The 47,092-nt window shown below is 33.1% G+C and carries 71 protein-coding genes and 1 pseudogene (1 of these 72 only partly in view); 14 read left to right on the forward strand and 58 right to left on the reverse strand.

The features are described from left to right. The 4 genes and pseudogenes from hypF to BUA82_RS14555 all read left to right on the forward strand — a co-directional run. Positions 1 to 882, forward strand: partial view of a carbamoyltransferase HypF gene (gene hypF, locus BUA82_RS14540; RefSeq protein WP_073009758.1) — the end only. 1,428 nt of this gene lie to the left of the window's left edge; only the last 882 of its 2,310 coding nucleotides appear in the window; its start codon lies off the left edge, out of view; the stop codon is at positions 880 to 882. 27 nt (positions 883 to 909) lie between these two features. Then, positions 910 to 1,026, forward strand: a pseudogene (locus BUA82_RS14545) (flavin reductase family protein); the annotation flags it as partial. Positions 1,027 to 1,381: 355 nt separating this feature from the next. Then, a complete protein-coding gene (locus tag BUA82_RS21255) occupies positions 1,382 to 1,636 on the forward strand; it encodes a helix-turn-helix domain-containing protein (protein ID WP_073009761.1) in 255 nt (84 codons plus the stop codon). Positions 1,637 to 1,690: 54 nt separating this feature from the next. Next, entirely contained in the window at positions 1,691 to 1,969 is a 279-nt protein-coding gene (locus BUA82_RS14555; RefSeq protein ID WP_073009764.1) for a helix-turn-helix domain-containing protein, read from the forward strand. A 49-nt stretch (positions 1,970 to 2,018) separates the two neighbouring features. Here BUA82_RS14555 and BUA82_RS14560 read toward each other — a convergent pair whose 3' ends face one another. From BUA82_RS14560 to BUA82_RS14795, 52 genes are all read right to left on the reverse strand, one after another. After that, complete coding sequence (locus BUA82_RS14560) at positions 2,019 to 3,002, reverse strand: 3'-5' exonuclease (protein WP_073009766.1); 984 nt, start codon at positions 3,000 to 3,002, stop codon at positions 2,019 to 2,021. Between the two features lie 251 nt (positions 3,003 to 3,253). Continuing rightward, positions 3,254 to 3,433, reverse strand: coding sequence for a hypothetical protein (locus tag BUA82_RS14565; protein ID WP_073009769.1), 180 nt, complete (start codon positions 3,431 to 3,433; stop codon positions 3,254 to 3,256). 440 nt (positions 3,434 to 3,873) lie between these two features. After that, positions 3,874 to 4,788: an N-acetylmuramoyl-L-alanine amidase gene (locus BUA82_RS21010; RefSeq protein WP_073009772.1), complete on the reverse strand. Its 915-nt coding sequence runs from the start codon at positions 4,786 to 4,788 to the stop codon at positions 3,874 to 3,876. A gap of 2 nt (positions 4,789 to 4,790) precedes the next feature. After that, positions 4,791 to 5,267: a phage holin family protein gene (locus BUA82_RS14575; RefSeq protein ID WP_073009775.1), complete on the reverse strand. Its 477-nt coding sequence runs from the start codon at positions 5,265 to 5,267 to the stop codon at positions 4,791 to 4,793. Positions 5,268 to 5,340: 73 nt separating this feature from the next. Then, positions 5,341 to 5,478, reverse strand: coding sequence for a hypothetical protein (locus BUA82_RS20710; protein WP_178140735.1), 138 nt, complete (start codon positions 5,476 to 5,478; stop codon positions 5,341 to 5,343). A gap of 15 nt (positions 5,479 to 5,493) precedes the next feature. Next, on the reverse strand, positions 5,494 to 5,859 hold the full coding sequence (locus BUA82_RS14580) for a hypothetical protein (RefSeq protein WP_073009778.1): 366 nt from the start codon (positions 5,857 to 5,859) through the stop codon (positions 5,494 to 5,496). A gap of 24 nt (positions 5,860 to 5,883) precedes the next feature. Next, on the reverse strand, positions 5,884 to 7,929 hold the full coding sequence (locus BUA82_RS14585; protein ID WP_073009781.1) for a phage tail spike protein: 2,046 nt from the start codon (positions 7,927 to 7,929) through the stop codon (positions 5,884 to 5,886). A 10-nt stretch (positions 7,930 to 7,939) separates the two neighbouring features. Beyond that, positions 7,940 to 9,940 (reverse strand): hypothetical protein, encoded by a 2,001-nt coding sequence (locus BUA82_RS14590; RefSeq protein ID WP_073009784.1) that lies wholly within the window; start codon positions 9,938 to 9,940, stop codon positions 7,940 to 7,942. A gap of 12 nt (positions 9,941 to 9,952) precedes the next feature. Further along, complete coding sequence (locus BUA82_RS14595; RefSeq protein ID WP_073009787.1) at positions 9,953 to 11,098, reverse strand: BppU family phage baseplate upper protein; 1,146 nt, start codon at positions 11,096 to 11,098, stop codon at positions 9,953 to 9,955. After that, positions 11,095 to 11,787, reverse strand: a complete 693-nt coding sequence (locus BUA82_RS14600; protein WP_073009790.1) for a distal tail protein Dit — start codon at positions 11,785 to 11,787, stop codon at positions 11,095 to 11,097. The genes BUA82_RS14595 and BUA82_RS14600 overlap by 4 nt, the downstream gene beginning before the upstream one ends. Positions 11,788 to 11,789: 2 nt before the next feature. After that, on the reverse strand, positions 11,790 to 14,801 hold the full coding sequence (locus tag BUA82_RS14605) for a phage tail tape measure protein (protein ID WP_073009794.1): 3,012 nt from the start codon (positions 14,799 to 14,801) through the stop codon (positions 11,790 to 11,792). A 184-nt stretch (positions 14,802 to 14,985) separates the two neighbouring features. Next, positions 14,986 to 15,444: a hypothetical protein gene (locus tag BUA82_RS14610; RefSeq protein WP_073009796.1), complete on the reverse strand. Its 459-nt coding sequence runs from the start codon at positions 15,442 to 15,444 to the stop codon at positions 14,986 to 14,988. A gap of 20 nt (positions 15,445 to 15,464) precedes the next feature. Then, a complete protein-coding gene (locus tag BUA82_RS14615) occupies positions 15,465 to 16,037 on the reverse strand; it encodes a phage tail protein (RefSeq protein WP_073009801.1) in 573 nt (190 codons plus the stop codon). After that, on the reverse strand, positions 16,037 to 16,453 hold the full coding sequence (locus BUA82_RS14620; RefSeq protein WP_073009804.1) for a hypothetical protein: 417 nt from the start codon (positions 16,451 to 16,453) through the stop codon (positions 16,037 to 16,039). The genes BUA82_RS14615 and BUA82_RS14620 overlap by 1 nt, the downstream gene beginning before the upstream one ends. Next, entirely contained in the window at positions 16,437 to 16,805 is a 369-nt protein-coding gene (locus BUA82_RS14625; protein WP_073009808.1) for a hypothetical protein, read from the reverse strand. The genes BUA82_RS14620 and BUA82_RS14625 overlap by 17 nt, the downstream gene beginning before the upstream one ends. A 1-nt stretch (position 16,806) precedes the next feature. After that, positions 16,807 to 17,145: a phage head closure protein gene (locus BUA82_RS14630; protein WP_083599959.1), complete on the reverse strand. Its 339-nt coding sequence runs from the start codon at positions 17,143 to 17,145 to the stop codon at positions 16,807 to 16,809. Beyond that, positions 17,142 to 17,468 carry a hypothetical protein gene (locus BUA82_RS14635; protein ID WP_073009811.1) on the reverse strand — a complete coding sequence of 109 codons (327 nt, stop codon included), beginning with the start codon at positions 17,466 to 17,468 and terminating at the stop codon, positions 17,142 to 17,144. Before BUA82_RS14635 ends, BUA82_RS14630 begins: the two co-directional genes overlap by 4 nt. A 14-nt stretch (positions 17,469 to 17,482) precedes the next feature. After that, a complete protein-coding gene (locus tag BUA82_RS14640) occupies positions 17,483 to 18,679 on the reverse strand; it encodes a phage major capsid protein (protein ID WP_073009814.1) in 1,197 nt (398 codons plus the stop codon). Between the two features lie 6 nt (positions 18,680 to 18,685). Beyond that, on the reverse strand, positions 18,686 to 19,489 hold the full coding sequence (locus BUA82_RS14645; RefSeq protein WP_242948981.1) for a head maturation protease, ClpP-related: 804 nt from the start codon (positions 19,487 to 19,489) through the stop codon (positions 18,686 to 18,688). Further along, the gene (locus tag BUA82_RS14650; protein ID WP_073009816.1) at positions 19,486 to 20,640 is read right to left on the reverse strand and encodes a phage portal protein; all 1,155 of its coding nucleotides are present in this window, start codon (positions 20,638 to 20,640) and stop codon (positions 19,486 to 19,488) included. Before BUA82_RS14650 ends, BUA82_RS14645 begins: the two co-directional genes overlap by 4 nt. Positions 20,641 to 20,683: 43 nt before the next feature. After that, positions 20,684 to 20,839 (reverse strand): hypothetical protein, encoded by a 156-nt coding sequence (locus tag BUA82_RS20715; RefSeq protein WP_178140736.1) that lies wholly within the window; start codon positions 20,837 to 20,839, stop codon positions 20,684 to 20,686. Positions 20,840 to 20,852: 13 nt separating this feature from the next. Further along, entirely contained in the window at positions 20,853 to 22,514 is a 1,662-nt protein-coding gene (locus BUA82_RS14655; protein ID WP_073009819.1) for a terminase TerL endonuclease subunit, read from the reverse strand. Further along, positions 22,498 to 22,806, reverse strand: coding sequence for a P27 family phage terminase small subunit (locus BUA82_RS14660; RefSeq protein WP_073009821.1), 309 nt, complete (start codon positions 22,804 to 22,806; stop codon positions 22,498 to 22,500). Before BUA82_RS14660 ends, BUA82_RS14655 begins: the two co-directional genes overlap by 17 nt. Positions 22,807 to 22,915: 109 nt before the next feature. Next, complete coding sequence (locus BUA82_RS14665) at positions 22,916 to 23,122, reverse strand: hypothetical protein (RefSeq protein WP_073009825.1); 207 nt, start codon at positions 23,120 to 23,122, stop codon at positions 22,916 to 22,918. A 4-nt stretch (positions 23,123 to 23,126) separates the two neighbouring features. After that, positions 23,127 to 23,405 carry an HNH endonuclease gene (locus tag BUA82_RS14670; RefSeq protein WP_242948982.1) on the reverse strand — a complete coding sequence of 93 codons (279 nt, stop codon included), beginning with the start codon at positions 23,403 to 23,405 and terminating at the stop codon, positions 23,127 to 23,129. Between the two features lie 31 nt (positions 23,406 to 23,436). Then, positions 23,437 to 23,619: a hypothetical protein gene (locus tag BUA82_RS14675; RefSeq protein WP_073009828.1), complete on the reverse strand. Its 183-nt coding sequence runs from the start codon at positions 23,617 to 23,619 to the stop codon at positions 23,437 to 23,439. 68 nt (positions 23,620 to 23,687) lie between these two features. Beyond that, positions 23,688 to 24,095: a hypothetical protein gene (locus tag BUA82_RS14680; protein ID WP_073009831.1), complete on the reverse strand. Its 408-nt coding sequence runs from the start codon at positions 24,093 to 24,095 to the stop codon at positions 23,688 to 23,690. Positions 24,096 to 24,212: 117 nt separating this feature from the next. Further along, positions 24,213 to 25,217: a DNA (cytosine-5-)-methyltransferase gene (gene dcm, locus BUA82_RS14685; RefSeq protein ID WP_083599960.1), complete on the reverse strand. Its 1,005-nt coding sequence runs from the start codon at positions 25,215 to 25,217 to the stop codon at positions 24,213 to 24,215. A gap of 194 nt (positions 25,218 to 25,411) precedes the next feature. Beyond that, entirely contained in the window at positions 25,412 to 25,840 is a 429-nt protein-coding gene (locus tag BUA82_RS14690) for an RNA polymerase sigma factor sigma-70 region 4 domain-containing protein (RefSeq protein WP_073009834.1), read from the reverse strand. Positions 25,841 to 25,845: 5 nt separating this feature from the next. After that, a complete protein-coding gene (locus BUA82_RS14695) occupies positions 25,846 to 26,310 on the reverse strand; it encodes a hypothetical protein (RefSeq protein ID WP_073009839.1) in 465 nt (154 codons plus the stop codon). Between the two features lie 176 nt (positions 26,311 to 26,486). After that, positions 26,487 to 26,750 carry a hypothetical protein gene (locus tag BUA82_RS14700; RefSeq protein ID WP_073009843.1) on the reverse strand — a complete coding sequence of 88 codons (264 nt, stop codon included), beginning with the start codon at positions 26,748 to 26,750 and terminating at the stop codon, positions 26,487 to 26,489. 42 nt (positions 26,751 to 26,792) lie between these two features. Next, positions 26,793 to 27,191, reverse strand: coding sequence for a hypothetical protein (locus tag BUA82_RS20720; RefSeq protein ID WP_178140737.1), 399 nt, complete (start codon positions 27,189 to 27,191; stop codon positions 26,793 to 26,795). Positions 27,192 to 27,228: 37 nt separating this feature from the next. Beyond that, the gene (locus BUA82_RS14710) at positions 27,229 to 27,414 is read right to left on the reverse strand and encodes a hypothetical protein (protein WP_073009846.1); all 186 of its coding nucleotides are present in this window, start codon (positions 27,412 to 27,414) and stop codon (positions 27,229 to 27,231) included. A 30-nt stretch (positions 27,415 to 27,444) separates the two neighbouring features. After that, positions 27,445 to 27,630: a hypothetical protein gene (locus tag BUA82_RS14715; protein WP_073009848.1), complete on the reverse strand. Its 186-nt coding sequence runs from the start codon at positions 27,628 to 27,630 to the stop codon at positions 27,445 to 27,447. A 38-nt stretch (positions 27,631 to 27,668) separates the two neighbouring features. Beyond that, positions 27,669 to 28,673, reverse strand: coding sequence for a DNA cytosine methyltransferase (locus BUA82_RS14720; protein ID WP_073009850.1), 1,005 nt, complete (start codon positions 28,671 to 28,673; stop codon positions 27,669 to 27,671). A gap of 34 nt (positions 28,674 to 28,707) precedes the next feature. Continuing rightward, the gene (locus BUA82_RS14725) at positions 28,708 to 28,959 is read right to left on the reverse strand and encodes a hypothetical protein (RefSeq protein WP_073009852.1); all 252 of its coding nucleotides are present in this window, start codon (positions 28,957 to 28,959) and stop codon (positions 28,708 to 28,710) included. A gap of 65 nt (positions 28,960 to 29,024) precedes the next feature. Beyond that, positions 29,025 to 29,195 carry a hypothetical protein gene (locus tag BUA82_RS20725; RefSeq protein WP_178140738.1) on the reverse strand — a complete coding sequence of 57 codons (171 nt, stop codon included), beginning with the start codon at positions 29,193 to 29,195 and terminating at the stop codon, positions 29,025 to 29,027. 38 nt (positions 29,196 to 29,233) lie between these two features. Next, positions 29,234 to 29,557 carry a hypothetical protein gene (locus BUA82_RS14730; protein ID WP_073009854.1) on the reverse strand — a complete coding sequence of 108 codons (324 nt, stop codon included), beginning with the start codon at positions 29,555 to 29,557 and terminating at the stop codon, positions 29,234 to 29,236. 15 nt (positions 29,558 to 29,572) lie between these two features. Then, a complete protein-coding gene (locus BUA82_RS14735) occupies positions 29,573 to 29,800 on the reverse strand; it encodes a hypothetical protein (RefSeq protein WP_073009858.1) in 228 nt (75 codons plus the stop codon). A 6-nt stretch (positions 29,801 to 29,806) separates the two neighbouring features. Then, complete coding sequence (locus BUA82_RS20730) at positions 29,807 to 29,962, reverse strand: hypothetical protein (protein WP_178140739.1); 156 nt, start codon at positions 29,960 to 29,962, stop codon at positions 29,807 to 29,809. Between the two features lie 15 nt (positions 29,963 to 29,977). Further along, positions 29,978 to 30,406, reverse strand: a complete 429-nt coding sequence (locus BUA82_RS14740) for a single-stranded DNA-binding protein (protein ID WP_073009860.1) — start codon at positions 30,404 to 30,406, stop codon at positions 29,978 to 29,980. Between the two features lie 5 nt (positions 30,407 to 30,411). Continuing rightward, a complete protein-coding gene (locus BUA82_RS14745) occupies positions 30,412 to 30,639 on the reverse strand; it encodes a hypothetical protein (protein ID WP_073009862.1) in 228 nt (75 codons plus the stop codon). Between the two features lie 164 nt (positions 30,640 to 30,803). Then, on the reverse strand, positions 30,804 to 31,697 hold the full coding sequence (locus BUA82_RS14750; protein ID WP_073009865.1) for a DNA-methyltransferase: 894 nt from the start codon (positions 31,695 to 31,697) through the stop codon (positions 30,804 to 30,806). A gap of 1 nt (position 31,698) precedes the next feature. Further along, positions 31,699 to 33,084: a helicase-related protein gene (locus BUA82_RS14755; protein ID WP_073009866.1), complete on the reverse strand. Its 1,386-nt coding sequence runs from the start codon at positions 33,082 to 33,084 to the stop codon at positions 31,699 to 31,701. Further along, a complete protein-coding gene (locus tag BUA82_RS14760; protein WP_073009869.1) occupies positions 33,081 to 33,617 on the reverse strand; it encodes a Holliday junction resolvase RecU in 537 nt (178 codons plus the stop codon). Before BUA82_RS14760 ends, BUA82_RS14755 begins: the two co-directional genes overlap by 4 nt. Further along, on the reverse strand, positions 33,614 to 33,952 hold the full coding sequence (locus BUA82_RS14765; protein WP_073009871.1) for a hypothetical protein: 339 nt from the start codon (positions 33,950 to 33,952) through the stop codon (positions 33,614 to 33,616). Before BUA82_RS14765 ends, BUA82_RS14760 begins: the two co-directional genes overlap by 4 nt. 15 nt (positions 33,953 to 33,967) lie before the next feature. Then, positions 33,968 to 34,264, reverse strand: coding sequence for a hypothetical protein (locus BUA82_RS14770; RefSeq protein WP_073009874.1), 297 nt, complete (start codon positions 34,262 to 34,264; stop codon positions 33,968 to 33,970). An 11-nt stretch (positions 34,265 to 34,275) separates the two neighbouring features. Then, on the reverse strand, positions 34,276 to 34,974 hold the full coding sequence (locus BUA82_RS14775) for a rolling circle replication-associated protein (protein WP_341430509.1): 699 nt from the start codon (positions 34,972 to 34,974) through the stop codon (positions 34,276 to 34,278). 294 nt (positions 34,975 to 35,268) lie between these two features. Further along, complete coding sequence (locus BUA82_RS14780) at positions 35,269 to 35,643, reverse strand: hypothetical protein (RefSeq protein ID WP_073009880.1); 375 nt, start codon at positions 35,641 to 35,643, stop codon at positions 35,269 to 35,271. Positions 35,644 to 35,693: 50 nt separating this feature from the next. Next, entirely contained in the window at positions 35,694 to 35,828 is a 135-nt protein-coding gene (locus BUA82_RS14785; protein WP_073009882.1) for an aspartyl-phosphate phosphatase Spo0E family protein, read from the reverse strand. 12 nt (positions 35,829 to 35,840) lie between these two features. Then, the gene (locus tag BUA82_RS14790; protein WP_073009885.1) at positions 35,841 to 36,074 is read right to left on the reverse strand and encodes a hypothetical protein; all 234 of its coding nucleotides are present in this window, start codon (positions 36,072 to 36,074) and stop codon (positions 35,841 to 35,843) included. Positions 36,075 to 36,101: 27 nt separating this feature from the next. Next, positions 36,102 to 36,293, reverse strand: coding sequence for a zinc-ribbon domain-containing protein (locus BUA82_RS14795; RefSeq protein ID WP_073009887.1), 192 nt, complete (start codon positions 36,291 to 36,293; stop codon positions 36,102 to 36,104). A gap of 72 nt (positions 36,294 to 36,365) precedes the next feature. Between BUA82_RS14795 and BUA82_RS14800 the strand changes: the two genes are divergently transcribed. Continuing rightward, positions 36,366 to 36,629 carry a hypothetical protein gene (locus tag BUA82_RS14800; protein WP_073009889.1) on the forward strand — a complete coding sequence of 88 codons (264 nt, stop codon included), beginning with the start codon at positions 36,366 to 36,368 and terminating at the stop codon, positions 36,627 to 36,629. Here the strand turns inward: BUA82_RS14800 and BUA82_RS14805 are convergent, their stop codons facing one another. From BUA82_RS14805 to BUA82_RS14810, 4 genes are all read right to left on the reverse strand, one after another. After that, positions 36,630 to 36,896 (reverse strand): hypothetical protein, encoded by a 267-nt coding sequence (locus tag BUA82_RS14805; protein ID WP_073009892.1) that lies wholly within the window; start codon positions 36,894 to 36,896, stop codon positions 36,630 to 36,632. Between the two features lie 48 nt (positions 36,897 to 36,944). Further along, positions 36,945 to 37,082: a hypothetical protein gene (locus tag BUA82_RS20735; protein ID WP_178140740.1), complete on the reverse strand. Its 138-nt coding sequence runs from the start codon at positions 37,080 to 37,082 to the stop codon at positions 36,945 to 36,947. A 17-nt stretch (positions 37,083 to 37,099) separates the two neighbouring features. Continuing rightward, positions 37,100 to 37,252 (reverse strand): DUF6906 family protein, encoded by a 153-nt coding sequence (locus tag BUA82_RS20740; protein ID WP_178140741.1) that lies wholly within the window; start codon positions 37,250 to 37,252, stop codon positions 37,100 to 37,102. Positions 37,253 to 37,438: 186 nt separating this feature from the next. Then, positions 37,439 to 37,657 carry a helix-turn-helix domain-containing protein gene (locus tag BUA82_RS14810; RefSeq protein ID WP_073009894.1) on the reverse strand — a complete coding sequence of 73 codons (219 nt, stop codon included), beginning with the start codon at positions 37,655 to 37,657 and terminating at the stop codon, positions 37,439 to 37,441. A 216-nt stretch (positions 37,658 to 37,873) separates the two neighbouring features. On the opposite strand from BUA82_RS14810, the gene BUA82_RS14815 reads away from it, so the two are divergent. The 3 genes from BUA82_RS14815 to BUA82_RS14825 are packed head-to-tail and all read left to right on the forward strand — an operon-like array spanning position 37,874 to position 40,484. Further along, positions 37,874 to 38,422 carry a helix-turn-helix domain-containing protein gene (locus BUA82_RS14815; protein ID WP_073009896.1) on the forward strand — a complete coding sequence of 183 codons (549 nt, stop codon included), beginning with the start codon at positions 37,874 to 37,876 and terminating at the stop codon, positions 38,420 to 38,422. Positions 38,423 to 38,436: 14 nt separating this feature from the next. Next, complete coding sequence (locus BUA82_RS14820; protein WP_073009899.1) at positions 38,437 to 39,987, forward strand: recombinase family protein; 1,551 nt, start codon at positions 38,437 to 38,439, stop codon at positions 39,985 to 39,987. 17 nt (positions 39,988 to 40,004) lie between these two features. After that, positions 40,005 to 40,484, forward strand: coding sequence for a flavin reductase family protein (locus BUA82_RS14825; RefSeq protein ID WP_341430514.1), 480 nt, complete (start codon positions 40,005 to 40,007; stop codon positions 40,482 to 40,484). A gap of 68 nt (positions 40,485 to 40,552) precedes the next feature. Here BUA82_RS14825 and ppaX read toward each other — a convergent pair whose 3' ends face one another. Continuing rightward, positions 40,553 to 41,191 (reverse strand): pyrophosphatase PpaX, encoded by a 639-nt coding sequence (gene ppaX, locus BUA82_RS14830; protein WP_073009901.1) that lies wholly within the window; start codon positions 41,189 to 41,191, stop codon positions 40,553 to 40,555. A 54-nt stretch (positions 41,192 to 41,245) separates the two neighbouring features. Continuing rightward, on the reverse strand, positions 41,246 to 42,055 hold the full coding sequence (locus BUA82_RS14835) for a divergent polysaccharide deacetylase family protein (RefSeq protein WP_083599964.1): 810 nt from the start codon (positions 42,053 to 42,055) through the stop codon (positions 41,246 to 41,248). Between the two features lie 121 nt (positions 42,056 to 42,176). Between BUA82_RS14835 and BUA82_RS14840 the strand changes: the two genes are divergently transcribed. The 6 genes from BUA82_RS14840 to BUA82_RS14865 all read left to right on the forward strand — a co-directional run bounded on the left by BUA82_RS14840 (position 42,177) and on the right by BUA82_RS14865 (position 46,934). Continuing rightward, positions 42,177 to 43,217 (forward strand): ABC transporter substrate-binding protein, encoded by a 1,041-nt coding sequence (locus BUA82_RS14840; RefSeq protein WP_073009902.1) that lies wholly within the window; start codon positions 42,177 to 42,179, stop codon positions 43,215 to 43,217. A gap of 84 nt (positions 43,218 to 43,301) precedes the next feature. Next, positions 43,302 to 44,066, forward strand: a complete 765-nt coding sequence (locus BUA82_RS14845) for an ABC transporter ATP-binding protein (RefSeq protein WP_073009904.1) — start codon at positions 43,302 to 43,304, stop codon at positions 44,064 to 44,066. Beyond that, the gene (locus BUA82_RS14850) at positions 44,059 to 44,862 is read left to right on the forward strand and encodes an ABC transporter permease (protein ID WP_073009905.1); all 804 of its coding nucleotides are present in this window, start codon (positions 44,059 to 44,061) and stop codon (positions 44,860 to 44,862) included. The genes BUA82_RS14845 and BUA82_RS14850 overlap by 8 nt, the downstream gene beginning before the upstream one ends. A gap of 66 nt (positions 44,863 to 44,928) precedes the next feature. Then, positions 44,929 to 45,747, forward strand: coding sequence for a tetratricopeptide repeat protein (locus BUA82_RS14855; protein ID WP_073009907.1), 819 nt, complete (start codon positions 44,929 to 44,931; stop codon positions 45,745 to 45,747). A 121-nt stretch (positions 45,748 to 45,868) separates the two neighbouring features. Further along, a complete protein-coding gene (locus tag BUA82_RS14860) occupies positions 45,869 to 46,219 on the forward strand; it encodes a CidA/LrgA family protein (RefSeq protein WP_073009908.1) in 351 nt (116 codons plus the stop codon). A gap of 10 nt (positions 46,220 to 46,229) precedes the next feature. After that, the gene (locus BUA82_RS14865) at positions 46,230 to 46,934 is read left to right on the forward strand and encodes an LrgB family protein (protein WP_073009910.1); all 705 of its coding nucleotides are present in this window, start codon (positions 46,230 to 46,232) and stop codon (positions 46,932 to 46,934) included. The last annotated feature ends 158 nt before the right edge of the window (positions 46,935 to 47,092 follow it).

The raw sequence follows: 47,092 nt of genomic DNA on the forward strand, positions 1-47,092 counted from the left end.
TACGCTGAAAGTTTAGATGTTCCATTAATAAAAGTTCAGCATCACCATGCTCATATAGTAAGCTGTATGGCGGAAAATGAAATAAGTGACAATGTAATTGGACTATCTTTTGATGGAACAGGTTTTGGAGATGATGGAGCTATTTGGGGCGGTGAATTCTTAATATGCAATTTAAAAGAGTATGAGAGGGCCGGTCATATAAGTTACGTTAATTTATCTTCTGATGATAGCGCCTCTCGTGAACCTTGGAAATCTGCTATAGCATACCTATGCTACTCCTATAATAAAAATAAAGATTTACAGAATTTAATCTCCTTAGAAGATTTAATATATAAACTTTATGGTGATAAAGGTATTTTATTTAGCAAAATTATTAAAAATAAAATAAATACTATTAACTCTTCTAGTATGGGAAGATTTTTTGATGGGGTATCCAGCTTATGCGGCATCAGACATACTATTACCTATGAAGGTCAAGCCTCTATAGAGCTAGAAGCTCTCATAGAAGAAGCTTCTGAGAATTGTTATGAGTATGGTATAGAGGAGCTTTGCCCTATGTTTATAATAGATACCTCTAAAATTCTTACTGATATAATAAAAGATTTGCTTTCAGACCTTCCTCCAAAAATAATATCTGCAAAATTTCATAATACCATTGTTTCTTTTTCTAAGGAAATGTGTATTAAATTAAGAAATAAATACAACATTAACTCCGTATGCTTAAGTGGTGGTGTTTTTCAAAACTCCTACTTATTAAATAATTTATATAAAAGCCTTATTCATGAAGGCTTTAAGGTTTATACTCATTCAAAGATTCCTACTAATGATGGTGGAATAAGCTACGGACAGCTTATTATAGCAAGCCTAATGTGTGAAGAATAATTAAAATGTTATATAGGAGAAGATATAATGACTAAAACAAATTTTAAAGGAAGCGTAATGCTTAATCCAGTTCCTGTGGTACTTATCACCTCAAAGAATGAAGAGGATAAGGTGAATGTATTTACCGCAGCTTGGGTGGGGACTTCTCGGCAAACACAAATACAGTAAATAAAGAACAGTCTACTTAGGCTGTTCTTTATTTATTACCTTATTAAGATTTTCATATAATTCTTCTTCTAACCATAAAATTTCATTTTTTTCACTTATGTTGTCTTTTCTCATATCTCAATCCCCCTATGTACTTTATATTACAATGATAGCAAACGTACGTTCCCATATCAAGTAATTTTTTAAAATTAATTTCCATTTAGTTTGCAACATAATTATAGCACCAAAATCCATTCCCTCCAGGAATATTTCGACACGCTTATTTCATTCCCATAATTTATGTATTTTTTTACTTGTTATTTTGTCGTAAAATGTATATTTGGGTGATATTATGTTGAAAAAATTAAGGTTAAGTCGAAAACTTTCTCAATCTGAACTGGCTGCACGTGTAGGCATAAGTCAAAGTTATCTTAGTAAACTAGAAAATTTACAAGAAAGGAGTACTATGATAAATACCTTGCTAGTTAAAAATCTATCTGAAGTTTTAAATGTATCCCCTATTTTACTTCTTATTTATTTTTATTCTCCTCATACTAAAATCAATTTAAAATGTCTTAATTGTTCAAAAAATAAATTTATTCTGTAATTCTAATTGCATCCCCTTCCTTTACATTAAAATTTTTCTAGGGAGGGAGTGCTTATGTTAGGAGATAGACTTAAAGAGCTTAGGGAAGATTCGGGAATGAACCAGGACCAGTTGGCTGATATATTAGGTGTTACTAGATCTGCTATATCCAGTTATGAAACAAATACTAATATGCCTAGCCTAGATATGGCTATAAAGTTAGCTGATATATTTAATGTAAGCCTGGATTATTTATCTTGTAGGACAAAGGAAAGAACTAATTTAAACTTATTTGATAAAAATAATAAAGCACTAATATTAGATATGATAAAACTTATTGAGAAATATAAATAGTACCAAAATAAAAATAGCCCTGGATCTGCTCCAGAGTTATTTTTTTATCTTAATATACTGTATAGCATACATCAACTGAATTAATAATTTCTAAATATATATATGCACATACTTTACAATCTGAAAGAGCTTCATGTGACTTTAACTCATCTAAATTAAATCTCCATTTAAGTTCTTCAAGCTTATAACTTTCAAGTTTTACATCCTTTTCTGTTACAAAATCATATTCTTTAATTTTACTCCTAGCCATCTGCAGAGTATCTATTGCTTTGTTCTTTGGCTTTTTATATCCATATTTATATAGGTTGTGTAATAAGAATTTCATATCGAAAGTACAATTATGTGCAATTAAAACCTCTTCACCTATAAAATCTAAAAATCTTGGAAGAACTTCTTGTATTGATGGAGCATCCTCTACCATTTCATTTGTTATTCCATTTATTGATGTTATTTTCTGAGTTATTTTTTTATTAGGTTTTACATATGTAATAAATGTTTCTATTGGCTTCTCCAAATCAAATTTAATTGCACCTACTTGTATTATTTCGTTATTTTCTTCATTTAATCCAGTGGTTTCAAAATCAAATACAACAAAGTTAGAAGGCCTCTTAGTTGTGTTTGGATATTTCATAAAGTTTTCATATATAACTTCTTTATTCCTTGTTATATTTTTTATAAAGCTATTATCTAACTGCTTACCTAAATCATAATTCTTAACATCTTCAAAACTTTTTATATAAAGAGTTTCTGAAGACTCTTTTTTATCATTTTTTACATTTTCTATTACTATATTAGTATTAATCTGATTAGAGCTGCTAATATTGCTAACTTCATTTGATAAAGCAATCTCTCCTTTTATCTTCTTAGCCTTTGAATTGTACAGTAAATAAAAAACAAATGCTGTTATAGCAACTAATGAAAATGTTAAATTAAATAACATAAAAATAACTGATACGCATTCAATTATTAAAGCAATTATACGTTTTTTATTATACTTTTGTAACTCATTTTCTAATCCTGCTATATTATCCATATTACCAACACCATCCCCCAATTATGTAAATTCTAATTATAATTGTAATCTGTATGCTACTATATACAAGCTTTTCGACAAAACTATATATAATATTACATGTATAAAAGATTTAAAAGTGGCAAGAATTTAGATAATCCTTTTGTATTAATTTTTTATTTATTGTAATGTACTTATAGTTAAGGCTCCCGTGTGGGGCTTTTTCTATTTTAGAGAAAAAAATGGGTAACCCTAAAGCTACCCTGAAGAAACTATTCATTCAATTTAGATTCTCTTTCTTTAATTAGCTGCTTTAACTCTTCAAGATCTTCACGTGTAGATTGATTTTTTATAAAGCTTCTAGACCTTGAGCGATTACTTAAATACTTTGCATATTCCTTATTTTTTTCTTGCCACTTTTTATTAGCTTCAGTTTGTTTGCTACTATCCAAATTAATCACCTACTTTGACAATAACATTATTAATGTAATTAAACTTATTATAAGCGCTACAATACTTAAAATAAAGCTTAGTTTTTGAATTTTATTCATAATGCTTTACCTCCTTAACCTTTATGTTATAATAAAGTTAAGAAGAAGATTTAAGGAACGGAAGGGGTGTGAGCCCTTCCTTGTGGTTACTTGCGATTAACAAGTATTAGATTTATTACAGCTATAATCAGGTTTACTAGGGCTGTTATTAACTGTATTAAATCCTTGTTGTTTGTTCCTTTTTTCTTCTTCTTTTTCTTTGCCACTTTTATCACCTCCTTACAATTATATTATACTATGCATAGTATATAATGTCAATACTTTTTATTACTTTTTTTCTATATTTTTATAAATAATTACAAAAAATAAAGGGCAACCCTCAGAGGTTGCCCTAATAAATTCTATAATCCTAAAAGTTTCTTCCAGGTGTTTCTACCTACTATTCCATCAGCCACTAACCCATTATTTCTCTGAAATGCCATAATGGCCTGCTTGGTACCTTCTCCAAAGATTCCATCTGCTCCATAAGCTAAACTATAGCCTAAATATATTAACCTTTCCTGAATCCATTTTGTTATATTTCCCCTAGCACCTTGTTTTACTAAGGGGCACCCATTCAAGGTATTAGGACCAGGATAATTATCTATAGCCTGCTTAGAAAAACCTTGCCTATTACATTCTGCCTGTAGAGAAGCAAAATCATATTGGGGTTTTGCTTGTGGCTTAGGTTGTGGCATTGGTGTTGTAGGCTTAGAAGCTTCAGGTACTCTCTTGCCTTCTATCCCTTCCGCTATAACCTTAGCAATGCCTGCAGGTCCCAATCTTCTATAGTTTTCTACGTCCTTTACAGCTTCAACAAAGAACATTTCAACTATCATAGCTGGCATCTTTGTATTTCTAACCTCGTATAGCCTTGGATTAATGTTTAAGCCTTTAGTTCCAGCTCTTCTTTGATTTCCGCCATCGTCTGTGAATCCAGCCAAGAATAGAGCTCTAGATACATTTACTGCATATTCATGTTCGCTGTAGACACATACTTCAGAGCCGATGGAACCGTTGTATTTATCATAAGCATTATTACAGTGCAAACTTAAGAATAGATCCGCACCCCAAGCATTAGCTTTATTTACCCCATAAGCTAAATCCTCATATTTGTCCATGTTATATGGTGGAGTAACATCTAATATTTCATGTCCTAAAGATTTTAAATAATTGCCAAAGTGTGGCAGCACCTCTCTGTTGGTATCTAATTCACTTATTATTCCTACTGCTCCTGGTGCACCATAATTATGGCCACCTCTATATGCTATTTTCATAACTATTTTTCCTCCTTATTATCAAATTTTACAAATTCTTTACTTTCACCATCACTTTTTTTCTTAAGTATATCTATTGCATTGACAACTACCGGAGACCATTTAATGCCCATTAATCCTGTATTCTCTATAAGGGATAAGCATTCATTTGCTATAAATCCTATAATAGCAGTATTCCTTAAAAATCCTCCTGAACCGAGTACTATATCAACCTGGTTAACTACAACTATTACAACAAATATAAACGCCTTTTTAACTAGCCCCTTAAAGCCTGCATTACTTTGTGCAGCTCCTGTTTCGGTTTTGGGTGATCTTTTAAATATCGCTGCGACAGCAAAACCAGTTATATAATCTGCTATTGCACAGCAAGTTAACGCCGTAAGAAGAGCATCCGCCCCGCCTAAAGCCTTAGCTAATACTCCTCCTAATACGCCAACTGCTACACAAATACCATTTTTTATGTTCATTATTTTTTCCACTTTAATACCTTCTTTCTTATAAAATTAGGCAAAATAAAAACACCCTGTAGGTGCCATACTTTGCCTTTTTAGATTATTTATTTAGATCTTCTATTACTTCTGTCACAACTTCTTTGAGGTTGCTTATTTTAGGTACCTGATCCACTGTATAGGTACCGTTTATTATCAAGCTTACCCATACAGCAACTAGTCCACTGTTTTTATTAAACATATGCTCAACTCCTTTCTATTCTATTGGTTTCTCTGTTTCTACTGGCGATTCCGGTGATACTGGTGGCACTAATAATAAACTTAATTCAGCTATAGCTTGGTTTTGTTTTTCTACAGTATCCTTAAGCTTATTTATTTCTATTTCTTCCTGAGTCTTTATGCTTTTAATTACCTCCCCACTCCCAGGATTAACTCTGTAAGCCTTATAATCATTAAATAAATTTGAGTCATAAGGCAGCACTAAGCAATCTAGTACTTTTTCCAAGTCTTCTTTAAATGGTCCATATATGCTCATATCATTAGTTCCAGTTAGTATTTTATTAATTAAACCTGTATTCTTGCTATAATATACCGTCATCGTATTGGTTTCTTCATTAAACACTATATAATCACTCCTTTTTTATTTTTACCAAAAGTATATATCCCCTGTCCAAGCATTGTTGCCAGTACTATAATTAGTTACATCTACACGGTTTTCGCTAACATGGTTATAAGTTAATTGTAAGTTCCCTTTTGTGCCAGAGAATTGTATTATAGGGATATGCCCTAAGTCATGCTCTAAGATAACTGTTCCACCCGCTTGTATTGTTAGTGGCCATTTTAAATTAGGCTGTATTCCTGGTGGTATGCTTACCTTAGCTGTGCTGTTATAACTCTGTGAGACCGCTCCTATCTCTATATCTGTATCGTAACCGCCTAGCCTTAATTTAGGTGTTAACCGTGCTATATTGACACTTTTATATTCTGCTTTCGACCCATAAGCGACGTCTATATTTACACTGTCCCCACCGCTGATATTTAACCCTATTTGGTCTTGAGCATAAGCGTTAGTTGCACTCCAATCGTTTGGCATTGCGACAATGTAGTTGTATACCTCGGAATCTAGCATTTTGTCACAACCCAAACCGTATGTTATTCCAGGGATAATAGAACCAAGTTCGTCGATAGACGTCCCTACACGCATTAAGTGCTTATTATCTATAAAACAATCCACAGTTGATTTAGAAATTAATATTCTTTCTTTAGAGTTAGAAGTTTTTATATTAACCCCTTCGATAGTACCACCTACAATTTGTTCTCCCTTAACAGTTAACCCATAAATAAACTCTCCGATTATATGCCCATCCATAGTTATAGCTGTTGCAAAACTTCCGTTGATACCGTTATTACTATATCCTAGTCCTCCTAAATTCCAACGCCATACTTTTTTAGCTGTGTTGGGATCTTCTGTATCCATTATTAAAAGTTCCCCTCTACGCTTATATACGTACCCGCCTAGTGTGTTTGTTATTAAGTCCGTAGCGTTGTCTACAGCTTCTTTCCACTCTGTTTTATCTCTTGTTATTTCCTCGGATACTTTGACTAAAGTTTTTTCTACGTTGCTTAAGCTTGTTGCAAAGTCGCCTTTGAAATTACCTAATTCTATAGAAACATATTTTTCTGTTAAACAATCGTACTTATAACTTATTACAGTAGCTTTTATCTGTATTCCTAATCTTTCATGGTTTATAGTTACTTTGTCGTATAGATAAAGTTGCTCTAGTACCTTGTAATCTTTATATTCTTCTGTTTTAGTAAGTTCTATAAAATCTACAGAATAATTAACTTTTGGATAATCTATTTTATCCAAGGAATATAGCTTTGTGGCTTGATTCCTCAATTCCTGGAATACCGTTTCTTCTGTAACTCCATTTTCTGCATCCACCTTTAAGTCACTATAATGAATGTGTTGTATTTTGGGGTTAGGATATGCACTTATTATATTACTATCGATATACTTTTCCGGTAACATTAACACTGTGTCATTCTCATTTAAACCAGTTAGCATAAGTCTTGTTACTACGGAACTTGCATCCAGGTTTTCTTCTATGCTTAGAAGGTTTTTCCCATAAGATATCGTCGTACCTCTATCTTCTCCCGCCATGGTATAGATTTTTATGTTAAAATTATCTCTTTCTATTTCACCTCCCCATCTACTTAAGAAGCTGTTATCATCGTCTCCCATAATAGCTTGCACCGGGTTTTTTCTTATATAATTCGCGGTGGATACTTTGGATATGTCGCTTACAGCTTGGAATTTATTCGGATAACTGGTATTTTTTAAAATCCAATTTAATGCACCCGCTCCGTTTTGGTCTGTGGGTCTTACATCTTCCAAGAAGTTGTCCAGTAAATCATAGAAAATGTGTCTTGCAAAAACTTGTACATTATTCCCGGCAATTTGTTTGCGTACTATCCTAAAAAGTTGCTGTCCATATTTCGGCGTAGGTGCTTTAATTATGTTCTCTTCTAACAAGTCCCTCCATTTAGTATTGCCGAATGTTGGATATTCTAACTCTAGAAAATAATCTCCATTAAAGTTTTCGGTGACCTTGCAGGAAATACATGAATCCAGTGTATGTATGCCGTTATGTGTAAAGTCTGTTTCTTTGCTATCATATAAATTAATCATGTTTTCCCTCCTAATTCCACCTACCAAAGGCAATAAAATTAACCGTTACTGTTGTAAATGTATTTTTTGTAGAAATTAATTTAAACTTAACCGAACTATTGCTCCCGCCTACCATAGGTTGAGCGAAACAAATTGAATCTGATGATTTAGGAATAATAGCACAAACTGGAACGGTATACGGTGCAAAAGTCGCAGGAAAGTTCCAAGTTATTTCATCCGATTTATAAAAAGCTCCTTCTGCTGTTGACATATTCGTTCCGTAATCGTTATTTCCGTAACAAACCATTGTCCCATCGCTAAACTTTACAAAACGTCCGTTACCCACTATTCCGCTTTCTATTACAGCTTTAGTACTTAATTCGTCTATTATTTCAGTGACTTGTCCTTGTAATCCGTATAAATCTATGTCCAAACTTTCTATATTGCTCTCTGCGGAACTTAATCTTTGTGCAATATTTAGTATGTTCACAGATATGTCCGGGATTATATTGTTTTCTAGTACTATACTTCCATTTTTATAGACGTCTATAGCATTGTAAAACGCTGTTTGTGCTTCTGTTGGTGTTTTTAACTCGTAATAAATAGTAGTTGGATTAGCTTGCAACCATGCTTTAAATCCTGTTACATCGGGGGTAGCAAGTTTGGATTTTAAAATATTGATACTCATTCCTGCGGCGCTATCTATAAATACACCTTCAATGTCATCCGTATAAACTCCAATCGTACTACTTGGAATAGTATCAGCTATTGGATTAGTTCCGTTCCTTTGATTAATTTTTGCTTTTTCACGAATAATCACAGTGGCAAAAGAAACGGTATCAGTATTTGATGCATTAAATGCCCATGCTTCACTACCGTTTAAAATTATTTTCCCGATTTTTCTAGTTACCTTACCATAGATTATTTCGTCCTGTGCAAAATAACGCCCTCTTAAAGGCTCTGATAGTTGCATTTCTAACTTCTTAGATTTATACACTTCATAAGGTGTAGCCTGTTCGCCTTCTTCTAGTTGAATATTAGTTATAATTAACCATCCAAGTAAATCTGCACCACCGCCCATTCTTGCAAATTCAATGCTTATCAATCCGTTAGAAGGAGTTATAAAAGTGTATGATTGTGGACTTATATTCGTTTCAAATCTTTTAATAATGCTATCGTCAACCGTATTTCTTATGGTTGTATAATTTGTAACAGCATTACCATTTACTGTGAATTCATGTTTAAAGGTATATTTTGTATTCGGTTTTAGTTTAAAATCGTAGTATGTTCCCTTATTATAAGTTCTTTGAGTGTAAATTTTTAAAGAATTATCTATAACAATATCGCCGTTTACAAATTGTCTTGGCTTATTTATATCAAATAAGTTTTTACCCACACTTTTAACTAAGATTTTATTTCCCTCTTGCTCCCCTACAGATTTAACCCCATCAAACCACCTAATATTTTCTTTGCACCATTCTAAAGTAGGCTCTTTACCTGCACCAAACAGCATTGTTAAATTAACAGCTATAACCTCTTTTATGTATATATTGTCCCATCCGCTGTCCCTAAAGTCTCTTATTTGTACATACGCATTAGTAGAATTAACAGAACTAATCCCGGAAAGCCTTTCGTACTGTCCGCTGCCGGTATGATTCACCATGTCCCCTGCCATTAAGTGTACTAGGTTACTAGTGCTTTTTATATAGGCACTAATATATACTTTGTCAGTTTCTTTTTTTTTAATTTGTTGGTCTGCTCTTGCATATTTTGCGGTAGCAAGTAGCACGCCAGTTTGTCCATCATTGGTTAATGTCCCCCCACTAGTTCTCCACCCTGCAACGCCATTGGTAAAGCCGCCGTTTACGACTTCATTTTTTAATGTCCTTCCTTTTATATTGCTTACAATAGCCTTGCTATCATTGTTAACATCAACTTTGGTAAACGCATTCCTGGTGTTTATAATCTTTATATTGCTTTCGTCTAATTCATTTATGTATTTTAATAATTGTTCCTGCGTGTTTATAGCCATATTATCCCTCCTTTAAACTATCGGTGTATTTATGTAGGATTTATTTATTACCACCCTAACAAGCATTTGCTCGTAGGTTTTTAACAGAACGGTATTGTCGTCTATTACGGTACATACTTTAATTATTTCTTTCCACTCCTGGTTATATACACTTATTACTAAATTCACGCTCTCTAAGTTATGCTTAAAGTTGCACTCCCATAATCCGGATTGTTCGTTATAAACAAAAGCATCTGCCGCAATTATGAATGTTTTATTGCTAGCTTCTTCTATTTTATTTAATGCTGTTGTCGCTTCTTGTACAGCCGCATTAAGCAAAGGAATAACTTCTTTACCTTTAGTTGTGCTGTCCTTTAACTCTAAATTTACAGCTTTACCTTCCGCTGTATTAGCCACCAAAATTTCATTTGTCGACTTGCCTTCTGCGGTATTATTTTGTAGTTGAGTATTTACGGTTTTCCCTTCTGATATATTTACAATTAAATCTTCATTTGTTGACTTGCCTTCTGCGGTGTTAGTTTTTAGTTGTGCATCTACCGCTTTACCTTCTGCTGTACTTTTTACTAAGGTAGTGTTTACTGTTTTCCCTTCTGTAATATTTCTTTGTAATTGGGCATCTGTATTTTTGGCTTCTGCTGTATTGCTTATTAAATCTTCATTGACGTTTTTACCCTCTGCAATAGTAGCTTTTAATACTTTGTTAACCTCTCCGGCTATTCCTACCTGTTCTTTTGCTTCTTCTATGTCGTTTAACGCTTCTATTAAAGCTGTAAACTCATTACTTGACTCTATAGAACTATCGTTTCTAAGTGTTTTGTAGACCCTAACTATAAACCCCCTGCTTGTTGCTAGTCCGCTGTCATTAAATATAGATAATTCACACTCTACATTCCCTTGAACAGCCAAGGTTTGAGAGGTTAGAGGAATTTTTACTTTTCCTTCTTTAGCGTTTAGAATCTCTACAGAATTAAATATTTCGTGTTTGTCGGGTTTTAATGCGTAAAATTTTACTTGGTATCCCGTTAAATCTACCGCCATCCCTCTATCTGTGACATATCCTTCTATAAAGCGTGTATTTACATCTAATTGCTTCGCATCTACAAGCACACAGTTTTTATTGTATAAATCTAAATATATTTGTTTAGTTATATTTATCACAGTAAATACCTCCATTCGGGTTTAATTTCTATTTTAGTAACATTTCCCGACCACAATATTTTATTGTCGCCTGGGTTTAAAACAGGAAAGTTGCCTAAAATTTTATTGTTAAGTGGTAATTGTTCCTTATAAGCTGATTTTAAAGGAGTATTTATAGTAATAAAATTCGCTACTTCTTTTAATATAAGATTGGTTTCGCCTATAGTTAAGTTAATATTTCCGCTACCATACAATGTTATTACAGGTTCGGAAAAATATGTTCCGGGATTAAAGATTGTGGCTTGATTAGTCAAGTAAATAGTGTCGGTAAAATCCATGTAAGCAAAAGGTTCTAACCTAAAAGTTAACTGGAATTCTCCGTGCTCTGCTATCTCATTCACTATATCCCCCATTTTCACAAATTTTATTTTGTAAAAAACGTCGGGTTCTTCTTCTAATACTAGTTTTTTTGCATTTATTAGCAGCGCTTTAAATTTTCGCATTTTCATTCTAATATTTTCTTCATCTAATAAGTTGAAATTAATAGGAAGCTCTATATCTCTCCAGTTCCCTTTTTCCGTTAAACTCCCATCCCTTCCATCTACTTCATAAATTTTTAAAGTTTGTTCTGCTGAAGGTATAGCCGGCCTTTCGACTGAGCATATGCCAAATTCTTCTCTTAAGCTGATACAGTCGATTAATATGTCCATGCCTACTTATACCCCCTCGCTAAATTGTTATCTGTGTAACGATTATTCATTTTAAACATTATTTTATCTACTAGCCTATCCGTATCCGCTGGTGTGCTGTTCTCGGCGTTAATTATAAACTGAACATTATTATTATTTGTAGAAGCGTAATTTGCAATGCTCTCTCCTTTTACGTAAGGCGTTGTTGTGTTATTAGGTGACATAGCACCTGTAACAGCATTAACTACGTTTGTAGCCGCTTTTTGAGCTAATTTAATTTTATCTTCCATACCTATAGCCAGTCCCTCGGTATTATATTCTCCTATCTCCATCATTACCCTGGAAGGTGAATGAGTGTCAAAGCCTTTTCTGAACCCCTCTGAAACTTTATCTGTGAACCAAGCCACTTTATTTTTTAGCCATCCCCAACCGCCAAAGATACCATCCCACAAACCTTGTATCATATCTTTACCAATCTGCTTCATGTCTTCGGGAATACCTTTCATCCACTTTATTAACCCGTCCTTATATTCTATAGCAGCGTTGATACCTTCGTCTTTCATGTTTATTGCAAAAGTTTTTAATTTATCTATCGTTTTACCTAACCACTCCCATATGCGCCATGGCAAAGATTTAAACCAATCTATTATACCCGCTATGGTTTTTCTAGCACCTTCTGCGGCACTATTATAAGTGTCAACCGCCCACTGTTTTATATTGTTATAAGTATTTACCAACCACAGCCAAACTTCTCCTGGTAACTTCTTAAACCAATCCACTACAGCAAAGTAAACATTTTTACAAGTTTCAATAAAGGCGTTCCACGTGTCTATTCCCCATTGCTTAATATTGTTATAAGTATTTACTAACCACGTCCAAACCTCTCCTGGAAGTTTTTGAAACCACTCTACAACGGAGTTATAAACATTAACACATGTTTCCACGAATTTATTCCAGGTATCCACCGCCCATTTTGCAACTATGCCAAAGAATTCTCCTAACGCAAGTGCTATATTTTCTGGAAGTTTAAAAAACCATTCTTTCATGTTTTCAATCCACTCCGGAATAGTTATTAAAAAGAAGTCCTTTATAGCTTGCCACCCATCCGTAAACTTTTGTTTTATCCATATCCAAAAATCTACAAAATATTGAGGTATTCCGTTAAACCATTCCATTAAGGCATTCCACCCTTCAGGAAGTTTAACTGTTACTAAGTCCACAAGCCATGCCCAAAAGTTTGCTATAGCTTGTTTTATACTGTTCCATATTTCAATTACTTTTTTTCTAAAGTTTTCGTTAGTTTTCCATAGGTATATAAACCCTGCCGCAAGTGCCGCGATAACACCTATAACAATTAGTACAGGCATAGATATCCCTGCTAAAGCTATTTTTACAGCTACTAAAGCTTTTTTTATCGTCGCCCATACTGCAACAAAAGTTTTGCCTAATGCGGATAATTTAGCACCAATACCAAAGGCTTTAAGCTTAGCAATCAAAGGCGCAATCTTCCCTGCTAATATAAATATTTTACTAATTCCATTTGCTATCCCACCTATAAACATAATAATGGGACCTATAGCCGCCGCTATTCCTCCTAAAGTAACGATTAACTTTTTAACCCCAGGACTCAATTCCTTAAACCATGCATTAAATTCTTTTGCTTTATCCCCTAGCCACTTTATAGCAGGCGCTAGCACTTCGAATATGCTTTCAGCTAAGTCTTTTAAGGCTAAGTTTAAGTTGTTCATAGCTACTTTCATTTGGTCGGGCGGGTCTTGGGTTCCTTCGAAAGTGTCTTTTACTGTACCTTCGAACTCTTCCATTTTAAAGCCGAATTTATCTAGCTGTATTCTGCCTTCTCTTATAGCTGTAGACATTTCTGTCGCACCTCTAGCACCAAATACCCTAGAAGCTTCTTCCAATGCTTCTGTGTCTGTCTTGGCTTCTTTTATCTTCTTAACGCTCTCCTGTAATCCTTCTGTCATGCTTTTACCTTCTTTTGCGTAGGTAACTGTAGCTTTTTTTAATGCGGTTAGCGCTGTTTCGGAATTTACTCCGTTTGCTTCAAACTCGGATAAAAGTATAATGCTATCTTCTAAGTTAAATCCCATAGATTTTAAAGCCGCACCGTTTTGCTGTATACTATCCATTAGCTTGTCTACGCTTATCCCAGTGGATTGACCCGACATAGTAATCATGTCTAACAATAAAGGTGCTTTGCTACTGTCTATATTCCACTGTTGCATAAGCCTGTTAGTTTTGCCTATAGATGCGTTTAAATCAGTGTCGTTAATTTCTGCAAACATAAGAAAGTCTTTTGAAAGAGATTGAAGTGCTTCTCCTGTAAGGCCGAACCTGGTATTAACTTCTCCCACAGCGGTTCCCACAGCTTCTGCTGCAAAAGGCATAGAACCATATATATCATTGAATACACTTTCAAACTCTGTCATAGCTTCGCCTGTTGCTCCGGTTTTAACCGTTATGGTGTCTAGCCCGCTATCTACTTCATTAAACGCTAGCATACTAGCTGTACCCACAGCCATTATAGGAACTGTTACATTTTTAAAAAACCCCTTGCCTATATTTGTTGCTTTTTCTCCAAAGGCACCAACTTTATTTCCCGCTTCTTCCAGGCTTTTACCATAGTCTTTAACTTTGCTTTGACTATCTTTAAATGCATCATTGGCCAGTTTAACTTCATTTGCTAGTTTTTGTTCCGCTATCTGTGCATTTAATAGTTTTCCTTCTAAACTTTTAACTTCTGTGGAATTTTCTCCGTAAGTAGCTTTTGCTTTATCTAATTGCGCTCTAGTTTCTTCTACAGATTTTTTTGCTAAATCTTGCGCTTTGCTTAAATAGTCCACTTTACTTTTTAGCTTATCGGATTCACTTCCATTTAATTTTAGTTGTTCCTGCTCTAACTTAAATTCCTTTGTAAGCTTGGAAGTTTCTTCCCTCATTTGATTCATAGAAGAATTGAATTCTTGGTTAAAGACACTAAATTTTACTTTTATTTCGTTATTCCCTTTAGCCATATATACCCTCCTCTCTATTCTGTAATAGGATTATTAGCCCATGCATCATAAGCTTGCTTATTTTCTGCTACTCTCTCCACTTCTTCTATAGGTGCGTGCCAAAAAAAATCCTCCCCTATATTTAAAATAAGCACATAAAGGGTATATAAATCCTCCATGTGCTGTATTTGAAACTTAGGGGGTTTTACTTTTTTTTATCTTTTCGATTACCTTTTGTAGCTTTTGCAAATCCATTAGCAAAGCCATTTCCTTCTTTATTGACCAACCCTATAACCAACTCCATGTAAGTGCTTAGTGTTTCGGTATAGTCTCCATGGTATTGTTGTAGAAATTCATCATAAGTTAATTCGATATTTTTATTTGCCCCTCTTATTCCTATATATATTGTTTTTAGGCATTTTTCTTCATCAACTTTATTCAGAACCTCTTCTGTATTAACTTCCTTACCGTCAGATTTTATAGCAATGTCCAAAAGGTCATTCACAAGAGAGTTCTGTATAATATTTTCTCTCTGTGCCTGTGCTATCGCAAAATTTGTTAACATACATGGAACACGCCTTTCATTTTCTACTACTTCTATAAACTCGCCTTCATGTTCCACTATTCTTCTTTCAGATAATGTTATTACTTGTATTTTAGCCATTCGTAAACCCCCTTAATATATTAAACTCCTGGTGTAGTGCTTTTAACTAATTCATAATTGAAATTCGTATGCCACGCTGTAGCCACAGACTCTTCTACCTCCGACTTAAACGCTTCATAATAGAAATTCCTAGCTTCGTCTGGCATAGCTGTAAATTCTAATTCCATGTAAGCTACCTCGTCCGCATCGTTATCCACTGTGAATTTTAGTCCTGTAGCACTGGACACGTTAGGAAATGCAATAAGCTTTACTATGTCCTCAAAATCGTCTATAACGTCGGCTGTAAGTATAAAGTTAGAACCCTTGCTGTCCATGCTGTAAGCATAAACCCCCTTCTTAAGTCCTTCATTTTTAATGCCAAATACCTCTCTATACACGTCAATAGGTACAAAACCGGAAAGAGTTAAATTATGTTGTAGCGGCATAGATTTACTTTTAGTAATTACACCTTCACATTTTTTTGTTACTGTTCTCATTTCCGTTTCACCTTCAACCGAACCTATGCAACCAAACTTCATAGCTTGTTTATCCTTAACCTGTATAGAAGCATTTTTAATTCTCATTGGGTCAAATTCTTTTATTTCTGTTGCCATTAGATTACCTCCTCTATTTTTGTAATTATTGCATTACTTAATTTTTCTATTACTGTAGGAGTTGCCCTTTCTAGGCCTCTCCCTGTAAAGTTTTGTGTTATAGGGTTTCTTATTCCTCTTCCTTCGTCCGGGAATACTAGATACCCATAAGAACCCTTTTTATTAGCTGCACCACCTTTGCTAATTATAGTAAAGCCTAAGTTATAATCATTACTTTTAAAAGGCTTGCTGTCTTTAGCGTGTCTTTTTTTTCTTTTAGAAATAGGGAGAATTTCTGTTATTCTGTCCATTACCTCCCTATTACCTTCTGTGTGTAACACTTCATTAGCGGTAGTTTCTCCAACCTCTTGCAGCTTACCTATGTTCTTTTCTAGGTTTTCCAATTGTGTAGGATCTAACTTAAATTCTGTAGCCATTACACTTCACCCTTTTCATTTTTCTAGTACATCTAAAGGCTATAACATCTATAAACTGGTTAGTTTCTCCTAATTGCAACCTGTCATAGTCTGCCCTCACAAAATTCAAGCCAATACTTTCTATTTTATCTATAATCTCAGATTCTCCGTATTCAGATTGATTTTTACTTACATAGAAAATAATAAGCTCCTGTGTCAAATATTTTACGTTTCCTGGTATGATTCCATCTTCTATATAGTAAAAATAGTTATAATCCTCTTTTTTTTCCTCGGGTATTTCTGCGTGGTATATATTTAGTCCTCTGTAACCTTCAAATGCCTCTATTATCTTTTCATCACTAACATTAAACAACTTAATCACCTACTTTTTGGAGATAAATATACATGAATTTTTTATCTGAATCTAAGCTTTTTATGTCAAATAATTCATTATTAATTTTAACTTTATTCTTTCTAGACACCTCTGGCCTAAAGTAAGTTTGAATTTTTTTATCAAGTCTATACCCCTGATTATTTGCGATTATAACATCTGATTCTCTAGCTGATAGCTCTTTAAAAAAGAGTTTACCTTTTTGAGTAAACTCTTCTCCTGTTTTCTTTTTAGCAGTATTAAGCAATGTTTTTATTTCTCCAAAAAACATGACACCGTCATTAAAGCTAATAAATCCAATATCATCGGTTTTTATCTTCATGTTGTCACCTCGCTAGATGTAATTGCACTAGCAGCTTGAACTTGACCCTTGATATGTAAACTCAAAAGCTCCCCAGCAAAATTAATCTCAAACATTTCAAGAGCATGACTATTGGCATACCTGCAGTAATCAAATAATAGACTCCTTGGTAAGTCCTCTTCTGTAAAAACAAGTGGCACCCCTGCAATCTCTTGCAAGCGTGCCATTCCTCTTTTTATCATTCCAGTAAGATTTTTATCTGTTTCAGGATCTATCCATGTTATACCTAAATTAGGCCTTATATCCGCTAATAATTGTTCAGCTAAAGCTGTGTTATCAGCCATTTAGATCACCTCAATTAAGCCTGTTCTTTAGTTTTTACCACATTAGTTACAGCTACTTCAGATACCGCAGGCTGTAGCCCACTTATATCTGCATAAACAAAGGCATTATTATCAAGTGGTTCACCGTGTCCATAAAGTTTAACAAGGTATACTCTTTCATCTTCAAGGAACTTATAATCATCGGAATGTTCTATCTTCCCACTCTTTTCAGTTCCTATACCCATAAAGTACCTTTTACCAAGTCCGAATATTGCTTTTCCTTCTTCAACTTGTACCGATTGAACCTGTCTAGTTGGGAATGGAAAAACATCATTTATATATTTTCCATCAGCGCCTCTTATTGTAGTAGCAGGCATAACCTTTTGAAGATAATCCACTGGGTTTACTATCATTAATACTTCCCTGACTATTCTTGTTTTACCTTTTGGTGTTTTTGCCATGCCTGCAATTAACTTTCCATAAGTCACAGGATCTAGACTAGTAACAGGAACAACATCCTTCACAGGATATACACCATCTGTTACTGTTACACCTTCTCCAACCTTCCTATTCATACCTATAGGCATTTCTTTACCAGTTCCATTTATAATTCCCTCTTCTAACCCATTGGCCAAAGCTTCTCCTAATATTGCTCTTACATATCTATCTAACCATGTAGGTCCTAAATCTAGCATAGACTTAGCCACTGGCAAGAAAGCTGATAGCTTGTGTAGCCCCATATTCATTTTCTTAAATCCACTAGTTAATTCTTTTACAATATCTGATGTTAAGGTTCCCCAAGTAGCAAGTTGTTTTCCATCAGCATTTACTAAAAACTCTATAAGCCCACTTGTGTTTTGGAAGTCTATGGCATCCAGTAAAGGGTGACTTTCTACTAAATCTTCAAATACGGCATCAATTACAGTCTTAGGCATAACCACATCTAACTCTGTAAGAGCTTGTTTAGGGTTAGAGGTTTTCATTGCTTCAATAACTTTTTGAAAGTATTTATTTTCTTCTGAGGTTAATTGTCTAACCCCTCTACCAGCTAAAATATTAGCATCTGCAGCTTGAACTAATCCTCTTGCTTCTTCCATTACTGATTCTTGAATGTTTTCAGTAAACTGAGTAAAAGCTTGTGCAAATGCTTCTTCATCACCATTTTTCATCGCCTGATTAAGGTTATTCATTATATTTACTTTTTCTTGCTTTAATAAATCTAAACTTTTCATATTAATCTACATCTCCTTTTTAGCGAATAACGCCGCCATTAATTTTATGTTTTTATTTTCTTTAGGTTCATTAGGTGTTGGAGGAGTATTTTCAGAGTTTTTCGCTCCAAAACTTTGAGAAAGTTCTCTTGCTTGTGCTACTAAAGCTTTATTGTAGCTTAGTTGTTGTTCAAAAGATTTATTAACCTTTTGTAATAGCTGTTTAGCTTCAGTTAGATCAACTTCCTTAGCTACTATTTCATCACAAAGTCCATATTCTAGGCATTGTGCAGCAGTAAGCCAGGTTTCTGCGTCTAATAGTTCAATAAGTTTTTCTTCAGTGATTTTGCCATTGGATTTTTCTAAATAGGCTTTTCTATTTCCCTCCATTATTGCATCTAGATCATCAGCTTCTTTCCTAAGTTGTTTTGCATTACCGGCTACTACGTTCCACATATTATGAATCATCTGCATTGTATTGGAATACATAATTACTTTATCGCAAGCAGTCAAAATAAAAGACGCTGCGGAGCAGGCGAATCCATCCACATAACCTGTTACATACGCACCATGTCTTTTTAGTTGATTTCTAATAGGCATAGCTTCATAAACTGAGCCACCATAAGAATTCACATATAAATTAATATTCTTTACATCTGGATACTTGGCAAGTTCATTTCTAAAGTGATTAGCTGAAGTTTCGCTTTGAACTTTCTGCCATTCCCACCAGTCAATATAATCCCCTTCAACGTTTCCATAGATATACATATCTAAGGTACTAGGATCACTCGCTGATTGTTTTAATCCCCATATTGTCTTTACTTCTTTCAATCGCTTTCACCTCCTTTCAAATTCTCTACATCTTGATAGTTTTTAGTTATCCAATGCTTCTTTGACCACCAGGCATTCAACGGAGTATCACCTGCCTTAATTCTCAATTCATCTACGCTATAGCCAGCACTTGCAATAAGCTTGTCAAACTTTTCAGCTATGGAGAATATGTCAATATGCTTAATACAAGTAGTATCCACTTTTATATAACAGCCTTTTAAGAAGTCTTTTCTTCCTATTCTCTTTCTAGTGGTTTCTTCCCCTACCATGTCGGTTATAGGGTCTACACAAAAAGTTAAAAAGTTATCTGTTATTTTTTCTATGTCCGCAATATCTCCACGTAATAAAGCAGGAGGAATTTTAAACGCTTGGCCAACTCTTTCAAATGCCTCTTTGGTAATGGAAGCTATATCTACAATTTCACTAGTGGATTTTTTATTCCCCTCTCCATTTTGTTCATTATATTTAAATCCTTTGTGGAGTGGCAGCACTGCATTTTCTGCTTCAAAGTACTTCTTAAATCTTGTATTCATTAGTTCGTCAAATTTTTCTTGGAATTTTGGATCTCCTGTAGCTGTAGAATCTATATCCATTATTCCTTTTCTTCCACCAGAGCGTTTATATTTTCCTATAGCCATGTTTAGAAGATTGTTATAGCCCTTTAATAAATTTGACAGTAGCTTTCGGACATCATCATTGCTGTACTTAAAATAAAGCACTTCACTCATTTTAAAGGTGCGGTCAAATGTCATGTCTCCTCTTCTAACATTCTTAAAAATATTTTCTACTACAGCATATTCTTTTTGAGTAAAATCATCTGCTATTATTAATTGTTCATTTGATTCGATTATGAGACACTCATTTTCATAGAGAAGTTTACTTATAAATTCCTGAATAAATTGGCTAGAATTTTGATTTTTATTAGGTTCTATATTCCAAAGATAGTATTCATCGCCTTTTATCTCTTCCCCATAAACGTAGGTTTTGAACTCACATTTACTAATTGCATTAGATATTAAACTTACCGCAGTTGATATTGCAAAAGCTTCTATTGCAAGTTGTATTTCTTGGGAAACTAAAGCTCCTTCATCAAGATATAAAGTATCTTTCCCAAACCCAAAGAAGTATTTAATCCAGTCTATAAATTTCAATCTTAATCACCCCCTTCCAGGGCAAAATAAAAAAGCCTTATTTCTAAGACTTATGTTCTAATTGATACATTCTTCTCTCTAAATCCATTAATCTATTTTCATAAAATGTAATTTTATCTAGCAATAATCTTTTCATATCAGATTCATCTCTTAAGCGATTATATTCACTTAAGGAAATTGTTACAGTAGGTTCATCCATATATCATCCCTCCTCAATATGTGTAAACTCCAAAATCGAAATCTACTATTTCCCCACTATCTGGCAGCTCTATACCATCTGCGCACATAGCAGCAACAAAAGCCATAAATCCATCTGTTTTTCTACTCTTAGGTTCAATTTTTCCAAAGGTATAGTTGTCATATTTTTCAGGCTTAAGACAAGTATTATTTGTATACCAACGCATTAAAGGATTATCTCCCCAAACTATATTATGGTTAGTGAATTCACTATTAATAATGGGATATATCTTCATCTGGTCGCTTGGCCTGGTAAGTTTTATATTATTAGCTCCTTGTTTATCTGTATCAAAACCAACTTCTCTTAAGGCTTTTGCTAGTAGAGTATACCTATAGTTATCCATGCCTAGGATTGTAAGATTATATTTTTGAGCCTGCTTTGCTAACCAAAGAGCTGGAGTTTCCGGAGGTATTTCAGGACCATCCACAAAAGTTAATAGGCCAAGTTCCCCCCACTCTTTTAATGGTGCTTTGATTCTTCCTAAATCCTTAGACTTTTTACAAACCCAAGTGTGAGATACCCAATAATATTTACCTTTAAATTTGAATAGCAGCCCAACACACACAAAATCCGTTGTTTTTGCATAATCTATACCTATCCTGCATGTAGCTCCAGTTAGATCCGGAATATGCTGATTAGTGGCAAGTATATTTTCCCAAGAAGTTACTTCTCGATCCACTTTGCCTTTAGGAATATTCATTCTCTTAGTCATAAATGCAGAGTTGCCCACTGGATCATCTTTATAGTCAATGTACTCTTTTTCCATTTGTCTTCTTAGTTCATCAAAATAGTATAAAGAAGGGTTAGCCTTATTCCACATCTTTGGATCATGGACTTCGTCTTCACTGTCTAGCTTGCAGATAAATACTAATAAACCATTATCATTAATAACTCCGTTTAGTATCTGTTCTCCTCTAGAAATTAATTTATCTAGTGGTCCGTCTCTTACATCTCCATTAGTGGTGGTAATAGTGGTTCGTGGATTTTTCTTTTTACCTAGTCCAGTTTTAAAAACATTAATAGTGTCATAATTTTCATATTGATGGTATTCATCAAAATCGACTTTTCCTTGCCTTCCACCATCTTTTGTTTTAGCATTTGAAGTTCTAAACCTTAACTGTGATTTAGTTTTTTTATTTGTTATAACTTCTTTATTCCATTCAAAATGCTTTTCTAATTTCTTTTTATTTTCTTCAAGAACATCATAAACGTCCATGAAGGAAGTCATTGCTTGATCTTCATTATTAGCGCAAATGTCGATATGATATTTTTTAACTGGGTTATATTCAGATATAAGACAAAAATCTTCAAAAGCTAGGTACCCGTTCTTTCCAGCTCCTCTACCTACTAAAATAAATAAGTCGGGCCATCTTAATATACCTGGCTTTGAATATGTGCAATTGTGAAGAGTAAAGCAAAATACTTCCCAGGGTAATAGCTTAAATGGGAAGTATTTCTCTAAACTTAGGTATTTATTAAGTTGTGTTTCATCTACAAATAAGTTTTCCTCATTAAAACATTTTTCTACAATATCACATAAAAGGAGCTGCTCTTTACAAACTTCAAATTCTCCACTACGAACTAGGTCAATATAATTTTGTATTTCAGGTACAAGCTTTTTATAACTCGTCATCATCATCAATCACTACATTGTCAGTTCTTAATCCTAGTTCTTTTAAAATAGCAAGCTTTTGTTTATTATACGCTACAGCATTTTTTACGGAGGGATTTTCTTTTTCAATTGTGTAGCCTGAAGCTGAAGTTGTTTCGAACATAAATCCACGGTCTTTTATATCTTTTTGCATAGCTTTTTCCTGGTTCCAATACCATAAATAATCATCAATTAAACTACTAAAATGTTCAACATTTGCTCCTTTATCTTCAAGTTGTTTTTTTAGTGACTCCTTGATTTTTCTAGCACTAGCCATATTTTTTATCCCTCCTTTCAAATGTAAAATACTGTAATTTATATTTATTTTTTTCTCACACGCGCGAGCCAGACGTTTTGTCGACCCTCCTTCCCGTTTCTACACCCTCCTAGAGTTTTTCATTTTTTTCGACCGGGGGGTATACCCGTACTGTTTTATCTTTACCCTTTCCTAAATCTATTCCAACATATCCAATAGGTGATAAATGTCCTCCGCAGTACTTGCAACTTCTTCCATCTTTCCTATGGTCGCTAGCCTTAACAACCTCCTGCTTATCACATATTAAACATTTATACATAATGTCCATATTATCCACCTCATTACCACCTTTCTTCATTTAATTGTGCCTTGGGTTTATTATTAAACTTCTCAGGATGTTCTTCATTGTGACAGCTATTGCATAAGCTTATTAAGTTGCTATCTGTTAGAGCTAAGTCCGGCCTATCCCTTAAGTGCTCCTTATGATGCACACACTCAGCAGAATGAAATTTTCCTCTAGCTTTATGCTTCTGACATTCATTGTTATCTCTTTCTAATATGTCAGTTCTTTTATCTAACCATTCCATGGATTTATAGAACTTTAAGACGTCACCTTTCATTATTGCCTCTAAGAGTTCCATCCTCATTATTCTAATGCTCCTCTAGGTTATTACACCATTCTAGATTTACAATGTATATTCCGCACTCATATTTGCCTGTTACCTTCTTTACTTCTTTACCGTTGCATTTATTAACCCAATACTTATTATGAATATAGCTTAATAGTCCTTTATCTTTCATATACTTCTCTCTACTAAATATTAGCTTGGCCATACCTCTTTCCCCTTTAATGATTTTCTTTTTATGCATTAAAAAAGAGCCCTTTTAAGAGCTCTTAGTTTTTAATGTGTTTTTGCAAAGTTAATTAACCATTTCCTAAGTTTGTTTATATAATCAATATACGAATCACATGATTCTTTAAAATCAATTAAACATTCATTATTGCAACCATCATTGTAAGTATCAATGAAATTAGGGTTATTCTTCTTTAAAATTTCATTAAATTCTTTCAATAATCCTGATTCTTTATTTATTTCTAATTTTATTTTTATTCTTGAAGTGTGTTCTCCTAACAAGTTTATATATTTTATATGTTCTTGGGTTGACTTCTCATAGAATACTTTTGAACTTTCAAGCTTTTTTCCTTGAATAAGCTCAGTGAAATATTCATTTATAATTTTTAATTCTACCAATTCATAATCTATAATTCTTAAACTCTCAACAACTTCATCTGAATAATCTGTATACATTAAAAACACCCCCTTTCTCTATAAAAATTTCTACAAATAAGGAGGTAATCCTTCATAAATCATTCGACACATTATGACTCAATGTGTTTCATTATATACACTTATATCTTTATTTTACTAATCAATAAATAATTCTCTAAATATATCTTCCAGTACATCAACTACAATACTATTTCCAGACATTTTATACATCTGAGAATCTGTTCTATCCTTACCTTTATAGAATTTCTTTTCTAGTGCTTTTCTTGCTTTCCAATAATCTTCGTCACTAAATCCGGTTGCTCTCCATGATTCCAAAGGAGTTAAACTTCTTATTCTACATTCAACTATCTTAACTGGATTAGTTGTTGTCAATGTAGGTGAAACTCCATCCTTTGAAAACACTCTGTTATTCATCTGAAAACTTTTAGGATTTTTAATATCTCCAACTTTTATTAATCCTAGTTTACTTGCTTCCCTATTGTTCAATCTTCCTTCAAATTCTTTTGTTAAGGATTTTATATGATTACCTTTTAAATAATATTTTGTATCTACATTATCCTCAAGTATATCTCTTAGTTTAAGCTCTTCATTTATTCTCTGTTTAAATTTAAAATTCTTATTTATATCATTTTTTATAGAAACAACAAAAATTCTTTCTCTCCCTTGAGGAGCTCCAGAATCCCTGCTATTAAGTACTTTATGATAATTCTTATATCCTAATTCATCTAAGGTATTAAGATATTTTTCAAAGTTATGTTTATGATTCTTACATAGAACACCTTTGACATTCTCCCATATGACATAACTAGGTGTTTTTCTTTTTATTATCTCAACCGAGTTCCACATTAAGCTACTCCTGGTATTGGTTCCTTCATTTCCACCTCGCCCTTTACCAGATAGAGAAAAGTCTTGGCATGGACTACCATGGGTTAATAAATCAAAATCTTTTAGACTGCTAATATCAACCTTTGTTATATCTCCTAAGTTATATTCCTCACTTATATCGTGAATTGCACTATAACCACAGCTTGCATATTTATCGATTTCACAATAACTCGTTACCTCGTGCCTAATATCTAAACTCTCTAGAGCTTTTTCGAATGCGCCTATTCCTGAAAATAGACTTAAAGTTTTTATCATATTATTTATGTCTCCTTTATATATTTAATTATGGGTTAATCTTGTACACACTCTTAAGCCATAACAAATATAAAAAGAAGCTCTTAAGACAATAATCCTAACAGCTTCTTTTCTGTCACTCTTGCTTTATTTAATTTTACTTAATACCACTTTACCTCATTTTCAGAAGAACATCTTGCCAAAAAACGGCCAACTTATTCTTTTCCAAATATAACAATCGACATTTGATGCAAAGCTTCTTTTTTTATTCTTCTTGCAGTTCTTTCACTTATGCATAGTTGGTAACAAAACTGATAGTAGTATTTCCCTTCAATGCATCTGCTGATTATAATTTTCCTTTGAATATCTGTTAAGCTTGCTAAAGCTCTATCGACTGAATTTACTATGTTAGTCATTATCTTAATTCTATGTTTAATATTAAGCTTGTCTATTTTTATAACAACATTTTCAACTCTGCTATTAAATTTATTTGTTGGTCCAGAAGGATCTTTATCATAATTTATTCCTAATCCCTCTTCTGAAAGATCATTTAATGTTTCTGTTAAGTTCTCTATGCCTGCCTTATACGAATTATATTCCCTAAGCCATTCTGCTATTTGTTGCTCTTGTGTATACCTATTCATTTGTATCACTCCTCATTGTCCCAATCTCTGCAACAGTCAACACATGAGCTTTCTTTATTTAGAGTACAAACTAAGCAATCCATTTCTATTGGTTCAAATTTAATTGCCTCTTCTTTATAAATAACTTCTCTAGTAACTATGCCTGCCTCATTTAGTTCTTCATATATGCCTTTCAACTCATGCTTGTACCATTCTAAATAAGGATTTCTCAAAGCTCTATCTTTTCTGATTTCGCAACACCACCAGTCAGCCTTATCTAATATCTCATCCTTATTTCTTAGTAAAAGCGGTTCTGAACTCTCAAATAATTGTTTAATAATATGTGCAAGTGTTTTCCCAGTACAACGTCCAGTCATTCTCATATCTAGCAGCATTGCCTCATTTAAAAGATATTTGCGCTGCCATTCATAGAATTTTATGTTTAAAGCTTTTTCAATCTTGCTTATTAATTCTTTGTTCATTTGCTCCATTAATAAAATCTCCTTTTGTAATTTCTTTATTTGATGTACTCAAAAAGGAATCTTTCCGTTTAATACCCTCCTAAGTACATCTTTTTTCATTCACAAAATATCTTGAATTACAAACTATTCTTTTTCCCTCTCTATCTGTAATTCATCTTCCAAATGTTCATATGGTATATCATATTTCATTCAAACACCTCACTACTCATTATCTTTACTAATCTATCAAAATCTTCTTGTGACATATTATTGGGTATAAACCTATCAATAACCTCTGAAAAAGATTTAAGATGATTATTTAATACATCCTCACCAATTTTTCTATTTGGCACAGTCCTAGTAGTATTATTTAAGTAATCTTCTTTAGTTAAATTATAATGTGTAGGACAATCAGTTACAGTAGAAAATCTACAGTATAACCCATTAGGTTGTTTTGCTATAAATCCCATAAATATTTACCTCCACATTTCATAATATATTTGAAGTCCGACTTAATCTTCGCCTATATTAAATTTATCTATAGCTCTATATTTTGCGTATTTTTCTCCAGTAAGTTTTTCGTACAAATATGGATTTGTGAATACTGCAACCTCAGGCAACAACCCTTCTCTTTTATCTTTTGAAGTATCCCAAGCAACACAATTCCTAGCTATAGCTTCTATAATTTCTCTCGCTGTCACTTCACCTAGAATTAACTTTTTAACTAATGCTGCATATGGTTCATCCTTATTAACAACTAGATATTGATTACACTTTTTATCATCTATACTTCTTCTATCAGATATAACTTCTATACACCTACAAAACGCATCTTTGTCTTTAACATTGAGATATTTATTGACATCTTCTCTTTTTATTACAAAGTATTTATCAAATATTTCATTACTCATTAAAACTTCTCCCTTCACCCTGTATTTGAATTGCGATTTAATTCTTAATACTTTCGAGTTTCTTAGACTTAGAAATTTCGTCTATACATTCTTCGCATAGATGAATAGAACCGCTAATTCCAACTATATTAGTTAGCATATAAACTTTTTCTGTGCCTTGGATATCTCTACAACAACCACAACATTTATCTCTCCATCCAAATTCACTAACAATTATTTTCATTTTTCCCCCTCCAACTAGTTGTATTTTGTCTTAACATTCTTTAGGATTTAATTTCCTATAGTTATAAATTTTATTGCTTAAAGCAATTAATTTATTTCTTGCTTCTTCCATACTCATATCTTTCAAACCAGTTCCGTATATAACTTCTTGAACAACTTCTTGTGTTTCATCTAAAAGCAAATCCTGAAGCTCTTCTCTATTACTAAACCCTGCCATTTTATCACCTTTCCTTCACAATAATTTCATATTGAGACTTAACAGATCAGCTGCAACTGCCCACTTGAATCTGCTATTAAATCAGTTCCATAATCCTCTTTTATTATCACTTCAAAAATAGCTTCTAAAACCTGTACTACAATACTATTACCAGCTAATGCATATAGAGTTGCATTGCGTTTACCTTCTTTTGTGGGAAATTCTTTTACCATAAGATCATAATCTTCATCATCAAACCCAAGTAATCTCCAACACTCACGTTCTGTTAAATAACGATATTGAGGTTTGTTTAATCGAATAATGCCTGCATTTGGGCATCTATCTTGCCTTTCAGTTATTGTATAACAGTACCCATCTATAACATCTAATTGACGTTTATAACTTCCAGTTGGATTAGGATTGAATTCTTTTATCTTATTAAGCATCGATGGAATTGTAATCAAATATTGTTCTGGAATCTTATCATCTGGCCCATACTCCAAAAATTCTTTAATGTTTCTCATAGGTCTGTGCTTCAACTTGCTAAAATCGAATTTTGAATTTCCTAATAGAGATATACAAAACACTCTTTCACGAGCATGAGGAATACCAAAGTTACGTGCATCTAGTACATCAAATGAATTTGTATATCCTATATCCACCATCTGTTGTAGGTAGTAATTAAATATTGAAATTACATCTTTATCAAGTACACCCTTCACATTCTCCCAGATAACTACTTTAGGCTTCCATTCACCCATCTCTTTAATTATCCTTAACGTTTCTAGCATTAGTTGCGAACGTGAACCTATAGCAGCCCCTTTACGTTTTTTATTTCCTCTGCTATTGTCCTGACATGGAGATCCATGCACTAATATATCCGGTCTTAAGTTCCACCCTCTAACATCTTGTGGCTTGTGTCGATGATCATAAAGAGCATTATAAGCTTTAACTCTGTTCGGTTGCCATTCCACATAATCAATACATTTATGATCTACTCCAAGGTTTATTAATGATTTACGTGGCGCACCAATACCACCAAATAATTCAAGAATTTTAATCAATATTATTTCTCCTTTCCTCCGGACTCTTTTAATATTACAAACTAAGTCTCATTGCTAATCCTTTAGAATATCCACAAATATTAATTAATGCATCTACCGCTTCTTTTTTTGTATTAAATCTTGCTAAGCATTTCCCCTTTGTTAACTTCCCATCCTTATATGAACCACTCCATCTAATCGGTCTTATATAAAATTTATTTTCAATATCTTCACCAATTTCTAATAGTAAATTTGATTTCCCAAATGAATATTTTTTTAAATTAACTAACTCTTCATTTTTTAGCATTAATTTCACTCCTCTTGATTTATAACTTCTCTAAATCAAATGTACTTTTTAAGTTTTGCTATGCACTACGAATCAATTTCTTCTAAAAATAATTGTTCGCAAAAGCACTCTTTTGAACAAAATATATTATCCTCTTCGCTGTCGAAAAACTTTACCAATAGAAAGTTTTCTAAGCATTTAAAGTAGGATTCACCTTCCTCAATTACCATTCCACAACAAGCACATATTTTTTCCATGATGTTCTCCTTTCATTGGCATTGATTTCAAAGTGCATCTAATCCATTTGGTAGTAACTTAATACATCATATCCCTTATCAGTTAATACCTTCTTCATGGCTTGCATAGCTCTTGCTCTGCTATTCCCTTGTCCACAGCATATGGGACTAATCATATATCCTTCTCCTATCCATTGTGTTTTCCCTATGCAATACAAACCAGCCCGTTTAATAGCCTCTATTACCTTTTCTTCTCTCCAATTAGGTAATCTTAAAAATACACTATCAAGATTGGCAGTACCACCATCTTCACCTTTACCGGCTTCAGTGCTTGCTGCTGAAGCTTCAATTAAGTCTTTAGTTAATTTATTGTATTTACTCATTGCCTTCTCTCCTTTTTAAAATTGTGTATACCATAATCCGAATATCTCTTTAGTAAGAACATAGTCACATTCCTGCCACCAAGCTATTACTGGATTATAAAATTTTAACTTATTTCTTTTATCAGACTTATCAATTTTATAACTATACCCTGTATCCTTACTTGTCATCACATCCCCTTTATTTAGCATTTTCCAGGCTTGTTGAAAACTATATTCCTTTGTTTTATTTACATCTGCCAGCATATTAATTCACCATCCCTCTATTTCCATACCCTGGTCCTCTTCTTTACCCTTGTCATGCTCTCTACAGTGAAGTTCAAAGCCTCTCTTGCCCTTTTTCTTAGTCTCTTTCTTTTCTCTTATCCTCTTCTCTGCATATTTCATAAACTCTTCTTTATTACTCATTTCTATTTCACCTTCTTAAAAGGGTATATCTTCATCATCATTTGCCTGTTGCATATCTCCGTATTCATTATCATAAGGAGTACCAGCAAAGTTATTTGAGTTATTTTTCCTATTAATTTGCCCGCTTCCTGAATCTATAAAATCAAAGCTATCTATATACACACTTGTTGTATATCTTTTCGAACCATCTTGAGCCTCATAGCTCCCAGTTCTAATACTTCCTGAGATAGCTAGCTGTCTTCCCTTTGTTAGATACTGAGCAATAGTTTCTGCTGTTTTCCCAAAGGCTACGCACGTAATGAAGTCAGCCTCCGGTTTCTCCTGGTCTTTTCTTTTTTGCCTATTGACCGCTAGTACAAAATTTGAAACTGGGGTACCACTTTCCGCTATATATTTTAAGTCAGGATCCTTTGTTAATCTTCCTATTAGAACAACTCTATTCATGCAATTCACTCCCACCTATTTTCAATAAACTTTATATATTTTTTATATAAATCTCTGTTATTTATTAATATTTCTGTTGCTTTTCCTTTGCTTGCCATGCTGTTATAGCAGCGCTCCATAGCAAAGTATCCTGTTAATGTATCTAAATTGCTAATTTCCATAGCTACAGCTCCGATAATAATCCCAGATATTAAAGCTATTAAAACTAAAACTATAATTAATCCTGCTTGCATTCTTTTTCCTCCTTTATTTTTCATGAAGAGGGAGAGGTAAGCCCCTTGCCTCTTCATATGTGTTATAAACCTTAATATTTTATTCCTTCTAAAACCTTGCTTAGCTTGTACCCTCTAAAATATAGATAAAGAATATCGCTTAGGATCTGTTCCATAATCATCACCTAGCTTTCTAACATATCAAAAATGTTTATTTGCGAATCATCTTCTAACTCTTTCATGTACTTTATAGACTGTTCAAAGTAAGATTGCTTAAGCTCTATTCCTAATCCTTTGCGCTTATGCTTTACAGCTTCATAGGTAACGCTGCCTACTCCGTTAAAAGGGTCCATTACTATTTCACCTTCATTAGTCCTCCATTCTATAAGTCTTCCAATTAGGTCTAATTGCAAAGGTGTCATATGCTTTTCATCCTTTTCATCTTTAGCTAACTTAGCATTTAGCACATTCATACGGTTTATATCGAACCAACAAGGGCTTGCTATCTTGGACCATAGTTTTCTATTCTGCTCATACTCTATATCATCCTTATAACCATGGGTAACATGAGTATTTGCATCATCACTCCACTTCTTCATGATAATTAAGATATCTTGCATCCCTGTCCTGGTATTCTCTGCAGCTGTACGATAAGTTTTATATATTATTGTGCTTGCCTTAGTTCTTAAAGCTTCTATCTCCGGATCTGTCCATATGTCTATATCATCCCAATATATCCATCCATGCTTTTGAAATGCTTGTATCATCATGCCTCTGAAATCTATTAATCCTATATGCCCATCTCTACCTTTAAATTTAGGTATCTGCTTAACATGAAGGCATATATCTCTACCAGGTACCGTTACCCTGTACAGCTCTGGTATTAAATAGTCCAGTTGCTTAAAGTACTGTTCTAAATCTTTAACATTGGAATAATCTCTTAAATCATCTGAGTATGTGTATAGATTAGCGAAAGGAAAGCTAGAAATAATTAAATGGACACTATCTGAAGGTATAGACTTTATTACTTCCGTGCAATCTCCATGATATAAAGCGCAATTCTTTGATGTATACTGCATATTAAGCCTCCTTTAACCACTTAGGTAGTTCTAAATTATTTATATATACTGGCTCTATTTTCTTTTTGCCATTGAAATTTGATAATTGAATATCTTTGATACTGTTCATAATATTTAATTCCATTATTCTCTGCTTTTCTTGCTTTTTTCTCACTGTTTCAAGTATGTGCTTTTCAGTGCTGCCCATTACTATGATTGTGTTAACTTGGCTTCTTTGTCCAAACCTTAGTAGTCTTTTAACTGCCTGGTAGTAATTTTCATAGCTATAGGTAAGTCCACAAAATATAGCATTGTGGCATCTTTGAAAGTTCATTCCATACCCAAATATTTTAGGTTTACTTATTAGTACTCGGATATTGCCATTTTTGAATTTATTAGCCGATTCTTCTTTGAAGCTAGGTTTATGTGATCCTCTAACTTCTACAGCTTCAGGTATATATTTCTTTAGCAGCTCTGACTCATAGTCCGTATCGCACCAAATTATATATTGCTCATTAGATTGATTTACTAATTCAGCGCACCTTTTAGCTCTAGCATCTGCAGTGTTTCTTTTCTCTTTATGAAAGGAAGTGGCACTAGTTTCTATCTTTCTCAAAAAGCCATCATTATAACTTTTATCTATAAGACTTATTTTTATAGTGTCTACAATTTCATTGTGCTCCGGAAGAATATAACCTTCATCTGAATAACCTATATCACTAGGAGTTTTGATATAAACCGACCATGAAGATACCCATCTCCAAAAGTCTTTTATGGCATGTCCTTTTAATCTCCAATCACCGGTTTTCATATCATTTATGAACCATGTGGCTAACGCTTTGCTTGTTTCCATAACATTTAAAAAATCTGCATGGTTTAATAGCTCTATATAATCATTGGGAGCTGGGGTTGCAGTACAACATAACTTAAAAGGTGTATCCTTAAAAGTTTCTGTTAATGCTATACGGGTGCTTCCAGTGAAGTTTTTAAGTATACTGGATTCATCCAATATGACTCCTATAAAATCCTTAGGATTAAAATTGCCTAGCATTTCATAGTTAGTTATATTTATTCCCGGCATAACATCATCTTGGCTTCTGCAGATAGTAGAATCTATATTTAAAACATTTTGCAATTCTTCTTTAGTCTGTAAAGTTACTCCTAAAGGTGCTAAAATTAATATATTTTCACCTGTATGTTTAAATATTTGATTAGCCCATTCTCCTTGCATTATTGTTTTCCCTAATCCACAATCTGCAAATATTGCTGCTTTTCCTTTTTTCAAGGCCCATGAAGTAATATCTCTTTGGAAGTCAAAAGCCTTATCATTAAGAGTGTTCTTGTCTACTTCAAACCCAAAGTTATCAACTCTTTTAACTTTACTTTCTAAAAATTCTCTATAATTCAACTCCTTCTCAGCTCCAATACTTTTAAATAATCCAGGTACCCATCTTTATCAAACTCAACTTCTTTCATTTCATTGAGCGGGATATAATTAAACCCTCTTCTACCTTTATTTTCTTGCCATCTATCCCAGTAAGTTATTACAGTATCCCCATCTATATAAAACCTCTTCTTTATAGTTTTCATCAGGCATAGAATGAATGTTTTTTCATTTACACCTATTGCATACCTCATATATTCAACCTGGTGGGATTTAATATAGGCTAATGGTAACCCTCTCTCGTCCTCAGATTCTTTACAATCGAAGGATATCGATATTCCACCTTTCACTGTCCCTCTAAAGTCTAATGTGCTCTTTTCTTCCGGGAATGCGGAGACTATTCTTTTTCCAACCCTAACAACTTGCCAAGGAGTGCTAATTTTCTGTACTAGTGCTTTCCCGATAATTTTATAGTGTCTATTTACAACATTTATCTCATTCTCAAAGCCTTTTCCCTTATTGGCCATATCAAAATTTTTACCCTTATATCCTGTCATTGGCTTTTCCTCCTGTTCTCCAACTCATATCCCCACTCACGAATATACTTTCTTACTGTTATGCCGCTTACTTTGAATTCTCTTCCTATAGCCTCTGTGGACATCTTTTTCTTAAAGTACATATCTAGAACTTTCTTTTTATCTAATGTTACTTTCTTGCTGCTTCTTTCCGGAAGTAAAGGTTTCCTTGAATATTGATTTAGGAAATTTTCTCTCCATTTCTTATATTCATGGGAAGCTTTTTCTTCTTCTAAGCCTAGTTTGCATTGCATAATGTTAACTGCTATCGCTGGGTCTAAATCCATAAACGTTCTTTGTAGCTTTTGTGGTATCAACTCTATTTCTCCTTTCTAGTACCTTTTAAATTTTGAAGAATCATTATTACTGGAGGTGAATATAACTCTGCTCTCTACATGTATGCACTCCATGACCTTCATTTTTGACCTTAGGTATTCTTTCAAATCTGTCTTAGTTTGCTTTTCTCCCAGGGATACTTTATTTACATTTATCCTTATCTCATTCAGCCTGTCATACATGGCCAAAGAAAGCTGACTAAGTTTAAAAGCTCCTTGTCCATCCTCTGATGTTAATTTCTTATACTGGTTAAGTATCTCTTCACAGATTTTTAAATCCACTGTTATGTCCATTTAATTCTCCTTCATTCCAATTTTCTTATATCTCTGTCAGGAATTTTTATCATTGTATATCTTAGATATCCGTACCCTGTAAATTTATCAATTCCTTTTTTAACAGAATTTTTATCAATGTAATATCCCTTTTTAGGAGTTGCATCTGTCCTGAACCATTCCCTGTGGCTTATTATTGTTATCTCAGGTTCTGGAATTATTAAGTTTTTACTTGAGTTCCATTTCTTGCCCTGTAATTCTTTGCTTTTACTTGTCTGCTTTATTAAGTAAGATGCCAATTCTCCGTATTGGCCAGTATCGTCTAAAGGAAAAATTTTAACTCTTCCCTTTGTCCAGCTTTTTTGAAGTATTTTAGTATCTATACAATTTATAACTAAATGATGGTGTGCTGCTCCTCTACTTCCCATCTCCATAATGTGTATATATTTTAATTCTTTCCCTTGTTTCTTATACTCTTCTCTCAATTTTCTAAGAGCCTTATCTATATCCTTTCGCATTTCTTCTTTTGTAGATGGTCTTTCCTCTTTTTTATAATCAAATATTATGTGGAAATCCCCTTCTGTAAAATTTGCATTTATTCTTCTTCTTAACTTTTTTTCTGCTTGCCTTATATTTATTTTCTCTTGCTCTTCACTGGTAGGGTTTTTTATCTCACCTCTTTTTACTCCCTTAGCTTTATATCTATGTGTATAATATTTTTCTACTTCCACTGTTTTACCAGCTCTGGTTACACTCATAACATATGGCATATCTATAACCTCACTTTTACTCTTTAGTAATACTAACTATTTTTTACTTATGTCTTAAAGTTAATAGATTTATCAAGTCTCAAAAGCTTGATTTTACTTGATTTATCGCCATACATTTGATATACTATTTTTAGTAAATATTTTAAAAAATGTATAGCTTTATGGCTATAAATAACACTAAGTCTTTTAAAGAAAACACATTACTTTTCCGGCCAAGGTTAGGGTAATGTGTTTTTTTGTGTCCTCTTTTCTTCCTTAGTTTTCATTTTTAGTTTCTTTAACTTCTTTAAGGATTCCAGTTAGCAGCCTTATTGCAGAGTCTATATAAGAATCCCATGAATTAGGGACATCTATAGACCTTAAATCCATAATAGCTTCTTCTAACTTTTTTATATGTTTTTCTTCCATTGTGTACTTCCTTTCTATTTGGTATAATGAATTTGGATTTTTAATTAATTGTTTTGATGGCTTTATGCCATCTTTTTTTATTTCTAAAATTTCTATTATTTCCCCAAGAGCTAGCCCTTCTATGTCATATACTGTTTGTCCGTCCTGGCCATATATTTCAGTTCCGTCAAGTTCAAAACTGTCCTTTATACCTTCTATAGAACTTTTTAAGACCTTGCACACTTGGAGTTTCCTCCTTTCCACTACAATAGTTTCTATAGAGCTTTAAGTACTTAACATGCATCTATAAGCCTCCTTTGTTCTGCTACTACTAAAACATCTAACTCCTGGCTTACTTCTACTGTTCTCGGATCTGTAAATCCGTACTTTTCTATATATCTATGGAGCTTTTCTTGTAGCTCTTTCATGGTTGCGCCTCCTTAATACCATTTAGTAGGGCTCTTTACATGCAGCCATTGCTTTTTACCGTAAACCTTGTATTCAAATTTTAAGTAGGCTCCTGAAAAATCTTGGCAATATTTCACGCTTAATGGTTCTATAGTCTTTCTTGGTTCAGTTCCCCAGGAGTTATAGAAATTATTTAGAAATGCCTTAAATATTTCCCTATTAGCAGTTAGCTTGTTAAATCCTTTAATCTTTTCTACATTTAGCAATTACTTATCCCTCCTAAATTTAATCTCTTAGCGACTTACTAATTTCTGATATAAGTAACTTATACCCTGGACATTGTTCAGAATTACAGTTATAAGGTTGTCCTTTTTTATCCAACACCTTAGACAAGTCTCTGTAATTTTGGCAGAACAGTAAGCACAGAAATTTGCATCTTCTCTATTTTCTTTAGAACAACTTGGACATACTCTTTTTTTATGCATCCTTCTCCCTCCTATGTTTTTACTTTTTACCCCTTTCATGCTAATATTTTGTTAGGGAAGGGGGTGTCGGTTGTGAATAAAGTTTCGATTGCATTTTCTAATGGTGAGACATTAGAATTATGTGAGGGTCAAATAATTATGCCTATATCTAAGCTCATTGTTGAAGATGATATAAGCGTCTCTCAAGGAACTTCATACGAATTGTGGAATCATTGTAGTGCTGGAATGGTCCCATCCATCTGTGAGTTACTTTGCAAATGTGATTTTTTTCATTTAATTGATGATGAAGATACGGTTTACAATTCATCTGCTGTTGTTTCTATAAAAAACTTATAATTAAGATTCTGAACGGTTTGTTATTGGCAAATCGTTCTTTTCTTTTTCTAGGACCTTCCTTGCTAGACTGAATAAATACTCATACTTTTCTTGGTTTATATACTGATACATAGCTTTTTTCTTAAATGCATTCATTTCGCTCTCAACTTGCTTATATGTTTTGCAATCACTTTTTAATTCCTGGATTATTTCTTCTACAGCCTTATTAGTAGCTTTGTTATAGCTTTCTAATATGCATTGCATTTTTTTATATTTTTCCTCATTCATTCCTAACACTCCTATATTTTTACTTTCCGACTCTTTCATGGTAAAATTTTAATGAATAATTTTCACATTAAGAGTGCAAGTGCAATTGCACTCTTTTTCTATAGCTTCTTTTACTTTTTCTACCGTTTGCTTTAAATCTTCTATTCTATTTAATTCCAAGTTTATAATTATATTTGTTTTAGCCATCTAAGCCACCTCCTAATTCAATATCTTATTGGTAGCGGTTTACCAGTGCTTCTATTAACGAACACTATTTCATCATAAGTTCTGCGTTCCCTGAGATATTCTTCAGGCTTGTACCCTTCTTTAAGAAGTAATCGCTTTTCATTGGCAGTTAAACGTTTCCCGTGCTTCATGGCTACCCCCCTTTATAATTTTAATTTTCCTTCCTTATAAAGCTTTGCAATAAGCTCTGTAAGCTCTTTGCTTATGTCCCTTCCGCTTTCATTTATAATCCTGGCCTTAACAGTTTGTGTTTTCATTTTTATCCCCCATTTGCTCTAATTTGCGTTTTAGTTCCTCTTCCATTTCCAAAATTTCTTCTAACATTTTTCTCCTCCTTTGGCGGTTTCTAATGCAGCTATTGCAATCTCTTCAAATGTTTTGTTATAAAGTCCAGCAAGAATTTCAACCTTAATCACATTTAATGGTGTTTTTCCTCTTTCCAATAAGCTTAGGTGGTCAGGGCTTATTCCAAGCTTTTCTGCCACATATTTTCTTTCTAGCCCAACATTCTTTCTTACTTCCCTTAACTTTGTCATATGCTTGTCCCTCCTTTTACCAATACAATATCGCATTTTGCGATAAAGTAGAAGTATTAAAAATTATCATATTTAATTAAAATTTTAAAATAACTCTCTAATGCTTCGTATATCTCCCTCTATCGCATTTTGCGATAAAAGTCATAAAATACATATTTATTTATCTTGAAATGCGTTATATTATATCGTACAATATAGTCAAGGATGGTGATTGTTTTGACTATAATATCTGAAAGGCTGAAAGATGCAAGAAATAAAAAAGGATTGACCCAAGAACAACTTGCAAATATAATAAGTGTTTCCACAAGTGTTATAGGAGATATAGAAAGCGGTAGGCGTGTAGCCAGTAAGCGAACTGCTGCAAGGTTAGCTGATTTTTTTAATACTAGTGCTGATTATTGGTTTGATGAAAGCTCCACTAATGAATACTTCGAACATAGGGAAAAATATGCAGCATTGGACAATGTAATATTAACCTTAACGGAAAAGAGGATTATAAAAGATTCTAACTTCAGTGAAGAAGTTTGGAATATTATCAAAGATGCAATAAAAATAGACTTAAAAGTTTTATTCTTGTTTGATGAAAACTCCACCAGTGAATACTTCGAACATAGAAAAAAATATGTAGCACTGGACAATGTAATATTGGCCTTAATGGAAAAGGGAATTATAAAAGATTCTAACTTCAGCGAAGAAGTTTGGAGTATTATCAAAGATGCAATAAAAATAGACTTAAGAGTTTTATTAATGAATAGTAAAAAGTAGGGAAAGAGGTGTTTGTGAGCTTGAAAGTTGCTATTTATGGTAGAAAGTCTGTAGAAACAGACAAGGGCGATAGTATTAGAAGCCAATTAGATATTTGTAAAGATTATTTTTTAAGAAAAGACCCTAATACTGAATTCGTAGAATTCGAAGATGAGGGTTATAGTGGTGGAAATACTAATAGACCAGATTTTAAATCATTAATGATACGGGCAAAAAACAGAGAATTTGATGCCGTGGGTTGTTATAAAATTGATAGGATTGCAAGAAATGTAGTTGATTTTGTTAATATATATGATGAGCTAAATAAGTTAGATATAAAATTAATAAGTGTTACTGAGGGATTTGATCCTAGTACTGCTATTGGGAAATTAATAATGATGATACTTGCAAGTTTTGCTGAAATGGAAAGAGAAAATATAAAGCAACGTGTTAAGGATAGTATGAGAGAGCTTGCAAAGAGTGGAAAGTGGACCGGCGGCACTCTTCCTTTTGGCTATACAACTATTAGGGTAACTGAGGGTTCTAAAAAAGCGAGTTATTTGAGCGTTGACAATGATAATGTTGATTTGGTTAAAGAAATTTTTAATATTTACTTAGAAACTGGAAGTATGCATAAAGTTCAGAAATGGTTATATGATGAGAAGAATATAAAATGGTGTCTCAGTACAGTAAAAAATATATTAACCTCTCCAGTTTATGTTATGGCTAATAAGGAGATTGTAAATTATCTTAATAATTTCGGTGAAGTTTTTGGTAAACCCAATGGCGAAAGCGGAATTTTAACTTATAATAGGAGACCTTATACAAATGGAAAACATCGTTGGAATGATAAAAGCATGTTTTATTCTATTTCAAAGCATAATGGTATCATAGAACCTAATCTTTGGTTGCGAACTCAATCTTTGCAAGAAAAGAATAAAGTTTCTCCTAGGCCTAAAGCTTCTCAAATAAGCTACTTAACAGGTGTTTTAAAATGTTCTAAATGCAAGTCTAGTATGACTGTTAGCCATAATCATAAAAATAAGGACGGAAGTATATCATACGTATATATTTGTACAGGAAGAAAAGCATATGGCGCTAATTACTGCGATTGTAAGCAAGTTAAGCGCTCAATTTTAGATAAAGAAATCGAAGATGAGTTAAACTCTTATGTTAATTTAGATATAGAACAATTCAAAGAAATTCTAGGCACAGCTCTTGAAGATGATGGGTTAAAAAATAGAATTTCATCTATTAAAAAGAAAATAGAGTCAAACAGTAATAAAATTAATAATTTAGTAGATAAACTTTCAATGTTAAGTAATGCAGCTGGTGCAGCTATTTTAAGCAAGATAGAAATATTAACCAAAGAAAATGAAGTGCTAAAAAAAGATTTACTGTTTGCAGAGCAAGAGCAATTGCTTAACTCACAATCTGCGGATGTAGAAGAAAAGTATGAGGCTTTAAAACAACTTGCTAACGTCCTCGATACTAATGAAATTGATATAAAAAGAAGGCTATTAGAATGTGCAGTTAAAGAAATCTTATGGAATAGCGATACCGGATATGCGAATATAGTTATATAATTTAATACTGTATTTATATTTGGGTTGGAACAGTATGTACTAATCCACCTATGGTAAGTGTCTCTATAAGACCTGAAAGGTTATCCTATGATTACATATCAAAAACTGGTGAGTTCGTTATTAATATACCTAACTCTAAAATGGTGAAGAGAGTGGATTACTGTGGGGTTAAATCCGGCAAAATCATAGATAAGATTAAACATTTAGGCTTTAATTTAAGAGATGGAGTAAGGGTATCAGTTCCTTCTATAGAAGAATGTCCTGTTAACATAGAGTGTAAAGTTAAGGAAATAATTCCTCTAGGTACCCATGATCTATTTATTGCAGAAGTGCTTTCTAACTCTGTAGATAATAACATCATAGATGAAAATGGAAAGATTCATTTTGATAAAGCGGATTTAATATCCTACTCACATGGTGAATACTTCAGCCTTTCAAAAAAGCCATTAGGGAAGTTTGGTTACTCAGTTCAAAAAAAGCATAAAAATAAAAAGTAAATTTTATAGATTAAATTAGACAATAAAAAGCACAGGAAAGTATTTTCATGTGCTTTTTGTTAATTTACTTATGCAATGTTAATTATCTCATATAATTCACATAAATCATCTATCATATAGTCAGGGTTTTCCTTGTGAAGAGATTCTATGGGAAGTGCTGTATAGGTAACTCCGCAGGTCTTACAACCAGCATTTTTACCACACAAAATATCTATATAACTATCTCCTACCATAATTGTTTCTTCCGGTTTTGCTCCCAATAACTCCATAGCTTTTAAAGCAGGATGTGGGTTAGGTTTATGTATTTCAGTGTCTTCTGGAGTGATGATAACATCCATATATTCATAGATGCCAACTAACTTCATCCCTCTTTCAGCTAAGGTTTTTCTTTTAGAAGTTACCACTGCTATTTTAATTCCTGCAGCCTTAATCTTTTCAAGAACTTCTATTACCCCGTCAAAAGACCTGCAATAGCTATCATGGATGGACTCATTATAATTTCTATAGAAAGCCACTAACTCCTCAGCTCTTTCACTGTTATATCTCATCATCGATGGTGTTAATGGCTCCCCGAATAATTTAGTTATCTCAGTATCTTCTACTTCTAAATTTAGCATTTCTTTAAAGGTATGTCTAAAGGACATTATTATTAATTCGTTAGTATCAATTAATGTCCCATCAAGATCAAATAATAAAGCTTTAATCATATAGTAATCTATCCTTTCCTTTATTGTACAACCATTATAACAAAGGAAATATTATTATTCAAAACTTTTCACTGGTATATCCTTTAATTTTGCAAAGGTTATGCCCTTTTCTTCCATGCTGCGTATTTTATTTTTCAGTGCTGTTACAGTATTATGTCCTCCTGCTGGCCCTACATGCCCTATTACTATAGCATAGCCTTTTTTCAAAGCCAGCTCTGAAGCTTTGTCTAACTGATTTTCTATAACCTTTACATTATTGTTATTATCCAGAAATATATCCCTTTCAAAATAAGGCACTTGAAGTTCCTGACATACCTTTTTACCTTGTGAACCTGCTGTGGTTTTACTATCTAAAAATATTAAATCATAGCTCTTTGCCACCCTCATTACAGCTTTTACCACCCTCTCATCCTTCATGGCTTTAGAACCCGTATGATTATTAATTCCCTCAGCATACTTAAGCTCTTTTATAGCATCCCCTACTCTAAGTTCGATTTCCTCATCTTTAAGATTGGTGGTAATCCCTCTTGGTCCAAGCCAACTTACCTTTCCCTTTTCCGGTTCCATAGGAAGATGTAAAATAACTCCATGCCCCTTATCATGAGCGCTTTGTGCATCTTTAACACTAGTAGGTAAAAAAGGCATAACCGCAGCTGTGATAGGTATATTTAGGTTTAACATGTCCTCTGTTCCTTGGCTACTATTTCCAAAATCATCTATTACTACAGCGATTATTGCAGATTTATTACCAGCGAAAGCCATGGCATCATTATTTTTTTTATAATCTACAGATATCAGCAATGTCGCTAGTGAAAAAACTAGTAATGCTATGTTACATTTTTTAAACATTTCACATTTCATCATGATATATCCTCCTCTATTTAACAATAATAATTATTTAATAAAAAATATTGCAAAAACTTTAATAACAATTGAATGAAAACAACATATTATATGAATAAAAGAAACATAATAGGAGGTTAATATGAAAAACAAATGGCGTAAATATTTGCTGCTTCCCTTATTAATATTATTTTTAATTCCTTCAATAATATCCTGTAAAAGTAAGGAAACTCCTAAGGTTACTCCCGTTAATGGCATCACCAAAATAAGGCTGAATGAAGTAGCACGTTCCATATTCTATGCCCCCATGTATGCTGCAATCAATGAAGGCTTCTTTAAAGAAGAAGGTATTGAAATAGAACTTACCACAGGTCAAGGAGCAGATAAAACCATGCAGCAACTCCTTAGTGGAAGTGTAGATATAGGCTTTTCAGGTCCTGAACAAGTAATTTATATCTATAATCAAAAGAGAGAGGACTATCCAGTAGTTTTTGCTCAACTAACCCAAAAAGATGGTTCCTTCTTAGTAGGTAGAAAAAAAGATGCGGACTTTACTTGGGAACATGTTAAAGGTAAAACCATAGTAGGCGGAAGACCTGGCGGAGTTCCTGAAATGGCCTTAGAGTATGTTTTAAGAAATCACGGTATTCAGCCTGATAAAGATTTGAATCTAATAACTAATATAGCCTTTAATGCCACTGCAGGAGCTTTTGTAGGAGGCACTGGAGACTATGTAGCACTCTTCGAACCTACTGGAAGCATGCTGGAAAAGGAAAACTCTGGAGCCATAGTAGCTTCCATAGGTAAATCTGCTGGTGTTATGCCTTATACCTGTTTCTATACCACTAAATCCTATATGGAAAAAAATCCAGATATTATTGAAAGATTTACTAGAGCCATCTACAAGGGCCAACTTTGGGTAGCAAAAACCAAGGATGAAGATGTAGCAAAATCTATAATTTCCTTCTTCCCTGGCACAGATAACGCCTTAGTTATTAATGTAATTAAAAATTATAGAGATATAGATGCCTTTGCTGCAAATCCTATAATAAAAGAAGAGGATATGTCCAGGCTTATGGACATTATACAATCCTATAAATCAGATCTAATACCTAAACGCCCTCCTTTTGATGATATTGTTACAAATAAATTTTCAAAAAAGATAGTGGACGAAATCAAGTGATTCTTAGCTTCAGGTGGAGTTTGTTTAAAAGAAATACTTACTCCATCTGAAGCTTAGTAAATTTACAAAAAAGAAGGTGAAAAGATGAACTTAGTAGAAGTTAAAAAGGTTTATATAAATTACCATACTCCTCAAGGAGAAACAGAAGTTTTAAAAGATATTTCACTAACCATTGAAGAAGGAGATTTCATTAGCATAATAGGCCCTTCCGGCTGCGGCAAATCCACTTTATTAAACATTATCAGCGGTGTAATAAAGCCTTCCCAAGGAAAGGTTTTTTTAGAAGGAAACGAAATTTCAGGCATTGATACTAGGATAGGATATATGTTTCAAAGAGACCAACTATTTCCTTGGCTTAATTTATGGGACAATGTATCCATAGCACTGAAGATACAAGGAAAATTTCATAAAGATGCCAAGGATTATTTAAATTCATTACTGGAATCCTATGGTCTGGCATCCTTTAAAAACTATTATCCTCATGAACTTTCAGGAGGTATGAGACAGAGAGCTGCACTTATAAGGACTTTAGCTTTATCACCACATATACTCCTCTTAGATGAACCTTTTGCAGCCTTAGATTATCAAACCAGATTAAAGGTGTGTGATGAGATTTACCAAATAATAAAAAGTGCTGGAAAAACCGCTATTATGGTAACTCACGATATTGCAGAAGCCATATCTACCTCTTCTAAAGTAATAGTATTAAGCAAGAGACCTTCTCACATAAAAAAAGAAGTGCTCCTAGAATTTGGCGATGAATATGATACCCCTCTTAAGCGCAGGGAAGCTCCTGAATTTAGAAATTATTTTAATGCTATTTGGAAGGAGTTGGATTTTAATGATTGAAAAAGGCTATAGTAAAGAGCACTTAGAGTATTTAAAGAAAAATAGAAATACCAGTATACTTTTAGTTGTTACTAGGTGGTTAGTGCTTATTTCCTTAATATTATTATGGGAAGTGGCAGCTACGTACAAGTGGATTGATCCTTTTTTGACCAGTTCTCCCTCTCGTATAGTAAAGACCTTTATAACCTTTTGCAATGAAAATATTTTATTAAGACATATACTAGTTACCTGCTACGAAAGTATTATAGGATTTACATTAGGTACTATATTAGGTACATTTATAGCTACTATTCTCTGGTGGTCTGACTTTGCTTCTAAGGTTCTCGATCCTTATTTAGTAGTGCTTAACGCTCTACCTAAGGTAGCTTTAGGTCCTATAATAATATTTTGGGCGGGTAATGGTATAACTTCCATAATTGTAATCGCATTACTAATTTCTATAATAGTAACTATCATTAGTGTTCTTGCTGGTTTTAAAGAAGTGGATAAGGATAAGATAAGGCTGCTTAAAACCTTTGGTGCCACTAAATTTCAAATATTAAGATACCTTATATTTCCTGCCTCCATACCTACCTTTATATCTGCTTTAAAAATAAATGTAGGACTATCCTGGGTAGGAGTTATAATGGGTGAATTCCTTGTGGCTAAAGAGGGGTTAGGATTTCTAATAGTTTATGGAGGGCAGATAGCTCAACTAGATATGGTTATGATGTCTATAATAATACTGTCTCTACTAGCCTTCTTAATGTATATGGGCGTTTCAATACTAGAAAGCAAGATATCTAGAAAATACTAACATTAGGTTTAAATATGCAGAGATTCATAGTATAATCTAAGTAAAACTTCTTTGGAGGAACTGCATATGAAACTTAATAAAACACTAACATTAAATTTAATTATTATAGTAATTTTTATGGTTATTTCCTTTAAATTTAATGCCTATTTAGGAAATACCCTTCTTTCATTGTTTATCCTTTACAAATTGTATTCCCTAAGGGCATATTTTTATGCCATGGTAGGTAATACCAATTTTGCCAAAGGGCAAAAGGACAAAGCTCTACAATGGTTTAAAAAGGCTTCGGAAACTAAAAATTGTTCACCTAGAATTGCAACAAGCTATGCATATTTACTTTTAAAAGAAAAAGAAGTTCATAGCTCTAAAGAGATATTAGATAAATTGATAAGCAAAAATAATCTTAAGTTAGAAGAAGAGTCCATTATTAAGATGACCTTAGCTTTAGTTTATTGGAAAGAAGGTAATATTGATTTAGCAGTAGAAACCTTAGAAAATGTATATTCAAAATTCAAAAACTCCACCCTTTACGAGAGTCTTGGCTATTTATTAATTATACAAGGGGATTATAATAAGGCTTTAGATTTTAATTTAGAAGGCATTGATTATGATGCTGGCAACGACGTAATTAAAGATAATTTAGCTCAAAGTTATTATCATTTAGAAGATTATGATAAAGCTTTGGAGATTTATGAAAAACTAACCTCTAAGGGAGCCGCCTTTGCTGAACCATATTATTATCATGCATTGATATTAGAAAAAAATGGAGAAATAGAAAAAGCGAAAGAAATGCTTAAAACTTCTCTTACCTTTAAAGAATCTTTTTTAAGCAACTTAAGCAAAGATACCATGGAAAGTGAATTAAATAAATTAAATGAGGCTTATTAATAGCCTTATTTTTTTGAAATCACAGAATATTTTTTTTATTGTTAATATTAAATATTAAATCAAATTAGTAAAAGAAAGTGATAAAGTATAAAGGTGTGAACTTATTTAAAGGAGGAAAAATATGAAGTACCTAAGAGAACTACTAATTATTCTATCCATCTATTTACTAGGAGAATTTATAAGCAAATATTTTAATTTTCCTCTTCCTGGCAACATAATAGGGATGTTAATACTTCTTGCTCTTTTATGTTTAGGTATTATTGATGTAAAAAAAGTTGAAAATGTATCAAAGTTCTTTCTAGATCATCTTGCATTCTTTTTTATTCCTGCGGGAGTAGGACTTATAACATCACTTTCTTTACTAAAAGATACCTGGCTGCAAATTCTTATGGTGTGCCTATTAACAACTATCTTTACCATTGGGGTCACTGGTAGAATAGTTCAAAAAGTGCAAAAAACAAAAGATAATTGAGGTGAAAAATTTGAATCATATTATTAATAATCCCTTATTTGGACTAATAATTTCTTTACTAGCCTTTGAAATAGGTTTTTTTCTTTATAATAAATTTAAGGTTCCTGTTTTTAACCCTTTACTTATAGCTATAATTATCATTATTACATTTTTAAAGCTAACTGATATAAGTTTTGAAAATTATAATAGTGGTGCACAATTTATCAATTTGTTTTTAGGACCTTCTACAGTAATTTTAGCTGTACCCTTATACAAACAGCTTCCGCTTTTAAAAAAGAATTTCTTACCTATAATAACAGGCATACTTATAGGGTCTATACTTGGAATACTATCCATAATTCTAGCATCCCATGCATTAGGTCTAAATGTAGATATAATAAGGTCTTTAGCACCAAAATCAGTTACTACTCCTATTGGTATAGAAATCAGTAAGCAGCAAGGGGGGATAACTTCCATAACAGTGGCAGCTATTATACTCTCTGGAATTATGGGTGCCGTGCTAGGACCATTGGTGTGCAAGCTCTTCAAAATAAAGGACAAGGTTGCCATAGGTATTGCCTTAGGCACTGCCTCGCATGCAGTAGGTACCTCTAAGGCTATAGAAATGGGAGAAATAGAAGGTGCCATGAGCAGCTTATCCATGGGAATTGCAGGTATAATCACAGTATTCTTAGTTCCTATATTACTAAAAATATCCATGCTAATTATACGTTAGGACAAACTAATGGCATTCATATGAGTTATTAGCTAATTGAGAATTTAGAATTGAAAATTTAGAACTCATAGGCCCCCTCCAAAAGCTGGACTATTAATTCGAATGAAGTTAGAATTAAAATACAGTTAAGAGGAGGTCTTTTATGTCTATAAGGTTTA

This window comes from Clostridium amylolyticum (assembly GCF_900142075.1).
Lineage (GTDB): Bacteria > Bacillota > Clostridia > Clostridiales > Clostridiaceae > Clostridium_AA > Clostridium_AA amylolyticum.

Bases quoted from the DNA above. Each gene is read 5' to 3' on its own strand.
- BUA82_RS21255 (WP_073009761.1), top strand. From the start codon at position 1,382: ATGTTGAAAAAATTAAGGTTAAGTCGAAAACTTTCTCAATCTGAACTG.
- BUA82_RS14555 (WP_073009764.1), top strand. From the start codon at position 1,691: ATGTTAGGAGATAGACTTAAAGAGCTTAGGGAAGATTCGGGAATGAAC.
- BUA82_RS14560 (WP_073009766.1), bottom strand. From the start codon at position 3,002: ATGGATAATATAGCAGGATTAGAAAATGAGTTACAAAAGTATAATAAA.
- BUA82_RS21010 (WP_073009772.1), bottom strand. From the start codon at position 4,788: ATGAAAATAGCATATAGAGGTGGCCATAATTATGGTGCACCAGGAGCA.
- BUA82_RS20710 (WP_178140735.1), bottom strand. From the start codon at position 5,478: ATGTTTAATAAAAACAGTGGACTAGTTGCTGTATGGGTAAGCTTGATA.
- BUA82_RS14585 (WP_073009781.1), bottom strand. From the start codon at position 7,929: ATGATTAATTTATATGATAGCAAAGAAACAGACTTTACACATAACGGC.
- BUA82_RS14590 (WP_073009784.1), bottom strand. From the start codon at position 9,940: ATGGCTATAAACACGCAGGAACAATTATTAAAATACATAAATGAATTA.
- BUA82_RS14600 (WP_073009790.1), bottom strand. From the start codon at position 11,787: ATGGACATATTAATCGACTGTATCAGCTTAAGAGAAGAATTTGGCATA.
- BUA82_RS14605 (WP_073009794.1), bottom strand. From the start codon at position 14,801: ATGGCTAAAGGGAATAACGAAATAAAAGTAAAATTTAGTGTCTTTAAC.
- BUA82_RS14610 (WP_073009796.1), bottom strand. From the start codon at position 15,444: ATGGCTAAAATACAAGTAATAACATTATCTGAAAGAAGAATAGTGGAA.
- BUA82_RS14615 (WP_073009801.1), bottom strand. From the start codon at position 16,037: ATGGCAACAGAAATAAAAGAATTTGACCCAATGAGAATTAAAAATGCT.
- BUA82_RS14620 (WP_073009804.1), bottom strand. From the start codon at position 16,453: ATGGCTACAGAATTTAAGTTAGATCCTACACAATTGGAAAACCTAGAA.
- BUA82_RS14630 (WP_083599959.1), bottom strand. From the start codon at position 17,145: ATGAAGATAAAAACCGATGATATTGGATTTATTAGCTTTAATGACGGT.
- BUA82_RS14635 (WP_073009811.1), bottom strand. From the start codon at position 17,468: ATGGCTGATAACACAGCTTTAGCTGAACAATTATTAGCGGATATAAGG.
- BUA82_RS14640 (WP_073009814.1), bottom strand. From the start codon at position 18,679: ATGAAAAGTTTAGATTTATTAAAGCAAGAAAAAGTAAATATAATGAAT.
- BUA82_RS20715 (WP_178140736.1), bottom strand. From the start codon at position 20,839: ATGGATGAACCTACTGTAACAATTTCCTTAAGTGAATATAATCGCTTA.
- BUA82_RS14655 (WP_073009819.1), bottom strand. From the start codon at position 22,514: ATGATGACGAGTTATAAAAAGCTTGTACCTGAAATACAAAATTATATT.
- BUA82_RS14660 (WP_073009821.1), bottom strand. From the start codon at position 22,806: ATGGCTAGTGCTAGAAAAATCAAGGAGTCACTAAAAAAACAACTTGAA.
- BUA82_RS14670 (WP_242948982.1), bottom strand. From the start codon at position 23,405: ATGAAAGGTGACGTCTTAAAGTTCTATAAATCCATGGAATGGTTAGAT.
- BUA82_RS14675 (WP_073009828.1), bottom strand. From the start codon at position 23,619: ATGGCCAAGCTAATATTTAGTAGAGAGAAGTATATGAAAGATAAAGGA.
- BUA82_RS14680 (WP_073009831.1), bottom strand. From the start codon at position 24,095: ATGTATACAGATTATTCAGATGAAGTTGTTGAGAGTTTAAGAATTATA.
- dcm (WP_083599960.1), bottom strand. From the start codon at position 25,217: ATGATAAAAACTTTAAGTCTATTTTCAGGAATAGGCGCATTCGAAAAA.
- BUA82_RS14690 (WP_073009834.1), bottom strand. From the start codon at position 25,840: ATGAATAGGTATACACAAGAGCAACAAATAGCAGAATGGCTTAGGGAA.
- BUA82_RS14695 (WP_073009839.1), bottom strand. From the start codon at position 26,310: ATGGAGCAAATGAACAAAGAATTAATAAGCAAGATTGAAAAAGCTTTA.
- BUA82_RS14700 (WP_073009843.1), bottom strand. From the start codon at position 26,750: ATGGGATTTATAGCAAAACAACCTAATGGGTTATACTGTAGATTTTCT.
- BUA82_RS20720 (WP_178140737.1), bottom strand. From the start codon at position 27,191: ATGAGTAATGAAATATTTGATAAATACTTTGTAATAAAAAGAGAAGAT.
- BUA82_RS14710 (WP_073009846.1), bottom strand. From the start codon at position 27,414: ATGAAAATAATTGTTAGTGAATTTGGATGGAGAGATAAATGTTGTGGT.
- BUA82_RS14715 (WP_073009848.1), bottom strand. From the start codon at position 27,630: ATGGCAGGGTTTAGTAATAGAGAAGAGCTTCAGGATTTGCTTTTAGAT.
- BUA82_RS14725 (WP_073009852.1), bottom strand. From the start codon at position 28,959: ATGCTAAAAAATGAAGAGTTAGTTAATTTAAAAAAATATTCATTTGGG.
- BUA82_RS20725 (WP_178140738.1), bottom strand. From the start codon at position 29,195: ATGGAAAAAATATGTGCTTGTTGTGGAATGGTAATTGAGGAAGGTGAA.
- BUA82_RS14730 (WP_073009854.1), bottom strand. From the start codon at position 29,557: ATGAGTAAATACAATAAATTAACTAAAGACTTAATTGAAGCTTCAGCA.
- BUA82_RS14735 (WP_073009858.1), bottom strand. From the start codon at position 29,800: ATGCTGGCAGATGTAAATAAAACAAAGGAATATAGTTTTCAACAAGCC.
- BUA82_RS20730 (WP_178140739.1), bottom strand. From the start codon at position 29,962: ATGAGTAATAAAGAAGAGTTTATGAAATATGCAGAGAAGAGGATAAGA.
- BUA82_RS14740 (WP_073009860.1), bottom strand. From the start codon at position 30,406: ATGAATAGAGTTGTTCTAATAGGAAGATTAACAAAGGATCCTGACTTA.
- BUA82_RS14745 (WP_073009862.1), bottom strand. From the start codon at position 30,639: ATGCAAGCAGGATTAATTATAGTTTTAGTTTTAATAGCTTTAATATCT.
- BUA82_RS14750 (WP_073009865.1), bottom strand. From the start codon at position 31,697: ATGCAGTATACATCAAAGAATTGCGCTTTATATCATGGAGATTGCACG.
- BUA82_RS14760 (WP_073009869.1), bottom strand. From the start codon at position 33,617: ATGACAGGATATAAGGGTAAAAATTTTGATATGGCCAATAAGGGAAAA.
- BUA82_RS14770 (WP_073009874.1), bottom strand. From the start codon at position 34,264: ATGGACATAACAGTGGATTTAAAAATCTGTGAAGAGATACTTAACCAG.
- BUA82_RS14785 (WP_073009882.1), bottom strand. From the start codon at position 35,828: ATGAAAGAGCTACAAGAAAAGCTCCATAGATATATAGAAAAGTACGGA.
- BUA82_RS14795 (WP_073009887.1), bottom strand. From the start codon at position 36,293: ATGCATAAAAAAAGAGTATGTCCAAGTTGTTCTAAAGAAAATAGAGAA.
- BUA82_RS14805 (WP_073009892.1), bottom strand. From the start codon at position 36,896: ATGAATGAGGAAAAATATAAAAAAATGCAATGCATATTAGAAAGCTAT.
- BUA82_RS20735 (WP_178140740.1), bottom strand. From the start codon at position 37,082: ATGGCTAAAACAAATATAATTATAAACTTGGAATTAAATAGAATAGAA.
- BUA82_RS20740 (WP_178140741.1), bottom strand. From the start codon at position 37,252: ATGAAGCACGGGAAACGTTTAACTGCCAATGAAAAGCGATTACTTCTT.
- BUA82_RS14810 (WP_073009894.1), bottom strand. From the start codon at position 37,657: ATGACAAAGTTAAGGGAAGTAAGAAAGAATGTTGGGCTAGAAAGAAAA.
- ppaX (WP_073009901.1), bottom strand. From the start codon at position 41,191: ATGATTAAAGCTTTATTATTTGATCTTGATGGGACATTAATTGATACT.
- BUA82_RS14835 (WP_083599964.1), bottom strand. From the start codon at position 42,055: ATGATGAAATGTGAAATGTTTAAAAAATGTAACATAGCATTACTAGTT.
- BUA82_RS14840 (WP_073009902.1), top strand. From the start codon at position 42,177: ATGAAAAACAAATGGCGTAAATATTTGCTGCTTCCCTTATTAATATTA.
- BUA82_RS14845 (WP_073009904.1), top strand. From the start codon at position 43,302: ATGAACTTAGTAGAAGTTAAAAAGGTTTATATAAATTACCATACTCCT.
- BUA82_RS14850 (WP_073009905.1), top strand. From the start codon at position 44,059: ATGATTGAAAAAGGCTATAGTAAAGAGCACTTAGAGTATTTAAAGAAA.
- BUA82_RS14855 (WP_073009907.1), top strand. From the start codon at position 44,929: ATGAAACTTAATAAAACACTAACATTAAATTTAATTATTATAGTAATT.
- BUA82_RS14860 (WP_073009908.1), top strand. From the start codon at position 45,869: ATGAAGTACCTAAGAGAACTACTAATTATTCTATCCATCTATTTACTA.